The sequence below is a fragment of the Candidatus Cloacimonadota bacterium genome, from assembly GCA_016932035.1.
Lineage (GTDB): Bacteria > Cloacimonadota > Cloacimonadia > JGIOTU-2 > JGIOTU-2 > Celaenobacter.
In genome coordinates this window covers 1-47321 of the sequence record JAFGDR010000035.1, presented here as the reverse complement: position 1 = coordinate 47321, position 47321 = coordinate 1, and the positions used below count along the sequence as shown (strand labels likewise).

The 47321-nt window shown below is 39.6% G+C and carries 61 protein-coding genes and 5 tRNA genes; 58 read left to right on the top strand and 8 right to left on the bottom strand.

Going from position 1 to position 47321, the window contains the following annotated elements; translation table 11 throughout:
• Positions 1-115: 115 nt before the first annotated feature.
• The 58 genes from JW794_06355 (at position 116) to JW794_06070 (ending at position 41662) form a co-directional block, all read left to right on the top strand.
• Positions 116-493 (top strand): response regulator, encoded by a 378-nt coding sequence (locus JW794_06355; protein ID MBN2017728.1) that lies wholly within the window; start codon positions 116-118, stop codon positions 491-493.
• Positions 494-517: 24 nt separating this feature from the next.
• The gene (locus JW794_06350) at positions 518-1264 is read left to right on the top strand and encodes a DUF1566 domain-containing protein (protein MBN2017727.1); all 747 of its coding nucleotides are present in this window, start codon (positions 518-520) and stop codon (positions 1262-1264) included.
• A 2-nt stretch (positions 1265-1266) separates the two neighbouring features.
• Positions 1267-2424 (top strand): T9SS type A sorting domain-containing protein, encoded by a 1158-nt coding sequence (locus tag JW794_06345; GenBank protein MBN2017726.1) that lies wholly within the window; start codon positions 1267-1269, stop codon positions 2422-2424.
• Between the two features lie 243 nt (positions 2425-2667).
• Positions 2668-4869: a T9SS type A sorting domain-containing protein gene (locus JW794_06340; protein ID MBN2017725.1), complete on the top strand. Its 2202-nt coding sequence runs from the start codon at positions 2668-2670 to the stop codon at positions 4867-4869.
• A gap of 180 nt (positions 4870-5049) precedes the next feature.
• Positions 5050-6936, top strand: coding sequence for a protein translocase subunit SecD (gene secD, locus JW794_06335; GenBank protein ID MBN2017724.1), 1887 nt, complete (start codon positions 5050-5052; stop codon positions 6934-6936).
• A gap of 12 nt (positions 6937-6948) precedes the next feature.
• Positions 6949-7899 carry a protein translocase subunit SecF gene (gene secF / locus JW794_06330; GenBank protein MBN2017723.1) on the top strand — a complete coding sequence of 317 codons (951 nt, stop codon included), beginning with the start codon at positions 6949-6951 and terminating at the stop codon, positions 7897-7899.
• Between the two features lie 24 nt (positions 7900-7923).
• On the top strand, positions 7924-8463 hold the full coding sequence (gene rsmD / locus JW794_06325; GenBank protein MBN2017722.1) for a 16S rRNA (guanine(966)-N(2))-methyltransferase RsmD: 540 nt from the start codon (positions 7924-7926) through the stop codon (positions 8461-8463).
• Positions 8460-9881 carry a cysteine--tRNA ligase gene (locus tag JW794_06320; protein ID MBN2017721.1) on the top strand — a complete coding sequence of 474 codons (1422 nt, stop codon included), beginning with the start codon at positions 8460-8462 and terminating at the stop codon, positions 9879-9881. The genes rsmD and JW794_06320 overlap by 4 nt, the downstream gene beginning before the upstream one ends.
• A 172-nt stretch (positions 9882-10053) precedes the next feature.
• Positions 10054-10128 (top strand) — tRNA-Thr (locus JW794_06315).
• Between the two features lie 13 nt (positions 10129-10141).
• Positions 10142-10226, top strand: a tRNA-Tyr gene (locus JW794_06310).
• A gap of 7 nt (positions 10227-10233) precedes the next feature.
• Positions 10234-10310 (top strand) — tRNA-Gly (locus tag JW794_06305).
• A 1-nt stretch (position 10311) separates the two neighbouring features.
• Positions 10312-10387 (top strand) — tRNA-Thr (locus tag JW794_06300).
• A gap of 27 nt (positions 10388-10414) precedes the next feature.
• Positions 10415-11605: an elongation factor Tu gene (gene tuf, locus JW794_06295; GenBank protein ID MBN2017720.1), complete on the top strand. Its 1191-nt coding sequence runs from the start codon at positions 10415-10417 to the stop codon at positions 11603-11605.
• 10 nt (positions 11606-11615) lie between these two features.
• Positions 11616-11765 carry a 50S ribosomal protein L33 gene (gene rpmG, locus JW794_06290; protein MBN2017719.1) on the top strand — a complete coding sequence of 50 codons (150 nt, stop codon included), beginning with the start codon at positions 11616-11618 and terminating at the stop codon, positions 11763-11765.
• 11 nt (positions 11766-11776) lie between these two features.
• Positions 11777-11852 (top strand) — tRNA-Trp (locus tag JW794_06285).
• 22 nt (positions 11853-11874) lie between these two features.
• Positions 11875-12063: a preprotein translocase subunit SecE gene (secE, locus tag JW794_06280; protein MBN2017718.1), complete on the top strand. Its 189-nt coding sequence runs from the start codon at positions 11875-11877 to the stop codon at positions 12061-12063.
• On the top strand, positions 12063-12593 hold the full coding sequence (nusG, locus tag JW794_06275; protein MBN2017717.1) for a transcription termination/antitermination factor NusG: 531 nt from the start codon (positions 12063-12065) through the stop codon (positions 12591-12593). The genes secE and nusG overlap by 1 nt, the downstream gene beginning before the upstream one ends.
• Positions 12594-12607: 14 nt before the next feature.
• Positions 12608-13033 carry a 50S ribosomal protein L11 gene (rplK, locus tag JW794_06270; GenBank protein ID MBN2017716.1) on the top strand — a complete coding sequence of 142 codons (426 nt, stop codon included), beginning with the start codon at positions 12608-12610 and terminating at the stop codon, positions 13031-13033.
• A 21-nt stretch (positions 13034-13054) separates the two neighbouring features.
• A complete protein-coding gene (locus JW794_06265; protein ID MBN2017715.1) occupies positions 13055-13765 on the top strand; it encodes a 50S ribosomal protein L1 in 711 nt (236 codons plus the stop codon).
• Positions 13766-13773: 8 nt separating this feature from the next.
• Complete coding sequence (locus tag JW794_06260; protein ID MBN2017714.1) at positions 13774-14316, top strand: 50S ribosomal protein L10; 543 nt, start codon at positions 13774-13776, stop codon at positions 14314-14316.
• A 69-nt stretch (positions 14317-14385) separates the two neighbouring features.
• Positions 14386-14772: a 50S ribosomal protein L7/L12 gene (gene rplL, locus JW794_06255; GenBank protein MBN2017713.1), complete on the top strand. Its 387-nt coding sequence runs from the start codon at positions 14386-14388 to the stop codon at positions 14770-14772.
• A 91-nt stretch (positions 14773-14863) separates the two neighbouring features.
• Positions 14864-18682 carry a DNA-directed RNA polymerase subunit beta gene (rpoB, locus tag JW794_06250; protein ID MBN2017712.1) on the top strand — a complete coding sequence of 1273 codons (3819 nt, stop codon included), beginning with the start codon at positions 14864-14866 and terminating at the stop codon, positions 18680-18682.
• A gap of 24 nt (positions 18683-18706) precedes the next feature.
• Complete coding sequence (gene rpoC, locus JW794_06245; protein MBN2017711.1) at positions 18707-22894, top strand: DNA-directed RNA polymerase subunit beta'; 4188 nt, start codon at positions 18707-18709, stop codon at positions 22892-22894.
• Entirely contained in the window at positions 22895-23275 is a 381-nt protein-coding gene (locus JW794_06240; protein ID MBN2017710.1) for a 30S ribosomal protein S12, read from the top strand.
• A 9-nt stretch (positions 23276-23284) separates the two neighbouring features.
• On the top strand, positions 23285-23755 hold the full coding sequence (gene rpsG / locus JW794_06235) for a 30S ribosomal protein S7 (GenBank protein MBN2017709.1): 471 nt from the start codon (positions 23285-23287) through the stop codon (positions 23753-23755).
• A 2-nt stretch (positions 23756-23757) separates the two neighbouring features.
• Positions 23758-25872, top strand: coding sequence for an elongation factor G (gene fusA, locus JW794_06230; GenBank protein MBN2017708.1), 2115 nt, complete (start codon positions 23758-23760; stop codon positions 25870-25872).
• Between the two features lie 12 nt (positions 25873-25884).
• Positions 25885-26187, top strand: a complete 303-nt coding sequence (gene rpsJ / locus JW794_06225) for a 30S ribosomal protein S10 (protein ID MBN2017707.1) — start codon at positions 25885-25887, stop codon at positions 26185-26187.
• Positions 26188-26220: 33 nt separating this feature from the next.
• Positions 26221-26850 (top strand): 50S ribosomal protein L3, encoded by a 630-nt coding sequence (rplC, locus tag JW794_06220; GenBank protein MBN2017706.1) that lies wholly within the window; start codon positions 26221-26223, stop codon positions 26848-26850.
• A 9-nt stretch (positions 26851-26859) separates the two neighbouring features.
• Positions 26860-27477, top strand: coding sequence for a 50S ribosomal protein L4 (gene rplD / locus JW794_06215; GenBank protein MBN2017705.1), 618 nt, complete (start codon positions 26860-26862; stop codon positions 27475-27477).
• Entirely contained in the window at positions 27474-27770 is a 297-nt protein-coding gene (rplW, locus tag JW794_06210; GenBank protein MBN2017704.1) for a 50S ribosomal protein L23, read from the top strand. Before rplD ends, rplW begins: the two co-directional genes overlap by 4 nt.
• Before the next feature lie 87 nt (positions 27771-27857).
• Positions 27858-28688 (top strand): 50S ribosomal protein L2, encoded by an 831-nt coding sequence (rplB, locus tag JW794_06205; protein MBN2017703.1) that lies wholly within the window; start codon positions 27858-27860, stop codon positions 28686-28688.
• 14 nt (positions 28689-28702) lie between these two features.
• Positions 28703-28990, top strand: coding sequence for a 30S ribosomal protein S19 (gene rpsS / locus JW794_06200; GenBank protein MBN2017702.1), 288 nt, complete (start codon positions 28703-28705; stop codon positions 28988-28990).
• Between the two features lies 1 nt (position 28991).
• Complete coding sequence (gene rplV, locus JW794_06195) at positions 28992-29336, top strand: 50S ribosomal protein L22 (protein ID MBN2017701.1); 345 nt, start codon at positions 28992-28994, stop codon at positions 29334-29336.
• Positions 29337-29344: 8 nt separating this feature from the next.
• On the top strand, positions 29345-30016 hold the full coding sequence (gene rpsC / locus JW794_06190) for a 30S ribosomal protein S3 (protein MBN2017700.1): 672 nt from the start codon (positions 29345-29347) through the stop codon (positions 30014-30016).
• Between the two features lie 15 nt (positions 30017-30031).
• Positions 30032-30451 (top strand): 50S ribosomal protein L16, encoded by a 420-nt coding sequence (gene rplP, locus JW794_06185; GenBank protein ID MBN2017699.1) that lies wholly within the window; start codon positions 30032-30034, stop codon positions 30449-30451.
• Positions 30452-30455: 4 nt separating this feature from the next.
• Positions 30456-30662, top strand: coding sequence for a 50S ribosomal protein L29 (gene rpmC / locus JW794_06180; GenBank protein ID MBN2017698.1), 207 nt, complete (start codon positions 30456-30458; stop codon positions 30660-30662).
• Between the two features lie 9 nt (positions 30663-30671).
• Positions 30672-30941, top strand: coding sequence for a 30S ribosomal protein S17 (gene rpsQ, locus JW794_06175; protein ID MBN2017697.1), 270 nt, complete (start codon positions 30672-30674; stop codon positions 30939-30941).
• A gap of 17 nt (positions 30942-30958) precedes the next feature.
• Positions 30959-31327: a 50S ribosomal protein L14 gene (gene rplN / locus JW794_06170; protein MBN2017696.1), complete on the top strand. Its 369-nt coding sequence runs from the start codon at positions 30959-30961 to the stop codon at positions 31325-31327.
• Positions 31328-31336: 9 nt separating this feature from the next.
• A complete protein-coding gene (locus tag JW794_06165) occupies positions 31337-31645 on the top strand; it encodes a 50S ribosomal protein L24 (protein MBN2017695.1) in 309 nt (102 codons plus the stop codon).
• A 9-nt stretch (positions 31646-31654) separates the two neighbouring features.
• The gene (rplE, locus tag JW794_06160) at positions 31655-32197 is read left to right on the top strand and encodes a 50S ribosomal protein L5 (GenBank protein MBN2017694.1); all 543 of its coding nucleotides are present in this window, start codon (positions 31655-31657) and stop codon (positions 32195-32197) included.
• An 18-nt stretch (positions 32198-32215) separates the two neighbouring features.
• Positions 32216-32401, top strand: a complete 186-nt coding sequence (locus JW794_06155) for a type Z 30S ribosomal protein S14 (protein MBN2017693.1) — start codon at positions 32216-32218, stop codon at positions 32399-32401.
• Positions 32402-32412: 11 nt separating this feature from the next.
• The gene (gene rpsH / locus JW794_06150; GenBank protein ID MBN2017692.1) at positions 32413-32826 is read left to right on the top strand and encodes a 30S ribosomal protein S8; all 414 of its coding nucleotides are present in this window, start codon (positions 32413-32415) and stop codon (positions 32824-32826) included.
• 11 nt (positions 32827-32837) lie between these two features.
• Positions 32838-33422, top strand: coding sequence for a 50S ribosomal protein L6 (rplF, locus tag JW794_06145; protein MBN2017691.1), 585 nt, complete (start codon positions 32838-32840; stop codon positions 33420-33422).
• A gap of 9 nt (positions 33423-33431) precedes the next feature.
• Positions 33432-33809, top strand: coding sequence for a 50S ribosomal protein L18 (locus JW794_06140; protein ID MBN2017690.1), 378 nt, complete (start codon positions 33432-33434; stop codon positions 33807-33809).
• 10 nt (positions 33810-33819) lie between these two features.
• Complete coding sequence (rpsE, locus tag JW794_06135; protein MBN2017689.1) at positions 33820-34326, top strand: 30S ribosomal protein S5; 507 nt, start codon at positions 33820-33822, stop codon at positions 34324-34326.
• 18 nt (positions 34327-34344) lie between these two features.
• Positions 34345-34539, top strand: coding sequence for a 50S ribosomal protein L30 (gene rpmD / locus JW794_06130; GenBank protein ID MBN2017688.1), 195 nt, complete (start codon positions 34345-34347; stop codon positions 34537-34539).
• Entirely contained in the window at positions 34536-34991 is a 456-nt protein-coding gene (rplO, locus tag JW794_06125; protein ID MBN2017687.1) for a 50S ribosomal protein L15, read from the top strand. Before rpmD ends, rplO begins: the two co-directional genes overlap by 4 nt.
• Positions 34991-36304 carry a preprotein translocase subunit SecY gene (gene secY, locus JW794_06120; GenBank protein MBN2017686.1) on the top strand — a complete coding sequence of 438 codons (1314 nt, stop codon included), beginning with the start codon at positions 34991-34993 and terminating at the stop codon, positions 36302-36304. The genes rplO and secY overlap by 1 nt, the downstream gene beginning before the upstream one ends.
• A complete protein-coding gene (locus JW794_06115) occupies positions 36301-36978 on the top strand; it encodes an adenylate kinase (protein ID MBN2017685.1) in 678 nt (225 codons plus the stop codon). The genes secY and JW794_06115 overlap by 4 nt, the downstream gene beginning before the upstream one ends.
• Positions 36975-37742 carry a type I methionyl aminopeptidase gene (gene map, locus JW794_06110; protein MBN2017684.1) on the top strand — a complete coding sequence of 256 codons (768 nt, stop codon included), beginning with the start codon at positions 36975-36977 and terminating at the stop codon, positions 37740-37742. The genes JW794_06115 and map overlap by 4 nt, the downstream gene beginning before the upstream one ends.
• Positions 37743-37961: a translation initiation factor IF-1 gene (gene infA / locus JW794_06105; GenBank protein MBN2017683.1), complete on the top strand. Its 219-nt coding sequence runs from the start codon at positions 37743-37745 to the stop codon at positions 37959-37961.
• A 16-nt stretch (positions 37962-37977) separates the two neighbouring features.
• Complete coding sequence (gene rpmJ / locus JW794_06100) at positions 37978-38094, top strand: 50S ribosomal protein L36 (GenBank protein MBN2017682.1); 117 nt, start codon at positions 37978-37980, stop codon at positions 38092-38094.
• Between the two features lie 12 nt (positions 38095-38106).
• Positions 38107-38472 carry a 30S ribosomal protein S13 gene (gene rpsM / locus JW794_06095; protein MBN2017681.1) on the top strand — a complete coding sequence of 122 codons (366 nt, stop codon included), beginning with the start codon at positions 38107-38109 and terminating at the stop codon, positions 38470-38472.
• A gap of 11 nt (positions 38473-38483) precedes the next feature.
• Positions 38484-38885: a 30S ribosomal protein S11 gene (rpsK, locus tag JW794_06090; protein MBN2017680.1), complete on the top strand. Its 402-nt coding sequence runs from the start codon at positions 38484-38486 to the stop codon at positions 38883-38885.
• An 11-nt stretch (positions 38886-38896) separates the two neighbouring features.
• Positions 38897-39526: a 30S ribosomal protein S4 gene (gene rpsD, locus JW794_06085; protein ID MBN2017679.1), complete on the top strand. Its 630-nt coding sequence runs from the start codon at positions 38897-38899 to the stop codon at positions 39524-39526.
• A gap of 15 nt (positions 39527-39541) precedes the next feature.
• Positions 39542-40552: a DNA-directed RNA polymerase subunit alpha gene (locus JW794_06080; protein ID MBN2017678.1), complete on the top strand. Its 1011-nt coding sequence runs from the start codon at positions 39542-39544 to the stop codon at positions 40550-40552.
• A complete protein-coding gene (gene rplQ / locus JW794_06075; GenBank protein ID MBN2017677.1) occupies positions 40549-41319 on the top strand; it encodes a 50S ribosomal protein L17 in 771 nt (256 codons plus the stop codon). The genes JW794_06080 and rplQ overlap by 4 nt, the downstream gene beginning before the upstream one ends.
• 136 nt (positions 41320-41455) lie before the next feature.
• Positions 41456-41662, top strand: coding sequence for a zinc ribbon domain-containing protein (locus JW794_06070; protein MBN2017676.1), 207 nt, complete (start codon positions 41456-41458; stop codon positions 41660-41662).
• A 167-nt stretch (positions 41663-41829) separates the two neighbouring features.
• Here JW794_06070 and JW794_06065 read toward each other — a convergent pair whose 3' ends face one another.
• From JW794_06065 to JW794_06030, 8 genes are all read right to left on the bottom strand, one after another.
• A complete protein-coding gene (locus tag JW794_06065) occupies positions 41830-42726 on the bottom strand; it encodes a hypothetical protein (GenBank protein ID MBN2017675.1) in 897 nt (298 codons plus the stop codon).
• 5 nt (positions 42727-42731) lie between these two features.
• Complete coding sequence (ispG, locus tag JW794_06060; GenBank protein ID MBN2017674.1) at positions 42732-43787, bottom strand: flavodoxin-dependent (E)-4-hydroxy-3-methylbut-2-enyl-diphosphate synthase; 1056 nt, start codon at positions 43785-43787, stop codon at positions 42732-42734.
• Positions 43784-44245 carry a methylated-DNA--[protein]-cysteine S-methyltransferase gene (locus JW794_06055; GenBank protein MBN2017673.1) on the bottom strand — a complete coding sequence of 154 codons (462 nt, stop codon included), beginning with the start codon at positions 44243-44245 and terminating at the stop codon, positions 43784-43786. Before JW794_06055 ends, ispG begins: the two co-directional genes overlap by 4 nt.
• 32 nt (positions 44246-44277) lie before the next feature.
• The gene (locus tag JW794_06050; GenBank protein MBN2017672.1) at positions 44278-44484 is read right to left on the bottom strand and encodes a hypothetical protein; all 207 of its coding nucleotides are present in this window, start codon (positions 44482-44484) and stop codon (positions 44278-44280) included.
• A gap of 8 nt (positions 44485-44492) precedes the next feature.
• A complete protein-coding gene (locus JW794_06045; GenBank protein ID MBN2017671.1) occupies positions 44493-45719 on the bottom strand; it encodes an MFS transporter in 1227 nt (408 codons plus the stop codon).
• 20 nt (positions 45720-45739) lie between these two features.
• On the bottom strand, positions 45740-46240 hold the full coding sequence (locus JW794_06040; protein MBN2017670.1) for a GNAT family N-acetyltransferase: 501 nt from the start codon (positions 46238-46240) through the stop codon (positions 45740-45742).
• 27 nt (positions 46241-46267) lie between these two features.
• On the bottom strand, positions 46268-46477 hold the full coding sequence (locus JW794_06035; protein MBN2017669.1) for a hypothetical protein: 210 nt from the start codon (positions 46475-46477) through the stop codon (positions 46268-46270).
• Between the two features lie 195 nt (positions 46478-46672).
• Entirely contained in the window at positions 46673-47176 is a 504-nt protein-coding gene (locus JW794_06030) for a hypothetical protein (GenBank protein ID MBN2017668.1), read from the bottom strand.
• Positions 47177-47321 lie beyond the last annotated feature (145 nt).

The window sequence follows — 47321 nt, the reverse complement described above, 5'->3', positions numbered from 1 at the left end:
TAAACTTCCATAACTATAATATATAAGGGCAGTTAGCTGAATTATTACAGAATAGATATTAATAATTTCCAATTTTTTAACTATTTTGGCACAATTTATGCCTTTATATATTAGTATGATTGAAAAAAAATTTTTAATTCTCTTACTTGAAGATTCTGAATATCAGACAGAACAGATCATTGAATTTTTGAAAAAAGATACTCTATTGATACTTGCTGCCGAGACCATAAAGGAAGCAAAAAAAATACTGCATGATATGGGTAAGAACATTGATTTGCTGATCCTTGATCTTAAACTCCCAGATGGCAATGGACTAGATTTCTTAAGATTTGCTCGTAAATCTCATTTAACGATACCAGCAATAATCACGAGTGCGTATATTTCGGCTAATGTTCACAGAGATGGCGATAGGTTACAGGTGCATAATTATCTGGAAAAACCACTTAGCATGAATGCTCTTCAAAGTGAAGTAGACACGGTACTTTCCTCTTAAAAAAAATCATGATAAGGAGAAAAAATGAAAATAAACACAATCATCATAATATTGTTCAGTATACTATTTCTATCTGAAATGTATGCTGGAGAACTTGATTCACCCGGTAATCCGAGTCAGACAGAGTCCTATACACTTGAGGACATTTATAACCTGTTGAAAGACGGCACAACGGGTTCCATGAGTACTTTCACCGAACCAAGTTCGGGTCCTGGATCAACCGGGCATACACTCACCGAAGTATATGAAGCAGCTGATGAAGCTCTCAGCAAGATAATTCCGAAAACAGGACAAACAACTTCATATGCTACAGGTGATGACGGTGATTTAGAAAAAGGAATAGCATGGCCTTCACCACGCTTCACCGATAGTGAGGATGGAACTATAACTGATAATTTAACAGGACTTGTATGGCTCAAAAATGCAGAAACTTTTGGACTAAGATCTTGGACCGATGCATTAACTGATTGCTCGAATCTTGAAAGCGGGTTATATGGCTTGAGTGATGATTCATCAGCTGGAGATTGGCGTCTGCCTAATATTAGAGAATTATTTTCGCTCATTGATTTTGGAGCAAGTCACGATCCATATCCACCATTACCGAGTGGGCACCCTTTTTCAAATGTGCAATCTGAGGGCTACTGGTCAAGCACTTCATTAGCATTTAATTCAGATAATGCATGGATAGTTGCAATGAATGTTGGAGGATCAGCTACATTAGGAGATAAAACTCATTCTTTTGTTGTCTGGGCAGTTCGTGATAGGAATTAATTATGAAAAACTATAAAAATACTGGAATAACTATGCATTTACAAAAACTGAATAAAGAGTTATTAATTTTTACTCTTACAATATTATTAATGCTACTCTTTGTTTTTCCACTTTTTGCTCAAACCAGTAATATCGACGCAACAGACAAGTGGGCATGGGGAACCAACATCGGCTGGGTTAATTTTCGTTCCTCAAATGGCGGCGTTACTGTTTATGCTGATCATCTGGAAGGGTATACCTGGGCAGAAAATATTGGGTGGATAAGAATGGGAACATACACAGGAGGATCACCACACACATATCAGAATGACAGCAATATTGATTATGGTGTAAACCACGATGGCGCGGGTAATCTTTCCGGTTATGCTTGGAGTACCAATGCTGGTTGGATAAATTTTAATCCGACACATAGCCAGGTTACTATTAATATGACTACGGGCAGTTTTGATGGCTATGCCTGGGCAGAAAATATTGGTTGGATTCATTTTAAAAATACCTCTCCTGAATACAATTTGGTTTGTACAGATCCCACACTTCCGGTGGAACTTTGTACTTTCACTGCACAATTCATTGAGAACACACCAACCATTCACTGGTCGACTCAGTCTGAGACAGATAATATGGGTTGGTTCATCTGCCGGTATGATGAGAATGATTTTTCATCATCAGAAATAATTTCAGATATGATAGAAGGACACGGTACCACGACCCAACAGCAATTTTATACCTATGAAGATGATCTTGAGAATCCTGAAGTGGGGGATTGTTATTATTACTGGCTTGAATCAGTTGATTATGGTGGAATCATCAATCACTACGATAATGTAGCAATTCTCAGTATTCCAGATCATCACAATTCTGGTGGTAGCGGTATTGTTATTCCAGAGCGATTTGGTCTTCTGCAAAATGAACCCAATCCTGTAGTAAGTTCAACCCGAATTGCATTTAATCTTACAGAAACTGCACAGGTAGATCTTTCGGTCTACAACCTCAAAGGACAGCTCGTGAAAAAACTCTATTCCAGAGTAACATCCAAGCATACAGTCATGTGGTATGGTAAGGATGAGAGTGGTAATGAATTAGAGAATGGGGTGTATTTTTATCGATTATCGATTAATGGTAAGATATACGAAACAAGAAAGCTGATTTTATTGAGATAAGTAATAAGATACATAGAAAGTACCGGTGCAAATTACAGATTTGTAATGATACGACTGTAATAAACTAATAAACATACATCGATTAAGTTGGGAATTACTTGACAGACTTTGATGTGTCTTTTTTTAAATGTCCACCAAAGTGGAGGTAGCTTATATAAAAACTTGTTAACCTAACAGGTAACATTCATTAAGGCACACCAAATCTATAACTCAACTAAACCAGTCCACAGGAGGACTCTAATTATGTTTAAGAGATTTATACTCGTAAGTGCGTTTATTTCTTTATTTTCTGTTTACAATGCGGAAGTAATTAACGTACCGCTCGATTATACGACGATTCAGGAAGGGATCAATGCTTCGATTAATGGTGATACGGTTCTGGTACAACCAGGAACGTATATAGAGAATATTAATTTCAATGGGAAGAATATCACGCTGGGTTCATTGTTTCTTACAACCCAGGATACAAGTTACATTTCTGGGACTATCATAGATGGTAATGATAACGGGTTAGTTGTTATTTTTGAAAATGGTGAAAATTATGAAACAGTACTATGTGGTTTTACAATTCAAAGTGGATACTCCGATGATATTGGTGGTGGAATTTTATGTAGTAATTATTCGTCTCCAAAATTAATGAATCTAACTATCATTAGTAACTATGCTAAATATGGGGGAGGTATAGCATGTTATAATGCTTCACCAACTGTAGAGAATTCTTGCATCGTTAATAATGAAGCACAAATGTATGGTGGTGGAATCTATTGTTTAGATTCTTATAATATTGATTTTGTTAATATTACAGTATATAGTAACCGTTCTTTAGTAGGTGGTGGAATTTTCCTTGATTGTTCTAATTTAAATATGTACAATAGCCGAATCAATTATAACAAAGCGTATCAATCAGGTGGAGGATTTTATTGCAAGAATTCCAATCCAATATTAAATTATGTTAATATAACTAATAACAAAGCTACATTCAATGGTGCTGGATTATACATTTCTTCGAGTTCAAGTCCAATATTTTCTCCAGAAACAAGATGTAATATTTATTCGAATTCAATAAATGAAAGCAAGGGGTTCGGTGCTGACATATTTTGTCATAATAATGATACCATTCATGTATTCGTTGATCTTTTTACAGTTATCAATCCAACAGAATATTATATTTCACCTTTGGATAAAATTATTATTGAAATAAATCAAGCTGTCGAAGATAGTCTAATAAACTCAGATGTCTATGTTTCGGTTAATGGAAGTAATACAAACAGTGGCTTATACCCCGAAGAGCCGTTCAGAACGATAACATTTGCATTATCTAAGATATATTCAGACAGTATAAATATTAACACAATACATATTGAAGAAGGGATTTATAGTGATTCAACTAATGGCGAGATATTTCCAATCCAATGGAGTAGCTACGTTCATCTTAAAGGGAGTTCTCTTGATGGTACAATACTTGATGCAAGTCAAAATCATTCAAGCGTTATAGAATTCAATTTTGTCAGGGATGCTTTAGTTCAAAATGTCACAATTACTGGTGGGCGTTCTAATCGGGGGGGGGGATTTTATTGTTATGATTCGAAGATTACTATTGAAAACATTAAAATTATTAATAATATTGCAACTACTGGTGGTGGTATTTATTGCGATAATTGTTTGCTAAGTATAATTAAAACTCAAATTTCTTCAAATATGTGTCCGGATCGTGGGGGTGGTATTTTTTCTTCACATTCAGATATCACATTGTCAGAAGTGACCATTGATAATTGCTTTGGAGGAGGAATATATTTTGGAAATGAAAATTACTCACTCACAATTGATAATACGATTATTACAAATAATTTATGTCGGTATGGTCTTCAGGTTACTGGTGGAAATGCTGACGTAGGTTATTCTAATTTTTGGAATAATGAAGCTGGTAACTTTTACGGCTTGAATGATTCAATCGGACTTAATGTTACAACAAATGCAAATGGTGATTCATGCGATGCATTCTACAATATCCAGATGGATCCGATGTTCGTCGATCCTGCAAACAATGATTATCATCTTCAATGGGGCTCGCCCTGCATCGATGCTGGCGATCCGAATTCTCCTCTTGATTCGGATAGCACGATTGCAGATATGGGTGCCTATTATTATGATCAGTCAATGGGAATTGGACCTGATCCGCAATATCACCAGATGACATTGATCAACTATCCCAATCCATTTCAAGGATCAACAATAATATCGTTTTCAATACCACAAGCAACAAAAGTGAAATTACAGATCTATAATATACTAGGACAGCTTGTAGAGCAAATACTCAACGATGACCTACAGTCAGGAGAAGGCTCGATTGAGTGGAATTCCGGGGATTATCCATCGGGAGTTTATTTCTATAAGCTGAGTACTCCTCAAACTTCATTGATCAACAAAATGGTGATTATGAAGTAACATTAGGGAAAGACCTTGCGATGGGAGTCGTGCCTTCCGCATAAAACCATTCGCAAGGTCTTCTTATTTTAGGAGAGAATATAAGGCGAATTTTTTGTTATACTTGACTTAAAATTCACCAATAAAAAAATGCAACAAATTTTTCATAAAAATAATTTACGTATATGAAAGGGTTTCCTCATGAAGAAAAACTGGTTTAGAACGACGATCATTATCGTTGTTTTCCTTGTTACGATCTACTATCTTTTACCACTCATTGCGAAAAATGAATATGCGATCGTCAACATCGACGTCTATGATCAGAACCAAAACCTGATCTATGAAATAAATGAACATGAGTATAAGATCGGGAGTAATCTGTTCGGTCAGGAGTTTGAAGATCAGATAACAATGACGGAACTGCATGACACATTGACTGTTTCCGGAAGGTTGCCTGACTACATGCTCAGATCGATTGAAGGTGATATTGATTTCACAAAGGATCAGATCATTAAAGCTGAACTTGTTGAAAAAACCTCGAGGGTAGAATTGCCTTCATGGTTCAGCAGTAAAGAGCTTAAGCTCGGTCTTGACCTGCAGGGCGGCATGCACCTTGTTCTTGAAGTTGAGACTGAAGGACTTCCAACAGAAACTGCTGATAATGCTGTGAAGAGCGCTCAGCAGATCATCACAAACCGTATCGACCAGTTTGGTGTGGCAGAACCTACTATTCAGAAGATTGGGAATAAAAGAATCCTTGTTCAGCTTCCCGGACTTCGTGATGCAGGAAGAGCAAAAGAACTCATCGGAAAGACAGCATTGCTTGAATTCCAGCTTGTTGCCAATACGCAGGACATCAGAAATGCTGTTGAAGCAATCGATGAATATCTCAAGAGCAATTATGATAAATATGCATATCTGAAAAAAGTTGAGGTTGAAAAGGAGAGTGCGGTTGAAGAAGCACTTTTCGAGGGCGAAGAAGCAGATTCTCTTGCAGATTCAACAGCTGCAGCAGTTGAAGAAGAAACATCACACGATCATCTCTTTTCAAGTCTGGTTGCCGTTTATGGACAGCGCTTGATCGTTCGTCCCGAAAACCTTGAGCTTTTCAGAAAGGTAATAAATTTGCCTGAAGTACAAGAAGTCATGCCCGAAGGTGTGGTCATTCTTCTTGGTAAAGTTGATGAAGATAATATTATGGGAGCTCGACCAGTTTATTTCTTGTATGATACTGTCGAACTCACAGGGACACATCTAAAGACTGCAGATGTTCGTATAGGGCAGGGAATGGATCCCAAGATAGCAAATAAGCCCTACGTGAGTTTGCAGCTCGATAATGAAGGTTCGCGCATTTTTGCTAATGTGACCGGTAATCATATCAATGAACAGCTTGCAATTGTACTGGACAATGTCGTTCATTCTGCACCGGTGATCAATGATAAGATCAGAGATGGAAACGCAATGATAACAGGCATTGGTGAGATGGAAGAAGCAAAAGACCTGGCAATCGTCCTGAATGCAGGTAATCTTCCTGCTCCCGTTAATATCGTTGAAGAGCGAACGGTTGGACCAACACTCGGTTCTGACTCCATTCGCGCAGGTTTCAAAGCTGCCATACTCGGTCTCGTGATCGTAATGATCTTTATGATCTTGTATTATAAGGTATCAGGTGTAATTGCTAATATTGCCCTTCTCGGGAACGTTCTCATTATCCTTGCTGTTCTTACAATGCTCAATGCAAGTTTGACCATGCCGGGTATAGCAGGTATCATCCTCACAATTGGTATGGCAGTTGATGCGAACGTGCTTATTTTTGAGAGAATACGTGAAGAATTGCGAGCTGGCAAAACGGTTCGGACTGCAATTGATAACGGCTATAAGCGAGCGGTTATCACGATTGCTGATGCGAACATCACAACACTTATTACTGCGGTTGTGCTCTATCAGTTCGGGACCGGTCCTATCAGAGGTTTTGCTGTTACGTTGAGTATTGGTATCCTTGCATCGATGTTCACTGCAATCGTTGTCACGAAAGCCATTTTTGATGGTGTGATTACACGAAAGCCCAGAAAAAGCCTAAGTATTTAAGAGGAGATCAACATGAATTTCTTAACAAATACCCATATAGATTTTATCAGTAAGCGTAAGATTGCTTTCATCATTTCAGGACTGCTTATCCTTGCAGGTATCGTATCCTGGATCATTCATGGCGGACCTCAATACGGCATTGACTTCACGGGTGGAACGCTTTTTGAATTTGATTTCACTCCTGATACACAGGATACTCCCCCGGTTGAAATCCAGCAAGTCCGAGATGTTCTCGGTTCAGAAGGTTTCAGTGATGCAGTCATACAGGAATTTGGAAATCCGAATATTATTTTGATCAAGATCAAAGCGAGTGAAAACCCCAAGGAGGATGAAGAAAAACTGTTATCTGTTCTGCGATCTAATTTTTCAAAATATGCTGGCAACAAAACAGAGATTGATTTCCTGAGAAGAAGTGAGCATGTCGGGTCAAAAGTTGGTGAAGAATTGCGCGGGAAAGCTGTCATTGCCATCTTGCTTGCCCTGCTTGGTATCATTATTTACATCTGGTGGAGATTTGAACTGACCTTTGGTTTAGCTGCTGTGCTTGCACTTTTTCATGACGTTATAATAACAATAGGACTTCTATCAATCTTTAATATTGAGATAACGATCAGTGTCATCGCTGCACTTCTTGCGATCGTCGGTTATTCACTCAATGATACGATCGTGCTGTTCGTCCGTATTAGAGAGGATTTGAAGATATACAGAAAAGAGAATTATGACTCTGTGATCAATCACAGTATTAATGATGTCCTTTCACGAACAGTTATTACCTCTTTCACAACTTTGATTGTTGTTGTAATCCTATTCTTCTTTGGTGGAGAAGGTATTCGTGCTTTCTCGACGACCTTGCTGATCGGTGTTATCATCGGTACTTATTCCTCGATCTTTATTGCCAGTCCCGTTCTTGTTGCCTATAGAAATTGGAAAACAAAGCATTCAGAGAGGAAACATCGCAGATAATCTGTAATTGTAACTGATAGAACCGTGCAAATTATAGCAGGTACTCATAAAGGGCGCACAATCGACGTTCCAAAATATTCGGTAAGACCGACAATGGACAGGGTGCGGGAATCGCTATTTGCAATTATCCGAGATGAGATTGAAGGAGTAGATGTTCTTGACCTTTTTGCCGGCAGCGGCAGTTTAGGATTGGAAGCACTCAGTGAAGGAGCCAGGTGGTGTGATTTTGTCGAGAAATCGTTCAAGGTTGGTAAAGTACTTCAAAAAAATATTCAATCTCTTGGTTTTGATGATGTAACATATATCCATTTAAGTTCTGTGTTGAGTTATATAAAAAATTGCAAAAAAGTCTATGATCTCATTTTTTTTGACCCGCCATATAAACAGGAAGTAGCAGAGAAAGTAATTGAAGCAATTTATATAAATCGAATATTGAATGATGATGGATTGATCATTGCTGAAACCAGAAAAAGAGAAGATATCACACGATTTTCTGAGTACATTGTAAAAGAAAAGATATACGGTGAAACGAAGATTACAATATTGCGGAAAGGAGCTGCATGAGTCTTAAATTATATAATACGATGACTCGTAAAAAAGATGAATTCAAACCTATAAAAAAAGATGAAGTCGGGCTCTATACCTGCGGACTGACCGTATATAATTATGCGCACATTGGGAATCTGCGCACCTATATTTTTGAAGATATCCTTAAACGTGTACTCATGTATGATGGCTATAAGGTCACGCATGTGATGAATATAACTGATATCGGACACCTCACCTCTGATGCGGATACCGGTGAAGACAAGATGGTCAAGGAAGCAAAAAAGGAAGGAAAGACTGTCTGGGAGATTGCTGATCATTACACAAAGGCATTCGAGAGTGACCTTAAAAAACTCAATGTCATACCACCGAATTATCATGTCAAAGCAACTGCTCATATCCAGCAGATGATCGATTTGATAAAACGTCTTGAGGATAGGGGATATACCTATATTGCTGACGGTAATGTTTATTTTGATATTTCAAAATTTCCAGAATATGGCAAATTAGCCCGATTGGATGTAGAAAAACTCAAAGCAGGTGCCCGAATTGAAATTGATGCAGCAAAGAAGAATCCCTTCGATTTTGTTCTGTGGTTCACAAAATCAAAATTCGATGATCAGGAAATGAAGTGGGACAGTCCATGGGGAAGAGGGTATCCGGGTTGGCACGTCGAGTGTTCTGCAATATCCATGTGCTATCTTGGAGAAACCTTTGATATTCATTGCGGTGGTATAGACCATATTCCGGTGCATCATACAAATGAGATCGCACAGAGTGAAGCAGCCACTGGAAAGACGTGGGTCAAATACTGGTTACATGCGGAATTTCTCATTATGAATGAAGAGAAAATGAGTAAGTCAAAAGGTGGTTTTCTCACCTTAACAAAACTGGTTGAAATGGGATATTCTCCAATGGTTTATCGTTATTTCTGCCTGGGAGCTCATTACAGACAGCCGCTTACCTTCAGTGATGAAGCTATGGAAACGGCAAAATCTACTTATGACAGATTGATTAATATTATCATAGAAATCAAAAAGAATAGTAGTTTCAGTAAACCTAATGACGAATATATACAAGCCGTCAAGCATGAATTTTATGAGAAGATAAATAATGATCTTAATATGCCTGAAGCTCTTGCAGTATTGTGGAAAGTGCTTCGTGCGAACGAGATCGGTGATCGTGAAAAATATGAATTGATCAGAGAATTCGATAAGATTTTTGGGTTGCAGCTTGATAGAGCAGAGCAAATTCTTGAGCTAGAAGCAGAGCAAAAAGTAGATGTTGAATTAGTTGAAAAACTCATCAAAGAACGTGATGAAGCACGAAAGAATAAAGATTGGGCTCGCTCTGATGAAATACGAGATATTTTAGCAAAAATGGGAGTTGAAGTTCGGGATAGTGCAGAGGGTACTTTCTGGCGAATGAAATCATAACGAATTGAAAATTTTCGTACAAATATTGAAATATCTTTATTATCTTTATTAAATGAACCTGTTTATATATAAATAATATAAAAAAGTATAAAAAATTTGACAGTATTTTTGTCAACTCGGCAATCTGTATTTTCTGATTAATAGAGTGGTACAAAAGTGTATAAATCCAGTAGCCACCATAGCTCAGGGGTAGAGCAGGGGTTTTGTAAACCTCTGGTCGGGGGTTCAAATCCCTCTGGTGGCTCCAGAATTTTTTTAGTGGGGAGATACCCTAGCGGTCAAAGGGAGCAGACTGTAAATCTGCCGGCGAAGCCTTCGGAGGTTCAAATCCTTCTCTCCCCACCATCTTACAGCGGGAATAGCTCAGCTGGCTAGAGCATTAGCCTTCCAAGCTAAGGGTCGCGGGTTCGAACCCCGTTTCCCGCTCCATGCTCATGTAGCTCAGTCGGTAGAGCACATCCTTGGTAAGGATGAGGTCACCGGTTCAATCCCGGTCATGAGCTCCATAGAAATGTATAATATCAGGAGGATACATGGCAAAGGAAACTTATAAGAGAACAAAACCGCATGTTAATGTTGGAACCATCGGTCACATTGACCATGGAAAGACCACATTAACTGCAGCAATGACCCTTGTTCTTTCAAAAAAGGGGCAGGCATCTTATGTCTCTTTCGATCAGATCGATAATGCCCCAGAAGAGAAAGAACGTGGTATAACCATTGCAACAGCTCACGTTGAGTATGAAAGTGATAATCGTCATTACGCACATGTTGACTGTCCAGGTCATGCTGACTATATCAAAAACATGATTACCGGTGCTGCACAGATGGACGGAACAATCCTCGTCGTCAGTGCTGCTGATGGTGTCATGCCCCAGACAAGAGAACATATTCTTCTTGCAAAGCAAGTGAATGTGCCTTATGTTGTGGTTTATTTAAATAAGACAGATATGGTCGATGATCCTGAACTTATCGAATTAGTTGAACTCGAGGTCAGAGATCTTCTTAATGACTATGAATTCCCGGGAGACGAAGTCCCGATCATTCAGGGAAGTGCTCTTGAAGCATTAAATAATCCTGATGACCCAGAGAAGACAAAGTCAATCATCGAGCTTGTTACAGCACTTGATGAATATATTCCTCTTCCAGAGAGAAAGACTGATCAACCCTTCTTGATGCCTATTGAAGATATCTTCAGTATTCCCGGTCGTGGTACCGTGGCCACCGGAAGAATCGAACGTGGTGTCGTTAAAGTTGGTGACAAAGTCGAACGTGTTGGTATTCGTGAAACCCGTGAAATCGTTGTTACCGGTGTTGAAATGTTCAGAAAACTTCTTGATCGTGGTGAAGCTGGTGATAACGTTGGTGTGTTGCTTCGTGGTATTGCAAAAGACGAAATTGAACGTGGTATGGTTCTGGCAAAGCCAGGCAGTATTACACCTCACAAGAAATTCAAAGGCGAAACCTATATTTTGACCGCTGATGAAGGTGGAAGACATAAACCTTTCTTCTCTGGTTACAGACCTCAGTTCTATTTCAGAACGACTGACGTGACCGGTACACTTCATCTTCCAGAAGGAACAGACATGGTCATGCCCGGTGATAGAGTTATTATGGAAATTGAACTTTTAACTCCTATCGCAATGGAAAAAGGTCTTCGTTTCGCTATTCGTGAAGGTGGACGCACAGTTGGCGCTGGAGTAGTAACAGAGATAATCGAATAAGGGCAATGTAATGAGAATTTATATAAAACTCTCCTGTTCTGAATGTAAGTCACGTAACTATGTGACCATGAAGAACAAGCAAAAGCATCCCGATAAGTTGGAAACAAAAAAATTCTGTCCTGTTTGTAGAAAGCATACACTTCACAAAGAATCAAAATAATCTCAATGTGTAGGGCTGTAGCTTAATTGGCAAAGCGGCGGTCTCCAAAACCGAAGAGTGCGGGTTCAATTCCTGCCAGCCCTGCCATTATTTTTCTGGAAAGAAATTTATGTTTAAAAAAATCGGAAAATTCCTGAAAGAAGTTCGCCAGGAACTGAAAAATGTTGTCTGGCCAACAAAAGCAGACCTCAAAGAAGGTACGACTGTTGTTATTGCTTTCTCAATCATCCTGGGTATCTTTATCTGGATCATTGATAATATTTTCACACAGGTTGTAAATTTGGTGTTATTTAGATAATGGAAAAGAAATGGTATGTGCTCCACACCTATGTGGGCAAAGAAAAAAAGGTAAAAGAAGCACTCGAGAAATATCTTGAAGACAGTGATCTCAAAGATCTCTTTGGAGAAATCATTATTCCTTCTCATAAAACGTTCATTATCCGTGATGGAAAAAAGGTCGTTAAAGAGAAAAAGATTTTTCCAAATTATGTTCTTATAGAGATGGAAATGACTCCAGAAACCTATCAATTTGTGCTTCAACTTCCTGCAACGACCAAATTTCTTGGTGGAAATAAAACGCCAAATCCACTATCACAAAAAGAGGTGAACAGGATTCTTGGAGTGAAAAGGGATAAAGATTCTGTTACCAGCGAGATGAAGTTCATCGTTGGAGACCGCATTAAGATCATCGATGGTCCCTTTGACGATTTTGAAGGTTCAATTGAGAGAATTATCGAAGAAAAGGATAAACTTGTGGTGAATGTAACCGTATTTGGTCGCATCACTCCGGTCGAGGTCGGTTTCAATCAAGTAGAAAAGCTCGATTAAAGGTTATTATAACTATGGCAAAAAAAGTTTTAGCAAAAATCAAGATACAACTGCCTGCGGGACAGGCAACTCCTGCTCCACCCGTTGGACCAGCACTTGGTCAACACGGTGTGAATATAGGTGAGTTCTGCAAGCAGTTCAATGATAAGACAAAAGATCAACCGGGAATGATTATCCCTGCAGAGATCACTGTCTGGGGTGATAGAACATTCAGTTTTATCACTAAAACACCTCCTGCAGCAGTTTTGATTAAAAAGGAAGCCAGCCTTGCAAAAGGTTCCGGCGTACCTAATAGAGAAAAGATCGGTTCGATTACTGAAGAACAGGTCGAGAAGATCGCAAAGATCAAAATGCAGGATCTGAATGCAGCAGACCTTGAGGCAGCAAAGAAGATGGTTGCCGGTACTGCTCGCAGCATGGGCATCACCATTCAGCATTAGTGAAATAGAGGAGCATACTTCATGAAAAGAGGTAAGAAATATAATCAGAGTATAGAGAAGCTTGAAGCTGAAAAAGCATACGAATTCAATCAGTCTCTCGAAATACTCAAGGAAATAGCGAATAAGAACTTTGATGAAACCGTCGAGTTTCATGTCCGTTTGGGTGTCGATCCAAAGAAGGCAAATCAGATGGTTCGTGGAACAGTTGTGCTCCCGCATGGAACTGGTAAGGATGTAAAAGTCCTTGTCTTTGCAGAAGGTGATAAAGCTGATGAAGCAAAAGAAGCTGGTGCAGACTACGTTGGAATGGATGATCTTGCTGAAAAGATTCAAGGCGGCTGGACAGATTTTGATATCGCAATTGCCACACCTAATATGATGGGCAAGGTCGGTAAACTTGCACGAATTCTTGGCCCCAGAAAACTCATGCCGAATCCTAAAGCAGGTACCATCACAAATGATATTGCAAAAGCTGTTCAGGAATCAAAAGCAGGAAAAGTGGAATATCGTATTGATAAATTTGCAAACATTCACGTTCCCCTTGGTAAAGTATCTTTCGAAAAGGAAAAACTAGCAGAAAATGCTGAAGTACTCATGCGTGCAATCCTGAGAGACAAGCCGGCATCAGCAAAAGGTCGTTACGTCAAAAATGTCACCCTTTGTTCGACAATGAGCCCGGGCATCAAAATAGATTCTGTCGGTTACATAAAAGAAATTCAAGCGAATAAATAGGAATATATATGGAACAGAAAGCTGTAAATCCAAAAAATATTGAAAATGTTCAATTATTAAAAGAACGTTTGGATGAAGCAAAATCTATCGTACTTGTTGATTATAAGGGAATATCTGTTAAAGAAGATACAGACCTTCGAAGCAAGTTTAGAGAAAATAACGTTGATTACTTTGTTGCAAAAAATACACTTCTAAAGTTAGCCGCAAAAGACCTGTCTATTGAAGGTCTTGATGAATTCCTGGTTGGACCAACTGCAGTAGCAGTATCTAAAGAAGATGAAATAACTCCCCCGAAAATAATTTCTGATTTCAAGAAAAGTCTTCCTGAGGAAAAGAGTTTTTTCAATTTCAAAATAGGAGTCATCGACAACCAGCTTATGGATGTACACGAGCTCGAAAAAATCGTCGATCTTCCTTCAAAGCAGGAATTGCTTGCTAAGGTAGTTGGAGGCTTGAACGCACCTATCACTGGATTGGTCTATACTCTTAATAGTATTTTGCAAAAATTCGTTCTTGTTCTTAATGAGATCAAGAATAAAAAGCAATCATAAACGTATTTTACTTCAATTGATAAATTAGCCAGAAATAAATTATAATATGCTTAATTATAGGAGGATATAATGGCAGAAGGCAGCAAAAAAGATAAGATTATTGAGCTTGTTAAAGAACTCAACGTGATGGAACTCGCTGAGCTTGTAAAAGCACTCGAAGAAGAATTTGGTGTAACAGCTGCTGCACCAGTCGCTGCGGTTGCAGGACCAGCTCAAACGGAAACCGCAAAAGATGAAGAAGAAAAAACGGAATTTGACGTGATCCTCACCAATGCCGGTGCAAAGAAGATCCAGGTCATTAAAGTGGTACGTCAAATCACCAAACTTGGACTGAAAGAATCCAAAGCCCTTGTTGATGAAGCACCAAAACCAGTAGCAGAAGGTGTTTCCAAAGATGAAGCGCAGTCAATCAAAGAGAAGATCGAAGCTGAAGGTGGCTCTGTAGAGATTAAGTAAATAATGACGTGTTCGAAAACACATTTCATTCAAACATTGAGAGACTCTTCATTCTCACGAATGAAGATGTCTTTTGCTAAATAAGGAGCACATGAAGGAACGAAATAGTTTTTCTAAAATGGCTGATAGTCTTCACGGGTTTGAACTGCCCGATGTAGAGATCCCAAATCTGCTTACAATGCAGAAGGGTTCTTATGCAAAATTCCTGCAGAAAGATATTCTGCCGGAAAAAAGAGAAGAAATCGGCTTGCAGGAAGTATTTAATAATCATTTTCCTGTAGAGGATACGCAAGGTCAATTCCTGCTTGAGTTCATTCAATACAATGTTCTAAAAGAGAAATATACTCCTGATGAATGTATTGAAAGGAACTTAACCTACAGCTCTCCCTTAAAGGTTAAATTTCGTTTGACAACCTTTGAGAAAACAGTTGAAGGTGAACAGCAGAGGATCAAAAGCGTTAAAGAAAAAGACCTTTTCCTCGGTGAGATTCCAATGATCACCGATAGGGGAACCTTCATTATTAATGGTGAAGAACGCGTTATCATTAGCCAACTCCATCGTTCTCCCGGTGTAACGTTTACAAGCGAGACACATGGCAGTGGCAAAATGTTGTATAACGCAAAGGTCATTCCTGTGCAAGGATCATGGTTTCAGTTTCTTACAGATACTCAAGATGTCATTTACGTTCTCATTGATAAACGGCATAAAGTTCCTGTCACAACGATTCTTCGATGTCTGGGACTATCTGATAATAACTCAATAAGAAGCACGTTCTACACTTCTCAGGAACTCGATCTGACTAAGGATGAATTTACTGACAGAGTGTTATTTGCTGATATTATCGATAAGAAGAGTGGAGAGGTTATTGCTGAGGGAGGAGCGCTTCTCACTGAAGGTCTTGTAGATAAGATCATTACCGCTAAAGTTAAAAAGGTTAATGTAATTCATCAAAGCCAGGAAGATGAAAAAAGGATTATTGAAAGCACTCTTTCAAAAGATCCAACTGCAACCGAAGAAGAAGCATTGAAGTTCATCTATAACATCATTCGACCTGGCGAAGAACCACCAATCGACACTGCACGTGAATTGATAGAGCGAATCTTTTTCAATCCGAAAAGATATAGTCTTGGTGATGTTGGAAGATATAAACTGAATAGACGTCTTAATCTTAAAATTCCTATTGAAACCCAAATCCTTACTCAAGATGATTTCATTGCGATTATTAATGAAATGATCAGATTGTATAAAGGTATCAGTTCAACTGATGACATAGATCACCTTAGCAATCGTCGTGTAAGTGGTGTTGGTGAACTAGTCGCCAACCAGTTTTCTATTGGACTTTCCCGCGTTGCACGAATTGCTCGTGAGAGAATGACACTCAGTTCAAGCGAAGACGCTTCGGTGCTCGGTTTGGTAAATACCAATGCTCTCATGGCTGTTGTAAATTCTTTCTTCCTGACCGGTGAACTTTCACAGTTTATGGAACAGACTAATCCACTCGCTGCTATTACACATATGCGACGATTAAGTGCATTAGGACCCGGAGGTTTGACGCGAGAAAGAGCTGGATTTGAAGTTCGAGACGTGCACTATTCTCATTATGGTAGAATTTGTCCGATCGAAACACCCGAAGGACCAAATATCGGTCTGTTAACTTCTCCGGCAATTTACGCTCGGGTTAATGAATACGGATTCCTTGAAACACCCTATATCAAAGTTGAAAAGGGAAAAGTAACGAACAGGGTTGACTATCTTGATCCTACTCAGGAAGAGAATATGAAGATTGCTCAGGCAGGTATCGAAGTTGATAAAAATGGTAATATTGTTAATGAACGTGTCTTCTGTCTACAGGGTGGTGATTTTGTTCTTGTTCCTAAAAATGAGGTTGACTATATTGATTCCTCAAGGCAGCAGATCGTAAGTGTTTCTGCAGGTTTGATACCTTTCCTTGACCATGATGATGCGAATAGAGCACTCATGGGTTCTAATATGCAGCGACAAGCGGTACCACTCATTAAACCTCAACCTCCAATTGTCGCCACTGGTATTGAAAAACTCGTAGCTCAGGATTCGGAATTGGCCATAAAGGCACCATTTGACGCAACCGTAGAAAAGGCATCTTCTGAAGAAATAGTGCTGAAAAGGATTTTTAAAGAAGATGAAATTGAGACAATTTCTTCATTAGAAAATGAGCGCACATTTAAACTGAAAAAATTCCAGAGAACAAACCAGGAAACATGCATCAATCAACATCCGGAAGTTGTTGTCGGTCAGAAAGTAAAAGAAGGCGAACTAATTTCAGACGGTCCAGCTATTAAGAATAGTGAACTTGCCCTTGGTACAAATATGCTTGTTGCATTCATGCCGTGGTATGGTTATAACTATGAAGATGCAATAATCATCAGCGAAAAAGTTGCTCGCGAAGATGAGCTTACCTCCATTTATATTGAAGAGCTTGAGGTTCTGGTTCGCAGTACACGAGAAGGTGATGAAGAACTTACTGATGACATACCTAATGTCCCGAAGTTCGCTTTGAGAAACTTGGACTCAACCGGTGTTGTTCGGGTGGGTTCTCATGTAAAATCCGGCGACATTTTAGTTGGAAAGATTACACCTAAATCTTCAAATGTTGATCTGTCGCCAGAAGAGAAACTTATGCGTGCACTCTTTGGAGAACGAGCTGGTGACTTTTCTGATACTTCACTCAAAGCTAAACCAGGTATGGAAGGTGTCGTTGTTGATGTTAAGGTCTTCTCAAAAGCTGAAACTGATGAACTCTCTGAACAGGAAAAAGAAGAGAAACTTTCTAAACTTAAAAACAAATATGATAATGAAAACAAAAAGATCTATAAATTCCTCAAAGCAAAACTGACGGAACAGCTTATTGGTGAAACGGCATATAGAATAACTGAAGAAAAAACTGGAAGATTCTTTATTCCTCCCAATAAGAAAATTGATGATGAAGAATTGAAAAAGATTTCTTTCCGAAAATTGAACCTTGAAAATAAGCTTGTTGCTGACGAGAATAAAAATGAGTGGATCTACGAAAATATTATTGTCGATGTTAAGAATGCGTTAGATGAAAATGAGAATAATTACAAAAAGCATAAAGATCGTATCAAATATGGAGATGAGCTTCCTTCCGGTGTTCTGAAAATGGTTAAGATATTCATAGCCAAGAAACGCCAGGTTGAAGTTGGCGACAAAATGGCAGGGCGACATGGTAATAAAGGTGTTATTGCGAAGATCGCTCCCGTACAGGATATGCCTTTTATTGAAGATGGAACACCTGTTGATATTATTCTCAATCCTCTTGGCGTTCCCTCACGAATGAATATCGGTCAAATACTCGAAACTCACCTTGGTTGGGCTGCACGTGCGCTAGGTTATGATGCAGAAACTCCAGTATTCGATGGTGCTACGATCAATGAAATTACCGAGCAACTCAGCAAAGCAGATCTTTCAGAAGATGGAAAAGTTATTTTGTATGATGGAAAAAGTGGTGAAGCAATGCATCAGCGCGTCACTGTTGGTGTTATATATATGATGAAGTTGAACCATCTTGTAGTCGATAAAATGCATGCTCGATCCACCGGTCCTTATTCACTTGTAACGCAGCAACCTCTTGGAGGTAAAGCACAACACGGTGGCCAGAGACTTGGTGAAATGGAAGTCTGGGCATTGGAAGCTTATGGTGCATCACGCCTGTTGCAAGAGATGCTCACTGTAAAATCTGATGATGTCGATGGTAGAAATCAAACATACGAAGCTATAACAAAGGGTAAGGAACTACCCGATCCCGGTATTCCAGAATCCTTTAATGTGCTTGCAAGCGAGTTAAAGAGTCTCTGCCTGGACTTCGATCTGGGTTCGGATAAGTCTGAAAACTCGACAGCTAATAATAAGTAACACCCCAAACCATGAGGGTCATACATGATTAGAGAATTAAAAAGAGACAAAGTCGTTAAAGATTACGATTATGTAAGCATAAAGATCGCCTCTCCTGAGAAGATCAGAGATTGGTCTTACGGCGAGGTGACAAGACCTGAAACGATAAATTATCGAACACTCAAGCCGGAAAAGGACGGATTATTCTGCGAAAGAATTTTCGGACCTGAGAAAGACTACGAGTGTTCATGCGGAAAATATAAGAAATATCGTTTTAAGGGTTTGATCTGTGACCGTTGCGGTGTTGAAGTTACCTCTTCAAAAGTTCGTCGCCAGAGAATGGGACATATCGAACTTGCAGTACCTGTTGCACATATTTGGTTTGTAAAGCAAATACCGAGTCCGATTCAACTTTTACTCGACTTGAAATCAAAAGAATTAGATCGAGTTCTTTATTATGAATCTTATATTGTTCTCAATCCAGGTGCTTCGGAATACAATGTTGGTGATGTGATCGATGAAGAATCCTACCAGCATGCAAAAGAGAAGTATCCTACAGGATTCGAAGCTGAGATGGGAGCAGAACCGATCAGGCTGCTTCTATCAGAGATCGAACTCAATGATGAGGTAGATAAATTAAGAACTTCTATCAAGTTCGAAACAAAACAGGCAAAAGCAAAACTCATTAAGAAATTGAAAATCGTTGATGCTTTTCTCAATTCCGGGAACCGACCTGAATGGATGATCCTTGAAACAATCCCAGTTATGCCACCTGACCTCAGACCGCTTGTTTATCTTGAAGGTGGCAGTTTTGCAACTGCGGATTTCAACGATCTTTATAGACGTGTTATTACTCGTAACAACCGTTTGAAAGCTCTCATTGAAGGTCATGCACCTGAAGTCATCCTGAGAAATGAAAAGAGAATTCTCCAGGAAGCTGTCGATGCATTACTTGATAACAGCAGAAAATCAAGACCGGTTAAAGGACGAGGAAACAGACCCCTTAAGTCTTTGAGTGATCAACTTAAGGGAAAGAAGGGTCGTTTCCGTCAGAACCTTCTCGGTAAACGTGTCGATTATTCAGGTCGTTCTGTTATTGTTATTGGACCTGACCTTCAGCTCAATCAATGTGGCTTACCCAAGAAAATGGCGCTTGAACTTTTCAAGCCTTATATTATTGAACGAATTGAGAAATTCGAGGGTGTCAGTACAACCAAACAGGCAAAACGTCTCATGGAAGAGAAGAAGCCCGAAGTGTGGAAGATCCTTGAAGAAGTGATCAAAGATTATCCCGTTCTCCTGAACAGAGCACCTACACTTCACCGTTTGAGTATGCAGGCTTTCCTTCCTGTTCTTATCGAAGAAAAGGCAATTCAGCTGCATCCACTTTTGTGTTACCCTTTCAATGCTGACTTCGATGGTGACCAGATGGCTGTTCATATTCCTCTCTCTGGTGAAGCACAAATGGAAGCTCGGGCACTCATGACTCCAGTGAATAATATTCTTTCTCCTGCAAATGGAAAACCTGTTCTTATGGCGAGTCAGGACATTGTGCTTGGTGTATATTTTCTGACCACTGCTACATCAGAAGAACCCGATGATCCGAAAGCTCTTCCAAAATTCAATTCGACAAAAGAAGTATTAGTCGCTTATGAATTACAAGGCACAAAATCCTATCAAAAATATAGTGCTATTGATAAAGAAAAGGATATTGGATTGCATATCCATTCCTGGATTGAATACAAATGTAAACTTACTGGTAAAAGAATAATTACAACGGTTGGAAGAGTTGTCTTTAACCAAATTATTCCAGAAGATATCAGCTTTAAGAATTATAGTTTTGACAAAGGCAAGATCAACCAGCTAACATACGAAGTGTATGAGAAATATGGTGCTGAAAGAACTGCTTACTATCTCGATGATCTTAAAAATATTGGATTCCAGTATGCTACAAAATCAGGTACCACTTTCGGCATGGTCGATATTATCGTACCTCAACAGAAATCGAACATTCTTGAGAGTTCTGAAGATGAAGTGATCGAAATCCAGGAAGAATATGATACGGGTATTATTACTGAAAGCGAGCGTTATGACCGTTTAATCGACCAGTGGAAAATTGCAACTGAAGAGATCACTGATAGGATGATGGAAGAGCTGAAAGAAGACAGGCAGGGTTTCAACCCGATCTGGATTATGGCTGTTTCAGGTGCTCGTGGTGGTAGAGATCAGATCAAACAACTTGGTGCAATGAGAGGTTTGATGGAAAAACCTTCCAGAAAACTTACCGGTGAGATGGGTGAGATCATTGAAAATCCTATCAAATCCAACTTTAAGGAAGGTTTGAGTATTTTGGAATATTTCATATCAACACATGGTGCCCGAAAAGGTCTCGCTGATACTGCTCTGAAAACTGCTGATGCTGGTTATCTTACTCGAAGATTGGTAGATGTTGCTCAATCTGTTGTCATTTCGACTCATGACTGCGGAACCATGCAGGGTGTAGATATGACTGCCCTCAAGGAAGGTAATAAAACGATCGAGCCTTTAAGTGACAGGATCAAAGGAAGAACTGCCGTTGAAGAGGTTGTTGATCCGGTTAGCGGAGAGATCATTGTTGAAGCTGGTGAAACGATTTCCGATGATAAGGCAAATCTTATTCAGAAACATGGTATAAGAATTGTCAGGATCCGTTCAGTGCTTACTTGTGAAGCCGATAAAGGAATTTGTGCAAAATGCTACGGAAGAGACCTTTCAACAGGAAAACCCGTAACGATTGGAACACCAGTCGGTGTGATCGCAGCACAAAGTATAGGTGAACCTGGTACTCAGCTTACTCTTCGAACTTTCCATATTGGTGGTGCAGCAAGTACACTTGTGGAAAAAGCAGAAGTCAATGCAGAAAAAGACGGTATCGTCAAATATGATAGATTGGATTATGTCGTAGATAGAGATGACCAAAAGATCGCATCCAGTTATCAGGGTAAGATAAGAGTTATTGATCCCGAATCCAAAGAGGAACTCAGTCATTATAGTGTTGAATATGGTGCAACGATCTATGTATCTGAAGATCAGAAAGTTGTTAAAGATACCCTTCTCTTCAGCTGGGATAACTACAACACTCCTTTGATCTCGACTGTCAAAGGTACCGTTCATTATGATGACTTCATTGATGATGAAACATATAAAACTGAATTTAATGAGTTAACTGGTCGAACAGAAATAACGATTCTTGAATCACGCGATGTCGGTAAACAGGCACAGCTTATTATTGAAACTGATGATAAGAAGAAGATCCGTGTACCACTTCCTGCAGGACTTAATCTGGAAGTTGAAGAAGGGTCACGAGTATTTCCGGGAGAAATCCTTGGTAAAACCTCACGTGTCACAGTCAAACAGCGAGATATAACAGGTGGACTTCCGCGTGTTGTTGAACTTTTTGAAGCTCGGTCACCATCCAGTAAAGCAGTCATCACAGAGATCGATGGTGTGGTAAAGATCGGTAAACTTACCCGACTTGGAAGAAAAGTAACAATTTCATCAGAATCGACAGGTATTGATCAGGATTATACGATTCCGTATGGCCGCAGAATTATTGTGCACGAGGGTGATGTCGTAGAAAATGGTGATCCGCTATCAGATGGACCACTCGATCCGCATGATATTCTTACTGCAAAGGGTGTTGTTGCAACACAGGAATTCATTACTAATGAAATTCTTGAAATCTACCGTAAGCAGGGTGTGGACATCAATGATAAGCACATTCGTGTAATCGTCCGTCAGATGATGCAGAAAGTTAAGATTCTTGATCCGGGTGATACAATCTTCCTTGAAGGCGAGATCGTTGATAAACTACACGTAAAGAAAGTTAATATTGAAGTCGAGCAGGAAGGTGGAAAGGTTGCAACCTTTGAGCAGCTTCTTATGGGTATTACAAAATCTGCATTGATAACAGACAGCTTTATCTCAGCAGCATCATTCCAGAACACAACGAAAGTGCTGACAGAAGCATCGGTTTATGGAAAAGTGGATACCCTTGAAGGTCTAAAAGAGAGTGTAATTATTGGCCATAGAATTCCAGCTGGTACTGGTGCAAAATACTGGCGTAAGATGGTCAAAGAAACACTTGATGAAGAGTTGAGTCTTAAGAAAACTGTGGACGATCTCTTACCAAAAGCGACCATCCATCTCGAAGACGAAGATTTTGAAAACAATATACAGGAACAGGAGGCTTAAGTGCCTACAATTTCTCAACTTATAAGAAAGGGCAGGCAGAAGCAGAAAAAAGCCAAAAAGAATAAGGCTTTGCAGGGTTGTCCTCAAAAGAGAGGTGTGTGTACCCGCGTGTATACGACCACTCCCAAAAAACCCAACTCAGCACTGCGAAAAGTTGCCCGTGTGCGTCTTTCTAATGGGATTGAAGTAACAAGTTATATCCCAGGTGAAGGGCACAATCTTCAGGAACACTCCATCGTCCTCATCAGAGGGGGTCGTGTAAAAGATTTACCTGGTGTACGTTATCATGTTATCCGAGGTACTTTGGATGCAAGCGGAGTGGATAACCGAAAGAAGAGTCGTTCCAAATACGGAACAAAGAAAACCAAGAAATTAGGATAGTGGGTTTACATGTCTAGAAGAAAGAAAGCTCAAAAAAGGCAAATACTTCCCGATCCAAAATATGACGATATCGTCGTTGCGAAATTCATTAATCAGATGATGGTACGCGGAAAGAAGAGTCTTGCAGAACGTAAATTCTATCACGCTCTGGAGATCATACAGAAAAAGACACAGGAAGATCCCATCAAGGTTTTCAAACAAGCGCTTGAGAATGTAAAACCCAAGGTCGAAGTGAAAACCCGCAGGATCGGTGGTGCAAACTACCAGGTGCCAATGGAAGTCAGCAAAGAAAGACAGCAAGCTCTTGCTTTCAGATGGATTGTTAATTTTGCTCGTAAACGCCATGAGAAGACAATCGACGAGAAATTAGCCGGTGAACTTATCGCTGCATATAACAATGAAGGTTCATCGATTAAAAAACGCGAAGAAGTCTGGAGAATGGCAGAGGCAAACAAAGCATTTGCACACTTTAGAATTTAATTATGCAACAAAAACACTATGCGCTGAACGACATACGCAATATCGGGCTTATCGCTCATATTGACGCAGGAAAGACAACCGTCACAGAACGGATTTTGTTCTACACAGGCATAGTGCACCAAATGGGAGAAGTTCACGAAGGTACTGCTACAATGGATTGGATGGTACAGGAAAAGGAACGCGGCATCACGATAACTTCCGCTGCAACAACCTGTTACTGGAAAGATAATAGGATCAATATTATTGATACTCCAGGACATGTTGACTTCACCGTTGAAGTAGAGCGCTCACTGCGAGTACTCGATGGAGCAGTCGTCATCTTCTGCGGTGTTGGTGGTGTCGAACCGCAATCCGAGACAGTATGGCATCAAGCGGATAGATATCATATCCCGAGAATTGCCTTCATCAATAAATTGGATCGGATCGGTGCGGACTTTGATTATGCGGTCAAAACCATTCGAACAAAGCTCCAACCCAATGCATACCCGATACAACTTCCCATCATATATAACGATGAATTTATCGGTCTTATTAATCTTGTAGATAAAAGTGCATACATCTATGACAAAGATGACATGGGACTAGAATTTTCAAACGTTACTCTCGAAGATGATAGAATCGATGAAGATCTGATAGAGAACGTTGCGGAGAGTAGGGCGAAACTTATAGAAAAATTAGCTGAATTCGACGAAGTGTTGCTCCAAAAATATATCGATGAAGAGGAAATTACTGATAAAGATATTGATGTTTCATTGAGAAAAGTGACACTCTCATGCGAATTTGTACCCGTCCTCTGCGGAGCTGCACTCAGGAATAAAGGCATTCAGCCGCTCATCGATGCGATTGTGAAGTATCTTCCTTCACCTATTGATGTTCCGGAGATTGTTGCCGTTGACCAGGAAACTGGTGAAGAGAGGAAGATTAAGGTCGATGAATCTTTGCCTTTCTCATCTCTTGCATTCAAGATACAGGTGAATCCCTATGTCGGAAAGCTAACGTACCTGAGAGCATATTCAGGTAACATCAATAAGGGTGATCATGTGCTGAATGTCAATACCGGGAAAAAGGAAAGGATCACCAGGATCATGCACATGCATGCAAACAAGTCGGTCAATGTTGACTGCCTATGCGCTGGTGAGATCTCTGCTGTGGCTGGTTTGAATGAAACGGTATCTGGAGACAGCATAACTGCACTACATAATCCTGTTCTTCTTGAACGTATCAATTTTGCTGATCCAGTCATGTCTGTCGCGATCGAACCGAAAACAAAAGCAGATCAAGAAAATCTGAAAGATACCCTTCCACGACTTCTCGAGGAAGATCCAACGTATATTATTTCTGAAGATAAAGATACGGGGCAGACTCTTATTTACGGAATGGGGGAACTGCATCTTGATATCCTTGTAGATAGACTCAAACGTGAATTCAAGATCAATGTCAATGTTGGTAAACCTCGTGTCAATTACAAGGAAACGATCATTAATGAAGCTCATGGAGAAGCAAGGCTTTCGAGAAATATTGGTGATCATGGGCAGTTTGCAGAAGTTAAACTTCAGATCGAGCCATGTGCTGTAGAAGCAGATGAATCAAAGAGTAAGATCTTAGTAGAAAATCGAGCTTCTGAAGAGGATATTCCAAAAGAGTATTTTCAAGCATTGAAAACTGGTGTTCTTGAAGCAGCTTTAAGCGGTCCTTTGACCGGAAACAGAATGGAGAACATCAAAGTAACTGTTACCGGTGGCTCTTATAGCCCAGTAGATTCGTCTGAGATTTCATTTAAAATTGCAGGATCGATGGCATTTTCTCAAGCACTCCAACATGCCAAATTTGCATTGATGGAGCCGATCATGGACATCACGATTATCACCCCTGAGGAGTATATGGGAAATGTTATCAATGATCTTAACAGCCGTCGAGGCAAGATCTTAGAAGTGAAAGATAAGGATTCGATAAAGATATTAAACGGTTTGGTCCCATTAAGTGAAACCTTCGGATATACAACTGCTCTTCGATCTGCATCACAGGGAAGAGCATCCTATTCAATGGAATTCAAAGAGTATGAAATGGTACCTGAAAATATTTCAAATCAAATTATAAACAAAATGCGCGGTTATTAGAATTGAGGAGATATGAATAAGATAAGAATCAAATTAAAAGCGTATGATCATTTTCTGCTGGATAAATCTGTTGTGGAGATTATCAGAAATACAAAAGGAACCGGTGCAAAAATCGTCGGTCCTATTCCACTCCCCACCAGAAGAAGAATCTACACAGTTTTGCGTTCACCCCATGTTGATAAAAAGTCTCGGGAACAGTTCGAAATGAGAATTTATAAGAGAATTATTGACATAGAAAACCCAACCCCAAAAACAACGGACGCAATTAAGAATTTGAACATACCTGCTGGCGTTCATATTGAAATTAAAACCTAATCTATAGTCAACTATAAATTTTTAGGAGAAAAAATGTTAGGCATAATTGGTAAAAAGATTGGAATGACTCGATTGTTCACTGAGAATGGTGACTCGATCCCTGTTACGCTTATTAAAGCGGGTCCTTGCACGGTTACCAGTCATAAAACCAACGAGAATGATAATTATTCTGCACTTCAACTCGGTTTTGAAGATGTTCCTGAAAAGGAACTTAATAAGCCCCAGTTGGGACATTTCAAGAAAAACGATGTATCAGCATTCAAAGTCTTGAAAGAATTCAGAGTTAGAGATGATGTAATGAAAAATTATACTCTTGGTTCGGAAGTGAAAGTGAATATTTTCAATCCACGAGATAAAATTCATGTGACTGGAATCTCAAAAGGTAAAGGTTTTTCCGGTGTGATAAAGCGTCATAACTTTCATGGTAAGAGTGCAACGCACGGAACACATGAGATTTTCCGAGGAACAGGCTCTGTTGGTATGTGTGCAACCCCTTCGCGAATTCATCGTGGAAAGAAGATGCCCGGTCAATATGGAAATGAGAATGTAACAGTTAAAAATCTCGTAGTTTATAAAATTGATGAAGAGAGAAACCTTCTTATGGTTCGTGGCGCTGTCCCGGGTCACAGAAATAGTATCGTTTTCATTCAAAAAACGAAGTAAAGGTTTGTTATGGAAGCAATAAAGTATTCAAAAACAGGTGAAGAAATCGGAAAAGTTACTTTACCAGAAGAGCTTTTTGGCATTGAAGTCAATAAGTCGGTTCTCCATGAAGTGGTTACTGCTCTCATGCAGAATCAGCGTCAGGGTACGGCATGTGTCAAAGGACGATCTGAAGTAAAAGGTTCCACAAGAAAACTCTATCGTCAAAAAGGAACCGGTCGTGCAAGAGCCGGGAGTGCTAAAAGCCCTGTACGAGTAGGTGGCGGCGTGGCTTTCGGACCGAGACCAAAAGATTGGACTGTAACTATTCCTAAGAAGAAAAAACGTATTGCATTGAAGTCGGCTCTCAGCAGCAGAAAAGAGAATGTTGCAATTATCGAGGATATCGTAATGGAGAAGCCAAGCACTAAGACTGCACAGGATATACTGAATGCAACAAAGATCGAATTTAAGCGTTGCTTATTTGTGATGGTGGATAATGAATTAAATCTGGTTCGTTCGCTTCAAAATATTAAGAATGTTTCCAGTATCAGAGCTGAGGACCTGAATGCGTTTGAGATCATTCATGCAAGCAATATGATCATCACTGAAAAGGCATTAGAGAAGATGGAAGAGGTGTTCAAATGAGTAAGGATGCACGAGAAATAATTATTCATCCCATGATCACTGAAAAGGGAACACATATTCAGGAAGAAGCAGGCGGTTACCTTTTCAAGGTTCGTATCGATGCAAATAAGATCGAGATCAAGAAAGCAGTCGAAGAGATTTTCAAGGTTCATGTTCGCAAGGTGAACACCATAACAAATAAGGGTAAACCCAAGAATTTGGGACGCTATCAAGGTAGAAGATCTGACTGGAAAAAAGCAATCGTATATCTTGCTAAAGGTGAATCTATAAGCGAATTTGAAGTGATGCAGTAAAAAATGTTTAGTACTTCTTATTTTAATTGACATAAAATATTAACTGTTAGGTTTTTAACACCTATCCCAAAAATGGAGTAGTAATTCATGGCATTAAAGAAATATAAGGCTATTACACCCGCTAGACGGTATTATACGGGTTACTCCTTTGAAGAGATTACAAAGGAAAAACCCGAAAAGTCTCTGCTTGAACCAGCAAAAAGAAATGCTGGAAGAAACAACCAGGGAAGGATAACAATCCGTCATCGTGGGGGTGGTCATAAACGTTTTTATAGAATTATAGATTTTAAGAGACATGATAAGCAAGGAATCGTAGCTCGGGTTCACTCGATCGAGTATGATCCGAATCGTTCCGCCCGTATTGCATTATTACACTATGTTGATGGCGAAAAGCGCTACATCATTGCACCAGATAAATTAAAGGTAAATGATGTTATCATGCTCGGAGAAAATGTAGAGATCAAACCTGGTAACGCTCTTCCAATAAGGAAGATACCAATCGGTACAATGATCCATAATATTGAATTTAAGCCCGGTCGTGGTGCACAAATCGCCAGAAGTGCAGGTGTTAATGCAGAAGTCGTTGCAAAAGAAGGTAATTACGTTCATGTGAAGATGCCTTCCGGAACAATTCAGCTTCTCCGAGCAGACTGCTATGCAACTGTTGGTCAAGTCAGTAATATTGATCATTCCAAAATTTCATATGGAAAAGCAGGTAGAAAACGCTGGCTTGGACGTCGCCCTCGCGTACGAGGTGTTGCTATGAATCCTGTTGATCATCCAATGGGTGGTGGTGAAGGTAAATCATCTGGTGGTCGTCATCCTGTTTCTCCGTGGGGTACTCCCGCAAAGGGATTCAAAACCAGAAAGAAAAAGAAATATTCTGATCCCTACGTGATTAAGAAGAAACGTAAATAAGCGGAGGATTTTTAATGGCAAGGTCAGTCAAAAAAGGACCCTTTTACGATGAGCATTTGATGCTAAAAGTAGAAAAGTTGAATGAACAGAATAAAAAACAGGTCATCAAAACCTGGTCCCGTCGCTCTACGGTCATGCCCGAATTTGTCGGTCATACATTTGCAGTTCATAACGGCAAGAAGTTCGTACCTGTATTTGTAACTGAAGCAATGGTTGGGCATAAACTCGGTGAGTTCTCTCCCACAAGAACGTTCCGTGGGCATAAGGACAAGAAGGAAAAACTTGCAAGGAAACGTGGTTAATATGGAAGCGAGTGCAAAGATAAAAAACCAAAGAGGTTCAGCTCGTAAAGTACGTCTTGTTGCTGATTTGATAAGAAATAAAAAGGTCGATGAAGCACGGGATATCCTGAACTTCTCAAAAAAACGCGCAGCACGCAGTATCCTGAAAATCCTCGACTCTGCAGTTGCAAATGCTGCAAATAAATCAGGAAAAGTAGAAATTGATAAATTATTTATAAACAAGATCACCGTGGATGAGGGCATCACCATGAAACGCTGGCGTTCTCGTGCAATGGGTCGAGCAGATATGATATCAAAAAGAACTCATCATATTGCTCTGTCCGTAACCGATGAAATGGAATCGTAGGAGGCACATTGGGTCAAAAAACTAATCCCATCGGTTTTCGTTTAGGCTTTAATAAAGACTGGGAATCCGTTTGGTTCGCAAATACCCGAAAAGAATATATCGAAACATTTTATGAAGATATGCGCATTAAAGATTATTTGAGTAAAAGATTATCTGATGCTATGATCTCAAAAATTGAAATATATCGTAAAAGTGATAAATTAACTGTGGTTATCCATACAGCTAGACCTGGTATTGTTATTGGAAGAAAAGGTGCTGAGATCGAAAAAGTAAAACAAGAGCTCATTACATTTCTTAATATGAATACACAGGATGATTATGCGAAGTTGGCAATCGACGTTCAGGAAGTAAAAAAACCCGAGCTCGATGCACGTCTTGTCGGTATGGACATCGCTCGTCAGATTGAAAATAGAATTTCCTATCGTAGAGCAATGAAAAGAGCTATCGAACGTACAATGGCAGCTGGTGCGGAAGGCATCAAGATCAAAGCCAGCGGACGTCTTCATGGTGCTGAAATTGCTCGTAGTGAAGAATATAAAGATGGTCGAACACCCCTCCACACACTTCGTTCTGATATTGATTATGCAGTCTCAGAAGCTCATACCCGTTACGGTATCATTGGTATCAAAGTGTGGATCTGCAGGGGAGAACTGATGCAAAAAGAGCATCAGCAATCATAGTAAGGTACTTGATATATGTTACAGCCAAAGAAAGTTAAACATCGTAAACAGCAACGCGGAAAAAGACGCGGAAAAGCATTTGCAGGTTCTTCGCTTGATTTTGGACAGTACGGTCTCGTAACACTCGGAAACGGATGGATAACTGCACGCCAGATCGAAGCTGCTCGTATTGCGATTACCCACTATATGAAAAGAGTGGGAAAGGTCTGGATCAGGATATTCCCGGACAAGCCAATCACCCTTAAACCTGCTGAAACACGTATGGGAAAAGGAAAAGGTGCTCCGGAATATTGGGTTGCAGTTGTTAAAGCTGGAAGAGTGCTTTTTGAAATTGAAGGTGTCGATGAGCAGATTGCAAAGAGAGCACTTGAACTCGGCGGACATAAACTTCCTGTTAGAACTAAATTCATAACTCGTGATGAGGTGAGAGGTTAATATGCTGAAACCAAATGAAATCAGAGAAATGAACTTGACTGAACTCGAAATGAAAGAGCGTGACCTCCAGGAAGAATATTTCAATCTTCGTTTTCAAAAAGTGACGAACAGATTGGAAAATCCCTGGAAGCTTCACGAAGTGCGAAAAGATATTGCTCGAGTCAAAACGATCATCCGTGAAAAGCAACAACAAGAGAAAAAGGCAGAGTAGTAGGTCTCAATGGATAAGGAAAAAGTTTCAACTCGTCATAAACCGACACGTATCGGTGTTGTCGTGAGTGATAAAATGGATAAAACCCTTGTAGTGAAGGTTGAAAGAAAATTTCAGCATCCACTCTATGGAAAATATATTAGAAAACATAAGAATTTTCATGTGCACGATGAGAAGAACGAAGCTCATACGGGTGATACAGTAAAGATCGAAGAATTTCAGCCCGTAAGTAAGACAAAACGTTGGAAACTCATCGAGATCATTGAAAAAAGTAAGTAGGATATTAGGGAGTTCCAATGATACAGCAGGAGACTGTTCTTAAAGTTGCAGATAATTCCGGTGCAAAAGTTGTGAAATGTATAAAAGTATTAGGTGGTTCTCGCCGCCGTTATGCTGGACTTGGTGATGTTATTACCCTTTCTGTAAAATCTGCCATCCCTCACAGTGATGTGAAAAAAGGCAGTATTCATAGGGGAGTGATCGTGCGTACAAAGAATGCTGTCCGCCGTTCAGATGGTTCCTATATTCGCTTTGGTGATAATGCAGTTGTGCTCATTAATGAAATCATGGAACCAAAAGGAACACGTATTTTTGGTCCGGTTGCACGTGAATTAAGAGAAAAGAAATTCATGAAGATACTTTCTCTTGCCCCAGAGGTTGTGTAGGAGTCTCATATGAGAATTAAAAAAGATGATAAAGTAAGAGTCATTTCAGGTGAATATAAAGGTGTTGAAGGTGTTGTGCTTAAGTCTTTTCCTGAAAAGAATAAGGTTATTGTTGAAAAAGTGAACTTTATTAAAAAGCACCAACGTCCAACCCAGCAGAATCCTTCTGGTGGTGTTATTGAAATGGAAGCACCGATCAGTGTGTCTAATGTTCAATTTATATGCCCGAAATGCGGAAAACCTTCAAAACCCAGAATGAAAATTTTGGAAGATAAAAGTAGAATTCGTTACTGCACCAGATGCGGTGATATGGTCTAACGAGGAACAATGAGTAGATTACAAGATAAATTCAAAAAGGATATCATACCTGAGCTCGAGAAAAAACTTGAACAGGCAAATGTGATGGATGTCCCGAAACTGAAAAAGGTGACAGTAAATATTGGTGTTGGCGAAGCAACAGAAAACAGAGCCTCACTCGATAATGCACGTAAAGAAATCGAAACGATCACAGGTCAGCATGCAGTGATAACACATGCAAAAAAGTCGATCTCGAATTTCAAACTGCGAAAAGGAATGCCTATCGGAGCAATGACCACGCTTCGCGGTGAGAAAATGTATGAGTTCGTTGATAAACTCATCAGTATTGTGCTTCCACGAATTCGTGACTTCAATGGAATCTCTCCTCACGGATTTGACGGACGCGGTAATTATACATTGGGTGTCAAAGAGCAGATCGTTTTCCCTGAGATCGATTATGATAAAGTAGATAAAGTTCGTGGTTTGAACATCACTTTTGTGACATCAGCAAAAACTGATGAAGAGGGTTTTGCACTTCTTAAAGCTCTTGGCATGCCCTTTGCTCAGAAATAAAACTATTAAGGAAAATATATGGCACGTAAAGCGTTGATTGTTAAATCGAAAAGAGAAAAAAAATTCAAAGTTCGAGATTATAATAGATGTGAGCTGTGTGGAAGACCTCGCGCCTATCTGCGAGACTTCGGAATTTGTAGATTATGCTTCAGAAAGCTAGCTTTGGAAGGTAAGATTCCAGGCGTTAAAAAAGCGAGCTGGTAATCGGAGGATCTATGGCAAATTTTGACCCAATCGCACAAATGCTTACTGTTATTCGCAATGGAATCCAGGCGAAGAAAAATGCTGTTGTTATCGATTCTTCTAATTTAAAAAAGAATATTGTTCGCATTCTTCATGAGGAGAATTTCATATCCAAATATGTCATTCTTGAACCATCAGAAGAAGAGAATCGAAAATTCGAACAGATCAAGATCTATCTTCGTTATGTGAACGATCTGGAATCTGTTATCAAGGGCTTGGAAAAAGTCAGTAAACCAGGTAAACGAGTTTACGTTGATTCAAAAAATATTCCTGTTGTGTTCAATCATATCGGTATTGCAATCCTTTCCACCAATAAAGGCGTTCTCATAGATAGAGATGCCAGGAAATATAATGTTGGTGGTGAGTATATCTGTAAAATTTGGTAAAGGGGTATTCAATGTCCAGAATAGGAAAAGAACCGATAGTCATTCCTGAAAACGTAAAAGTTGATATCAAAGGTCAGCATGTAAAAGTAACAGGTCCGCTTGGAGCTCTTGAGCGAGATCTGAACGCTGGAATCACTATTAAGATAAAAGATAATACAGCTGTAATTGAAAGAAAAGATGATGAAAAGCAGACGAAGAGCCTTCACGGATTGAACCGATCATTAGTAGCAAACATGGTAGAAGGTGTGTCTAACGGCTATTTAAGAAAACTCATGATCGTTGGAACCGGTTATAAAGCAGAGATCAACGGTAAATGGCTTGTGCTTAGCCTGGGCTTTTCTCATGATGTGTATTTTGAAATCCCGAAAGATGTGAAAGTGGAAATCGAGAAGATCGGTCGTGCAGAAGCAAGCACTATTCCCGGTCTGCAGGCGATCATCGACTTTCGTAGTCATAATAAAGAAATGCTTGGTGCTGTCTGTGCTGCTATTCGTGATATAAAACCCCCTGAATCTTACAAAGGAAAAGGTGTCCGTTATGCTGATGAGCATATCCATATCAAACCCGGTAAGGTTGCTGGTGGGGCAGGCGCATAAGGAGCAGGTATGTTGAAGAAAAAAGTAAAGAAAAATATATTATTAAGAAATCGCCGCAAAGTTGCTATCCGCAATAAGATAACTGGTACTGCAGATCGACCTAGAATCACTGTTTATAAAAGTTTAAAGAATATATACGCACAGCTTATAGACGATGACAAAGGTATCACGATTTGCGCAGCTTCGAGCTTGAGCCCCGAATTCAAGGAACAAGTAAAAGCTGAAATGAAGCCGGTTGAAAAAGCAGCACTCATTGGTGAGATCTTTGCAAAGAAATGTCTTGAAAAGAAGATCAAAAAAGTTAGTTTTGATAGAAATGGTTTCAAGTACCATGGTCGTGTAAAAGCCCTTGCAGAAGGTGCTCGAAAAGCCGGTCTGGAATTTTAGGAGTGTTGTAATGGAAGATCGAAGAGAACGTAATGAAGATGAATTAATATACGAACAGGTCGTTGATACCAATCGTGTAGCCAAAGTTATCAAAGGTGGAAGACACTTCAGCTTTAATGCAACTGTTGTTGTTGGTGATAAGAACGGTAAGGTCGGTGTTGGTATGGGAAAAGCTAATGAAGTTATCCCCGCGATCAACAAAGCCAAGGATAAAGCAAAAAAATCACTTTTTGGATTCCCAATCCGTAACGGTACGATTCCTCACATGATCGTTGGTAAATTCAGAGGTAGTAAAGTCCTCCTCAAACCGGCAGCACCCGGTACAGGCGTTATTGCAGGTGGACCCGTACGTGCAATTCTTGAAGCAGCCGGTGTGGAAAACGTGCTGACAAAATCTCTTGGTTCAAGCACAAAGCACAACATGGTAAAAGCAACAGTGATCGCACTCAAAGCTCTCAGATCACATGAAGAAGTTGCAAAGCTTCGCGGTAAAACAGTTGCTGAGCTGGTATCATAAATAAAGGTTTATTGAGACATGAAACTTAAAATAACGTTAGTAAAAAGTCCGATCGGGCAAAAACCCGGTATACGAAAAACTGTCGAAGCATTAGGTCTTCGAAAGCTTCATCATTCTGTTGTCCAGAAAGATACTGATCCTGTAAAAGGAATGATCAGAACTGTTGCACATTTAGTGGACGTTGAAGAAATCAAAGGAAGAGGTTCGAAATGAAGTTAAATGAATTAAAACCTCCCCGAAATTCACGAAAAAGAAAAACAAGACTTGGAAAAGGTGACGGCTCAGGAACCGGTAAAACAAGTGGACGCGGTATGAATGGACAGAAGTGCAGAAGCGGTGCCAGCATTCCGAACTGGTTTGAAGGTGGTCAAATGCCCATCCATCGCAGACTGCCCATGAAAGGTTTCAATAATAGTAAATTTTCCAAGAAATATAGAATCGTTTCCTTGAATGCTCTTGCAGAAATCGAAGAAAGCATCATCGACATTGAACTTATGGAAAAACTCGGTCTTATCGACAAACAAAATCATAGTGTTCAAATGGTTAAGGTGTTAGCGAACAAGGAAAATAAATTTGATAAAAAGAAAGTAATCAAAGCCAACAGTTTTAGCAGATCAGCAATCGAAATCATTGAGAAAGTTGGCGGAAAAGCAGAGGTTGTATAGTGCTGAAATCACTATTTAACGTCTTTAAAGTACCCGAACTCAAGAAGAAAGTTCTTTTCACGCTTGGTATTCTTATTGTTTATCGTCTTGGAAGCCATATACCCACTCCCGGTATCAATACAGTTGCACTTGGTGAATTCTTTGCAACGCAAGGGAATACACTCTTTGGTATGATGGATCTTTTTGTGGGTGGTAACCTGAGTAAGGCAACGATTTTTGCTTTGGGTATCATGCCATACATTACTGCTTCCATTGTGATGCAGCTTCTTGGCGGTGTGATCCCTTATTTTGAAAAACTCAAAAAAGAGGGTCCCGAAGGACAGAAAAAGATCACTCAATACACTCGTTATGGAACAGTTATTATTGGTGTCTTTAATGCATTCTGGATTACAACTTTCCTTGAGAGCATTACAACTCCTTCCGGTATTGCAGCAGTACCATTCCCGGGACTTGGTTTTAAGTTTGTAACCATTCTCACTCTAGTTACCGGTACGATCTTCATTATGTGGCTCGGTGAACAGATAACAGAAAAAGGTATCGGTAATGGTATCTCGCTCATCATCTTTATCGGTATCATAGCTCGTTATCCAAATGGATTCATTAATATGTTCAAGATGGTTGCAACAGGCAACATGAGCATTCTTCTTGCAATTGTGGTTATTGTATTCATGGTTCTGATAACTGCTGCAGTAATTCTTATCACAGAGGCAACGAGAAAGATACCAGTTCAATATGCAAAACGTGTTATAGGCAGGAAAATCTATGGCGGACAGGCAACGCATATTCCTTTGAAGGTTAACTCCGCTGGTGTTATTCCAATTATTTTTGCGCAGTCAGTTCTTATGTTCCCTCAAACAATTGCCACGTTCTTTAAAGATAGTGATTTCATGCACAATCTTGCAAACTGGCTTTCTCCTGGAGCATTTCTTCACACGTTCCTCTACGTGATCATGATTGTGTTCTTTGCGTATTTCTATACTGCTATTGTGCTCAATCCAACAGAGATTGCTGAAAATATGAAAAAATACGGTGGTTTCATCCCCGGACGTAAACCCGGAAAGCGAACTGCCGAATATATAAATAGTGTTATTGTTCGTATCACTTTGCCCGGTGCAATTTTCTTTGCTTTCATCGCTGTTATACCGACATTCCTGATTCAATGGGCGCGTCTGCCGTTCTATTTCGGTGGAACCGGTTTGATTATTATTGTCGGTGTGGCGCTTGATACACTCAAGCAAATTGAATCTCACCTCGTTATGCGTCATTATGACGGTTTTATGAAAAAAGGTAAATTGCGAGGAAGATCAAGGTGATCGACGAAAAAAAACGCATAGTTGTGTTATTAGGTCCTCCCGGAGCAGGGAAGGGTACCCAGGCAGCATATATCAAAGAAAAGTATGCAATTCCTCATATCTCGACCGGTGAAATACTGAGAGAGAACATCAAAAATGGAACAACTCTTGGAATAGAAGCAGATAAGTATATGCATAAAGGTGAGCTTGTTCCCGATGATCTCGTTTTCGAAATGCTGAAAGACAGGGTGAGTCAGCCGGATTGTGCTGAAGGTGCTTTATTTGACGGTTTTCCAAGAAATCAGGATCAGGCAGACATGTTCTTTGATTTGCGGTATATTTCTAAACAATCAGTTGTTTGTGCAATTCTTATAGATATTCCTGATGCAGAAGTAATAAAGAGATTATCAAACAGACGCGCTTGCCCGAAATGCAAAAGCATCTATAATCTTATTCATAAAGTGCCTGAGAAAAAAATTGGTGATACCTACCTGTGTGACAAGTGCGGCGCAGAACTGATTATTCGTGATGATGATAAAGTCGAGACTATTCAGAACAGATTGAAGGTCTTTCATAACACTGCCGTTCCTCTAATTACCTATTTCGAGAAGAAAAATGTTCTTCATAAAGTAAATGGTGTAACTTCCCCGGACGAGATTTTCAAGCAGATCGAGGGTATTCTCGATAACGTATGATCACGATCAAGAATGCCAGGGAGATCCAGTTCATGAGGAAGAGCAATGCTCTCGTTGCCCTTATCCTGGATGAGATCCATGATATGATCAAACCAGGTGTTATTGCTTTTGATCTGAATGCTAAAGCAGAAGAGATCATCAGAGATCACAAGGCTGAATCTGCATTTAAAGGGTATGTTATGGATGATCTCGATCCTTATAAATATGCAATTTGTGCTTCTGTAAATGATGAAATCGTGCATGGGTATTCTACCAAAGATAAAATTTTAAAAGACGGTGATATAATTGGTATAGATGTGGGCGTGAAGATGAATGGATTCTGTGGTGATGCAGCCCGTACATTTGTTGTCGGTTCCATTACCAAGAATGTTCGGTTTCTTCTCGATTGTACAAAGAAAGCTCTCAATAATGCAATAATGCAGTGTAGACCAGGAAACAGAATTGGTGACATCTCTGCATCTATTGAAGAGACTGCACTTGAAAATGGACTGCACGTTGCAGATTGGCTTACTGGGCACGGAATCGGGAGAACGCTTCATGAAGATCCCATGATTCCGAATGTCGGTAAAAAGGGAACAGGACCTATACTCAAACCGGGCATGACGCTCTCGATCGAGCCGATGTTCAATATTGGAACGTCAAAAACTGTAGAAAAAGAATGGGTTTTTTACACGATGGATGGTTCACCATCAGCGCATTTTGAAAACACCATTCTCATCACAGAGAATGAACCAGAGATTTTAACGAAAACAAGGAGCTCATAAGTGGCTAAAGACGGACTCATAGAAGTAGACGGTACAGTCGTTGAAGCGCTTCCCGGTACGAAATTTATCGTGGAACTGGAAAATGGTCATAAAGTACATGCTCATATTTCCGGTAAGATGAGAATGCATTATATACGCATTCTTGTGGGAGATAAGGTGAAGATGGAACTCTCTCCTTATGATCTCAACAAAGGTCGTATCGTTTATCGTTATAAATAAAATAAAGGATTTTTAAATGAAAGTTCGAGCATCAGTTAAAAAACTTTGTAAAGATTGCAAAATTGTTAAGCGCAAAGGGCGCATATATGTGATTTGTTCATCAAATCCAAAACATAAACAGAGACAAGGTTAACAAGGAGGCACTTTGGCACGTATAGCAGGTGTTGATTTACCGAATGAGAAGCGCATTGAAATAGGCTTAACTTACATCTTTGGCATAGGTCGTTCAACCTCGCAAGAGATTCTGGAAAAAGCTGGTATTGATATGAATACAAAAGTAAAAGATCTTACTGACCAGGATATCATTACGCTCCGTGATATCATCAGAGATCATTATGTGATCGAAGGTGACTTGCGTAAAGAGAGAACCATGAATATCAAACGTCTGATGGAAATTGGATGTTATCGTGGTTTACGTCACAGAGTAGGTCTTCCAGTTCGAGGACAGAGCACTCACTCAAATGCCCGAACACGTAAGGGCCCGAGAAGCAGTCGAGTCGGCAGGAAGTAGCAGGAGAAAAGATGGCAGTAAAAGGTAAACAGAAAAAAGTAGTTAGAAAAAAGAAAGTCCGTCTGCAGGAAACTGACGGCGTGGCTCATATTCAGGCAACATTCAATAATACGATCATTACGATTACCGACAGAAAAGGTAATGTGATCGCCTGGTCAAGTTGTGGTAAAAATGGATTTAAGAATTCAAAGAAAAGTACATCCTATGCAGCGCAGCAGACAGCAAAAGATATTGCCGCCACAGTTTTGAATATGGGCTTGAGAAATATACATGTTCGAGTAAGTGGACCCGGTTCTGGAAGAGATTCTGCAGTTCGTTCACTTCAAGCAGAAGGTTTGAATGTGTTGTCTATTCTTGATACGACTCCCATCCCTCATAATGGTTGCCGTCCACCTAAACGAAGAAGAATTTAAGAGGATATATAATGGCTAGATATTTAGGCTCGAAATGTAAATTATGCAGAAGAGAAGGCGTGAAACTCTTTCTTAAAGGTGCTCGATGCTTCACCCAGAAATGCAGTATTGAACGCAGAAATACTCCTCCCGGTGAAAGTAGGAGAAAATATCGTGGAAAACTTAGTGATTATGCTATTCACCTGAGAGAGAAGCAAAAAGCAAAAAGAACATACGGTCTTCTCGAGAGACAATTTAAAAATTATTTTAAGAAAGCATCAAAGATGCAGGGCGTGACAGGCGAAAACCTGTTAAGGCTTCTCGAAACACGCCTGGATAATGTTCTCTATAGAATGAGTTTTGCAACATCCCGAAATGCAGCACGACAGCTCGTAAACCACGGTCATGTACTGGTTGACGGCAAAAGAGTTGATATTCCTTCATTTCTCGTTGCACCTGGACAGAAGATCGAGATAAGAAATAATAGCAGACAAATGCCCAATATCCATGAAGCAATGCAAGCACATAAGAGCTTAGACCAGTTTACATGGCTTGAAGTACATCCTGAAGAATTCTCAGGTTATGTCAAAGCTATGCCGACAGCTGAGCAGCTTCCTCAGGATATTGATCATAGATTGATTATTGAGTTCTACTCTAAATAATACAGAGGAGTACACATGGTTGATTTAGAACCAATCCAACTGCCTACATATATAAAAAAAGACGAAAAGACCTATTCGAATACCTATGGCAAATTCACCATTGGTCCCTTCGAGCAAGGATTTGGCACAACGATCGCGAATTCCTTTCGCCGTGTGCTCTTATCCTCAATACAGGGCGGTGCAGTACGCTTTGTGAAGGTTCATGGACTTCAGCACCAATATGCAGCTATTCCAGGTGCCCGTGAAGATTATATCGAACTCATTCTTAATCTAAAGAATCTTGTCCTTAAAATAAATAGCAATGCAGAACAGAAGCTGGAACTCTCAATAAAAGGCCCCGGCAAAATAACTGCTGGGCAGATTACGGTACCCAAAGATGTGGAGATTATCAATAAAGACTTGTATCTTTTGGAACTGGTCGAAGATGTGGATTTCCATATGGAACTTTGGGCAAACAACGGTATCGGTTATGTCCGTGAAAACGAGCATGATACATCCGAAACACAGATTGGGGTCATTCCTATCGACTCCATCTATTCTCCAATCAGAAAAGTAAATTTCACGATTGGCAGAGAACGTGTAGACGAGAAGATCGATTATGATAAGATCATTCTCGAAATGTGGACTGACGGAAGTATCGTACCTGAGGATGCGCTGAGTTTATCAGCAAAAATTCTGAAAGATTGTTTCCAGGCAATTATCCAGTTCAAAGAAGAACCCAAATATATCAAGAGAGAGAAGATCGATCCTGAACTGAAGAACCTTCAAAAGCTCATGAAGATGAAGGTTACAGAACTCGAATTAAGTGTGCGTTGCAGCAACTGCCTTGCAGCTTCGAAGATCGAATACGTAAAGGAACTGGTAGCAAAAACCGAAAACCAGCTTCTCCGCTTACGTAATTTCGGAAAGAAATCTCTTGACGAGGTAAAGACTGTTCTCGATCGTTATGGATTGAAACTTGGTATGGACATAGAGAAAATTGACGACCAACTTGAAACTCTCAAAAAAATTGAGGAACAAAAATGAGACATCACAGAAAAGGTACAACATCATTTGGAAGACTTTTAGGGCAAAAGAAAGCTCTTTTGAATAATCTTGTTAAATCACTCTTGGAAAATGAGAGAATCGAAACAACTCATGTGCGTGCAAAAGAGACAGGACGCCTTGCTGAAAAGCTTATCACATATGGTAAGAAGGACACTGTTCATTCACGCAGACAAGCATATAAAATTTTAAAAGACAGAGATCTGGTAAAGAAACTTTTTGATGAGATCGCACCACAATTCAAAAACAGGAATGGTGGATATACCCGTGTCATTAAAACAGGTTTTCGTATTGGTGATGCAGCTCCAACAGCAATTGTCGAATTTGTCGAAGAAGAAGTCGCAACCAAAAAGAAGAAGAAATCAAAAGTTGAAAAACCAAAGACTGCAAAGAAACCTGTAGATAAGAAAAAAGAAGAAAAACCAGCAGAAAAAGTAGTACCCGAAACGAAAGAAGAAGTTGAAGAAGTAGCAGAAGAAGTCGTTGTCGAACCTGAAGAAGAGAAAGTACCTGAGACCGTTGAACCTGAAATCGAAGAAGATCAGGAAGATCTCGAAGAGGCGAAAGAAGAAGTGGAAGAAGCCTTGAATGAGGAAGTTACAGAAGATGAACCTGTAGAAACTGAAGAAGAAGTTGCAGAAGAAAAAGTTGAAGAAGAAGAGAAAGTTGAACCCGAGCCAGAGAAGAAAGAAGAACCTCAGAAAGAAGAAAAATCAGAAGAAGTAGTTGACAAAGAAAAATCTAAATGATTAATTTTACATAAAGTTTTCCCCCTAAAGCGGTAGCTATATCGCTTTAAAGACCTCCTCAGCCCAGGTGGCCTCCCCTCTGCCTGGGCTGTTTGCTATGGAAAAATTTGAGTAAGAAAATGATTTAGGAGTAACCATGAAAGGTAAATGGATTTGCCCGAAATGTAAAAATGACGAATTTGAAACAGACCAGTTCCAGGCAACTGGTGGCACATTCACAAAACTCTTCAACGTCCAGAGTAAACGATTCACAACGATAACCTGCACAAAATGTAAATATACAGAGATCTATAAAGCTTCAACGAATGACCTTCTGAATATTTTGGACTTCTTCACGAATTAGAATTTCGATTAGAGAAAAACTATCTAAAACGATTATCATGATTTCCAAAGGATAAACCTTCGGAAATTACATTTAAGGGTTAGACAGGTTTATCCCGTCATTTGTGATTTGATATTTAAATCGGATTTTTCGTTTATATCAGATCAACTCAGGCAGCTGACCCTACATTATTGAAACTTTTCAGCTTCCTTTAAAACACCGAACTGCAAACCACGATCACTAACAAATATTTTATTAACGCGTAAGTATGTAAATATGTTCTCCAATATGATCGTTCCTGATAACAATACATCCGATCTATGCGGATCAAAGGGAATGAGTTTCTCAATTTCAGTATAAGATAAGCGCTGCCATAATGATTTGAAATATTCAATATCCTGCAATGTGAGGATCTGCTTATGCACTTTTTCGGGATCCCAAATCTTCAATCCATGTTTTACTGCAACAAGATTCGTAACCGTTCCGCCAACACCTACTACCTTATAATCTTCAGGAAGATGTTGTGCTACTTTCGATTCCTGTAAGATCTTCTTACAAAAACAAGATTTATCATGATTAGTTTCAAAATCATTGTTGAGTCTGCGGACACCCATTTTCGTGCTGATGGAATAATCAAGTTTTCCTTGTTGCACCACCAAAAACTCAGTACTCCCACCGCCAATATCAAAAATAATCAGGTTTTCGTATTCAGAAAAATCATTCTTATTTGCTAGATAGATGTAATAGACTTCCTGTTCCTCTGATAAAATATGATAGGGTAAATCAAACTCATTTTTCAGCCAATCTGATAGATCTGAAATATTATTAGCTTCCCTTGATGCTGATGTACCGGTGATGATGATCTTTTGTACATTATATTCCTGAGATGTAGCTATAAAATTTATCAGAATTGCTTTAGCTCGTTCAATTCCATCCTGAGTCAACATTCCATTTTTCATCCCTTTTCCAAGTGATGAAGTCTGTGCATCTCTATGAAGGACTGATATGTTATCTTTATGTTTTTCCGCGATCAAGAGAAGGATTGAATTCGTTCCAACATCGATGATCGAATAGATTTTTCCCATCTAGATTATATGAGATTTGAGATTTCCCTTGAAAGTTCAGATATAATTCTATCTTCTGGAATTTTCCTGACGATCTCTCCCTTTTTAAAAAGAACTGCCTGACCTCTTCCGCCGGCAATACCGATATCTGCTTCCTTAGCTTCACCCGGTCCATTCACCACACAACCCATGATCGCAATAGAAATATTCTTTTCGATCTTCATTTTTCGTACTTCAGCTTCAACTTGTTTCGCAATTGGAATGATGTCGATCTCTGTTCTTCCGCAGGTAGGGCACACAATGATGTGTGGTCCTTTTCTGAGATCGAGTGCACGAAGAATCTCGACACCAACCTTTACCTCTTCCACTGGTTCTTCTGCCAGCGATACACGTATCGTATCACCGATTCCTTCAGAAAGAAGTGTTCCGATGCCAATCGAGGATCGAATGGTGCCTGAGAAGGCTGTGCCGGCTTCTGTAACTCCTACATGCAGAGGAAAGTTGAATGCTTTGCTGATTTTTCTGTAGGATTCGATCGTAAGCGGTACTGACGAAGCCTTTAATGAAAGTTTTATATCATAAAATTTCTGCGACTCGAAAAATTGCACATGACGCATCGCACTTTCAACCAAAGCATCAGAGGTAACTCCAAGTTTCTTTTTGATGTCCTTTTCAAGTGAACCGGCATTCACACCAATTCGTATCGGAATGCATGCCTGTTTTGCTGCATCGATGATAAGTTTTACCCTATCGTTACTTCCAATATTACCGGGATTGATGCGAATGCAATGCACACCTTTTTCAATTGCCTGGATCGCCAACTCATGATTGAAATGTATATCCCCGATAACTGGTATCGGTGACCGATCTAAAATGGTCGGAAGTGCTTCGACTGTTTTCTCATCCGGAATTGCTACCCGAATAATATCGCAACCATGTGCTGCGCAGGCATAGATCTGTTCGAGTGTTTTGTCTGGATCACGGGTGTCGGTATTGGTCATGGACTGCACAGAGATGGGTGCATCACCACCGACCTTAACATTACCAACCGCTATTAGCCTTGTTTTTCTTCGTAGCATCATGCGTTCTTTTTCTCGAAATCCAATAAACCTTGCTTAATATCGATCCCTCCGCCAAAACCCCCAAGGTCACCATCAGAACGAACCACACGGTGGCAAGGAATGATTATGGGAATTGGATTTACATGATTAGCGTTTCCCACAGCCCTCGAAGATTTTGGATGTCCGATCCCTTCTGCAACCTGCTGATATGTACGGGTTTCGGCATAGGGAATCCGCTGGAGATATTCCCAAACTTTTGTCTGAAAAGGGGTTCCTACAAGAACAAGCGGCAGATTAAAGGCTTTTCTCTTTCCTGAAAAAAATTCTTTGAGTTGATCGACATACTGGTTTTTATTCGAATGCTCAAAAACTACATCCCCATCCTTTGCATCGAACTGGATCGTATGTAATCCTTCTTCAGAAAAAGTAAGAAGAAGGTTCCCGAAATCTGTTTTAATAAAACTCTGTTTAAATTTCATGATTTACCTACTGAGTATTATATATAAGTTTGTCAATCTTTGCTCAACTCCCAAATGAGTGCATTGCCTTTTCTGCGCTTTCGTATCAATCCGATCTCAGATTCCAGCTGTGCAACCCAGGTTGGACATGGTGTTTTGTAGGGCAATGTTTCCAAATCTTTCAGCTCCTTCCACGTCAAACCTTCGGGATGCTGGATCAATGCTGTTCTTATAGTTGTTTTAAATTCTTCAAACCGCATATATTATTTTAATACTTATTATTATAAGATTCTGAAATCTTGAGATGATCGTGTTTGCGAAGTTCGGGAAGTACAAGTATGAATCCAAGAAATGAAAGGCCTGTGATTACAGCGCAGAATATGAAGAATAGGTGAAAATGACTCGTCCCGATGATAGCAGCTCCGATAATAGGTCCAAGAAAGAAACCGCCATCAACCATTTCGGTTCCAAAATTCTGGTTCAACGACTGAAGTCTTGGTTTTGAGATACGGAACAGAACTGCATGAAGTACTGGATGGGCAACACCCCAGCAAAATCCGCATATCGGTGCCATTGCATAGAAGAACACGGGTCCCTTCGTAACAGCAAGCCCAGCGTACGCAAGTACCAGAATAGCCAACGATCCGGCGATCAGTATTGACGCCTTGAATCTATCCATAAATTGACCACCAACCAGACGCACAAGGATCATCATAACGATCGCAATAGTGAAGAAAAGTCCCGGATTCTCAACATCGATATGTGCACCGAATTGTGCGCAATACATAAACGATGCGGCAATGCATACAAACAGTACAAGGATGATAGCAAGGACGACAAGTATTTTTGGTTGGGAAAGATCTTTGAAATATTCTTTATGAGAGATGTGCTTTTCCTTGATTTTCAACTCATTTCCCTGTGCATCTTTTGGATGGATCAATAGTAGTAACGGATAAATAACAAGCATAAGCACTCCGGTGGCAGCAAGCACTTTGTCAAATCCACCGAGAAGCTTGGTGAGAGGATCGAGTAAGGGTGGAACAATTGCCATAGGAAGCAGCATACTTGCTGAAGTGAAGCTGAAAGCTAGGCTCGCTTTCTTGGGTGGGATGAACGCCACAATAAGCGCCATCTTGGACGCTGCCATGCAAACATAAGCTGCACCATGAACAAACCTCAGAATGAGTAATGGCACAATCGTTCCTGCCAGGAGATAGAGAAAAAGCGATGCAATATCCACGAGTGTGCCGATCGCAATCCATTTTCTGGCGTTCGATGGGAAAAGAAAAGGGCTGATAAGCGGTCGCAGTACCAAACCGCTGAGCGAGAAAGCACTGATAATAATCCCGATGACTCCCGGACGAAATCCCTCGGCTGCAAGATACGGAGCAAAGGTGAAGAAAACCGCAAGATTCAGGTATGCAAGAAAGATCATGATGTTGAGTGATATGAAATCCTTGCTGAAAAGTTTGTGTGTGGTGTTTACCTGATCCATGAATTAATGCATCCTCATCTTCACGCTATTTGCTTGATCATGACTGTTCCAACAATGCCGCTCAACTCTTCTACTCGCGATTGTTTTCGATCCTGTACCATCATTCCCATTGCAGTATAAAAAGGAATTGCAGATGAACCAAGTGTGACCAGTTTCATCTCGTCATACCCATCCTGAGTGATCTCTGTTTCTGCTTTTTCGAAAAGCTTCCTTCCAATACCGGTTTTGTGAAACAGAGGATCGACATATAACTTTGTAACTTCATTATTTCTGATGGATACAATTCCAACAATGTGATCTTCTTTGAGTGCAATAAAATATTTCTGCGTTTGTGATTCTCTGCGAATTGTTGCTTTAGAGCCGCGCACTTTGATAAGAAAATTCTTTGCTGGTTCCGAAAATCCTTCCTCTTCAGCCAACCATGTGTAGCACTTTTCAAGAAGATAACATACATCCTGAATGTAAGATTCTTTGAGTGGAGCTATTGATATTGCCTTCTCCGGAAAACGAGTATCGCTCATACAAAAAGTTGAAAAATGCTATGTTTTTTACCAGGAAACAAGTCCGTAAAGCAAAGCAGCAATGCCAACCACAAAATAGACAATGACGTTAATCCAGAAAAGTGTGGGTTTCTCTTTTTTTGGTATGTTAAAACCGCCTTTGACGCGGACAACTCCTTTTGTGATACCTTTATACCCGAACCAGACAAGAGCAAACCCGATGATAGAAATGATTAATCTGAGTGGTGTTGAGTTCATATATGTATTCTCCAGATTTAATTGAAATTGAATTTATTAATTGTATGTTTTGATTGTCAATCAAATTATCGATATTTTTATAGGATATAACATATTAAACTAAGCTTAATAGATTAAAAGTTCAAATATATCCATAGTTTTTTAATGAGGAAGAAAATTGATTGTAAAAAACAGTAGAATTTACCTTTTGTCTAGTTATGGAATTTTTGCAATTATTTCAAGAATTTTACCATCTATGTCAACCTTCGCTTTGATGGAATTTTTTACAATACCGCCAAAAACATTTTTACCTCTAAAAGATGTAATAACAATTAAATAATCCCCATGATCTGAATAAACTGTTTCAATGTGTTCATATGATTTAGGATCATTCATATTATTTTTTATATAATTTGTTAACTCATTATGAGAACCATCCCAAGAGTTAAATTGTTTTTCAATTCTTTCTTTTCTTAATTGTGCATCGCTCTTTGGTTTTTGTATAACAGTATCCCTACCACGGTAATGTGAAATAAGTACTAATATTACTAGCAGTAATATAAAGGCAAGACAACCTATTCCTTTATCTCTTTGAATTTTTTTATCTCGCTTCTTAATATCTTTGATTATCTCAGGTGTAAGTATATAACCACACCTGGGACAATTTTGAGCGTATTCACTTATCTTATTATTACATTCTGGGCATCGAATTAAACTCATTTTAACTCCTTTATCGATTCAAGAGTGTTTTACTTTAAGATAATATATTTTCAATAATTTTAGGTGATTATATAAAAATCGGACCAAAGTGAATATTGATCAAAAAATGGAACAGATTATCTTTTCTATAATTATATCTAAACTC

Excerpts from the sequence above, each read along its gene's own strand:
- JW794_06355 (MBN2017728.1), top strand. The coding sequence starts at position 116 with ATGATTGAAAAAAAATTTTTAATTCTCTTACTTGAAGATTCTGAATAT.
- JW794_06350 (MBN2017727.1), top strand. The coding sequence starts at position 518 with ATGAAAATAAACACAATCATCATAATATTGTTCAGTATACTATTTCTA.
- JW794_06345 (MBN2017726.1), top strand. The coding sequence starts at position 1,267 with ATGAAAAACTATAAAAATACTGGAATAACTATGCATTTACAAAAACTG.
- JW794_06340 (MBN2017725.1), top strand. The coding sequence starts at position 2,668 with ATGTTTAAGAGATTTATACTCGTAAGTGCGTTTATTTCTTTATTTTCT.
- secD (MBN2017724.1), top strand. The coding sequence starts at position 5,050 with ATGAAGAAAAACTGGTTTAGAACGACGATCATTATCGTTGTTTTCCTT.
- secF (MBN2017723.1), top strand. The coding sequence starts at position 6,949 with ATGAATTTCTTAACAAATACCCATATAGATTTTATCAGTAAGCGTAAG.
- JW794_06320 (MBN2017721.1), top strand. The coding sequence starts at position 8,460 with ATGAGTCTTAAATTATATAATACGATGACTCGTAAAAAAGATGAATTC.
- tuf (MBN2017720.1), top strand. The coding sequence starts at position 10,415 with ATGGCAAAGGAAACTTATAAGAGAACAAAACCGCATGTTAATGTTGGA.
- rpmG (MBN2017719.1), top strand. The coding sequence starts at position 11,616 with ATGAGAATTTATATAAAACTCTCCTGTTCTGAATGTAAGTCACGTAAC.
- secE (MBN2017718.1), top strand. The coding sequence starts at position 11,875 with ATGTTTAAAAAAATCGGAAAATTCCTGAAAGAAGTTCGCCAGGAACTG.
- nusG (MBN2017717.1), top strand. The coding sequence starts at position 12,063 with ATGGAAAAGAAATGGTATGTGCTCCACACCTATGTGGGCAAAGAAAAA.
- rplK (MBN2017716.1), top strand. The coding sequence starts at position 12,608 with ATGGCAAAAAAAGTTTTAGCAAAAATCAAGATACAACTGCCTGCGGGA.
- JW794_06265 (MBN2017715.1), top strand. The coding sequence starts at position 13,055 with ATGAAAAGAGGTAAGAAATATAATCAGAGTATAGAGAAGCTTGAAGCT.
- JW794_06260 (MBN2017714.1), top strand. The coding sequence starts at position 13,774 with ATGGAACAGAAAGCTGTAAATCCAAAAAATATTGAAAATGTTCAATTA.
- rplL (MBN2017713.1), top strand. The coding sequence starts at position 14,386 with ATGGCAGAAGGCAGCAAAAAAGATAAGATTATTGAGCTTGTTAAAGAA.
- rpoB (MBN2017712.1), top strand. The coding sequence starts at position 14,864 with ATGAAGGAACGAAATAGTTTTTCTAAAATGGCTGATAGTCTTCACGGG.
- rpoC (MBN2017711.1), top strand. The coding sequence starts at position 18,707 with ATGATTAGAGAATTAAAAAGAGACAAAGTCGTTAAAGATTACGATTAT.
- rpsG (MBN2017709.1), top strand. The coding sequence starts at position 23,285 with ATGTCTAGAAGAAAGAAAGCTCAAAAAAGGCAAATACTTCCCGATCCA.
- fusA (MBN2017708.1), top strand. The coding sequence starts at position 23,758 with ATGCAACAAAAACACTATGCGCTGAACGACATACGCAATATCGGGCTT.
- rpsJ (MBN2017707.1), top strand. The coding sequence starts at position 25,885 with ATGAATAAGATAAGAATCAAATTAAAAGCGTATGATCATTTTCTGCTG.
- rplC (MBN2017706.1), top strand. The coding sequence starts at position 26,221 with ATGTTAGGCATAATTGGTAAAAAGATTGGAATGACTCGATTGTTCACT.
- rplD (MBN2017705.1), top strand. The coding sequence starts at position 26,860 with ATGGAAGCAATAAAGTATTCAAAAACAGGTGAAGAAATCGGAAAAGTT.
- rplW (MBN2017704.1), top strand. The coding sequence starts at position 27,474 with ATGAGTAAGGATGCACGAGAAATAATTATTCATCCCATGATCACTGAA.
- rplB (MBN2017703.1), top strand. The coding sequence starts at position 27,858 with ATGGCATTAAAGAAATATAAGGCTATTACACCCGCTAGACGGTATTAT.
- rpsS (MBN2017702.1), top strand. The coding sequence starts at position 28,703 with ATGGCAAGGTCAGTCAAAAAAGGACCCTTTTACGATGAGCATTTGATG.
- rplV (MBN2017701.1), top strand. The coding sequence starts at position 28,992 with ATGGAAGCGAGTGCAAAGATAAAAAACCAAAGAGGTTCAGCTCGTAAA.
- rplP (MBN2017699.1), top strand. The coding sequence starts at position 30,032 with ATGTTACAGCCAAAGAAAGTTAAACATCGTAAACAGCAACGCGGAAAA.
- rpsQ (MBN2017697.1), top strand. The coding sequence starts at position 30,672 with ATGGATAAGGAAAAAGTTTCAACTCGTCATAAACCGACACGTATCGGT.
- rplN (MBN2017696.1), top strand. The coding sequence starts at position 30,959 with ATGATACAGCAGGAGACTGTTCTTAAAGTTGCAGATAATTCCGGTGCA.
- JW794_06165 (MBN2017695.1), top strand. The coding sequence starts at position 31,337 with ATGAGAATTAAAAAAGATGATAAAGTAAGAGTCATTTCAGGTGAATAT.
- rplE (MBN2017694.1), top strand. The coding sequence starts at position 31,655 with ATGAGTAGATTACAAGATAAATTCAAAAAGGATATCATACCTGAGCTC.
- JW794_06155 (MBN2017693.1), top strand. The coding sequence starts at position 32,216 with ATGGCACGTAAAGCGTTGATTGTTAAATCGAAAAGAGAAAAAAAATTC.
- rpsH (MBN2017692.1), top strand. The coding sequence starts at position 32,413 with ATGGCAAATTTTGACCCAATCGCACAAATGCTTACTGTTATTCGCAAT.
- rplF (MBN2017691.1), top strand. The coding sequence starts at position 32,838 with ATGTCCAGAATAGGAAAAGAACCGATAGTCATTCCTGAAAACGTAAAA.
- JW794_06140 (MBN2017690.1), top strand. The coding sequence starts at position 33,432 with ATGTTGAAGAAAAAAGTAAAGAAAAATATATTATTAAGAAATCGCCGC.
- rpsE (MBN2017689.1), top strand. The coding sequence starts at position 33,820 with ATGGAAGATCGAAGAGAACGTAATGAAGATGAATTAATATACGAACAG.
- rpmD (MBN2017688.1), top strand. The coding sequence starts at position 34,345 with ATGAAACTTAAAATAACGTTAGTAAAAAGTCCGATCGGGCAAAAACCC.
- rplO (MBN2017687.1), top strand. The coding sequence starts at position 34,536 with ATGAAGTTAAATGAATTAAAACCTCCCCGAAATTCACGAAAAAGAAAA.
- map (MBN2017684.1), top strand. The coding sequence starts at position 36,975 with ATGATCACGATCAAGAATGCCAGGGAGATCCAGTTCATGAGGAAGAGC.
- rpmJ (MBN2017682.1), top strand. The coding sequence starts at position 37,978 with ATGAAAGTTCGAGCATCAGTTAAAAAACTTTGTAAAGATTGCAAAATT.
- rpsK (MBN2017680.1), top strand. The coding sequence starts at position 38,484 with ATGGCAGTAAAAGGTAAACAGAAAAAAGTAGTTAGAAAAAAGAAAGTC.
- rpsD (MBN2017679.1), top strand. The coding sequence starts at position 38,897 with ATGGCTAGATATTTAGGCTCGAAATGTAAATTATGCAGAAGAGAAGGC.
- JW794_06080 (MBN2017678.1), top strand. The coding sequence starts at position 39,542 with ATGGTTGATTTAGAACCAATCCAACTGCCTACATATATAAAAAAAGAC.
- rplQ (MBN2017677.1), top strand. The coding sequence starts at position 40,549 with ATGAGACATCACAGAAAAGGTACAACATCATTTGGAAGACTTTTAGGG.
- JW794_06070 (MBN2017676.1), top strand. The coding sequence starts at position 41,456 with ATGAAAGGTAAATGGATTTGCCCGAAATGTAAAAATGACGAATTTGAA.
- JW794_06065 (MBN2017675.1), bottom strand. The coding sequence starts at position 42,726 with ATGGGAAAAATCTATTCGATCATCGATGTTGGAACGAATTCAATCCTT.
- ispG (MBN2017674.1), bottom strand. The coding sequence starts at position 43,787 with ATGATGCTACGAAGAAAAACAAGGCTAATAGCGGTTGGTAATGTTAAG.
- JW794_06055 (MBN2017673.1), bottom strand. The coding sequence starts at position 44,245 with ATGAAATTTAAACAGAGTTTTATTAAAACAGATTTCGGGAACCTTCTT.
- JW794_06050 (MBN2017672.1), bottom strand. The coding sequence starts at position 44,484 with ATGCGGTTTGAAGAATTTAAAACAACTATAAGAACAGCATTGATCCAG.
- JW794_06045 (MBN2017671.1), bottom strand. The coding sequence starts at position 45,719 with ATGGATCAGGTAAACACCACACACAAACTTTTCAGCAAGGATTTCATA.
- JW794_06040 (MBN2017670.1), bottom strand. The coding sequence starts at position 46,240 with ATGAGCGATACTCGTTTTCCGGAGAAGGCAATATCAATAGCTCCACTC.
- JW794_06035 (MBN2017669.1), bottom strand. The coding sequence starts at position 46,477 with ATGAACTCAACACCACTCAGATTAATCATTTCTATCATCGGGTTTGCT.
- JW794_06030 (MBN2017668.1), bottom strand. The coding sequence starts at position 47,176 with ATGAGTTTAATTCGATGCCCAGAATGTAATAATAAGATAAGTGAATAC.